Raw genomic sequence first — 49,468 nt, 5'->3', positions numbered from 1 at the left:
ATTCCGGGCGGCCGAGGTCGACGACCCGGAATTGTCGGACCCCCTCGGTACGCTGGAAATCGGGGGGACCCCCGCGCGCGCGCGCGAGGGATGGGCCCCCGATTCGAGCTTAGAACCCAGGTACGACAACGGCTCTGGCTCCGCGGTGGTGGTGAGCGGGCCGCCGGGGGTCGGGAAGACGGCGTTGGCCACGTCGGTGGGGCACACGTTGCGCGGGCGGTTCCCCGACGGGCAGCTGTACGTGAACCTGCGCGGCTACTCCCCCGCCCCGGCGTTGGCGACGACCGCCGTGCTGGCGCGCTTCCTGCGGGCCACGGGTGTGCGCGTGGACCACATGCCGCTCGACGAGGCGGCGCTCGTGGCGGCCTACCGGGCGGCGCTGCGGGGCAGGCGGGTGCTGGTGATCCTGGACAACGCGGCCTCGGCGGACCAGGTGGCGCCGCTGCTGCCGGACGAGCCCGGTTGTTCGGTGCTGATCACCAGTCGCGGTGACCTGCGGGTCGCGGGCGCGGCCGTGGTGCGGTTGGCGGTCCTCGACGAGTGCGACGCGCGGGAGCTGCTGGCGCGGGCGTTGAGCGCCGATCCCGCCGACGGTCTCGTGGCCGAGTTGGCGCGGCTGTGCGGGTACCTGCCGCTGGCGCTGCGGATCTCGCTGGGCAACCTGGTCGGCACCGGTGACGTGGAGGGCTACGTCACCGAGCTGCGCGAGGGCGACCGGCTGTCGGCGCTGGCGGTCGACAACGACGACTCGGCGGCGGTGCGGCGGGCGTTCGACCTCTCCTACGCGACGCTGCGGCCCGAGGCGGCGGAGCTGTTCCGGCTGCTGGGGCTGGTGCCCGGCCCGGACGTGAGCGCGCACGGCGCGGCGGCGCTGCTCGGGCGGGACGCGGCGGCGCTGCTGGAGGAGCTGGCGACGGCGAACCTCGTGCAGCGGTCGGACGACGGCCGGTTCGGGCTGCACGACCTGCTGCGCGACTACGCGGCGGAACGGGCCCGCGAGCACGAGGCCGGGGACGTCGCCCTGCGGCGGCTGCTGGACTGGTACCTGCGGACGGCCAACGAGGTCGCGGTGCTGCTGTACCCGGAGCTGGGCGCGCCGACGCCGCCCGCGCCGCACCTGCTCCACGACGAGGTCGCGGCGCTGGCCTGGCTCGACGCCGAGCGGCCCAGCCTGTTCGCGGCGACCGAGCACTGCGCGCGGGTCGGGCCGCGGCCGCTGGCGTGGCAGCTGGTCAACGGGATGGGCGGCTACCTCGGCACGCACGGGCACCACGTGGAGTTCCTGGGGGCGATCGACGCGGCGGTGACGGCGGCGCGCGCCGAGGGCGACCGGGCCGTGGAGACGCGGATGCTGGTGTGGCTGGCGTGCGAGCACCGCAACCTGGGGAACCTGCGGGTCGCGCTGGGCCACGTGGACCTCGCGGACGCCCACCCCGGCGAGTCGGCGTGGCTGCTGGCGGGGGTGCGCGGGGTGCTGGCGATGGAGCTGGGCGACTTCCCGATGGCGGTGGCGGCGTTCGAGCGGCTGCTGGAGCTGGGCGACGGGCCGGGGTCGCTGCCGCACATGCGGATCTCCGCGCTCACCGGGCTCGGGGCGATCGGCCTGATGAAGGGCGAGGTCGACCGGGCCGTCGGGCACCTCACCGAGGGCGTCGAGCTGGCCCGGTCGGCGGTGGGGACGAACATCGAGGCGTCGTGCACGTCCCTGCTGGCCCGGTGCCACCTCGCGCGCGGCGACCACGCCACGGCGATCGGGCTGCTGCGGACGGCGACGGAGCAGTGGGACCGGACGGGGTCGCGGCACCACCTGACCGAGGCGCTCGCGCACCTCGCCACGGCGCTGAGCCGATCGGGTGATCATGACCAGGCCGCGGCGGTAGTCGAGCGGGCACTGGCGATGGTGCGGGACCTCGGCGGGTCGAGCCGCATCGAGGCCGAGGTGCACTGCGCGTGGGGCCTGGTGCTGCGGCACTCGGGCGACCTGCCCAGGTCGGTGGCGGTGTACCGGCGGGCCCACGACCTGGCGACGGCGAGCGAGTACGGCTACGGGGCCGTTCGAGCGCTCCTCGGTTCGGCGGAGGCCCACCGGTGCGCGGGTGAATACGCACAGGCACTAGACCACTCCCGCACGGCACTGGACATGGCGGTCGATGCCGGCTTCGGATTATTCGAGGTCCGCGCCCGTGAAATGGTTACCGGTTTACTGGTGACCCAGCTCACGGGAACGTAGGAATGGTTGCGGAAAGGCCTTGCCCGCACCATTCATTCTGCCCGGTGACCAGCGCGAACAGCAGCCAATTGAGACCTGGTTGACCATTTCGCCGACCTGGAGCAATATCCTGGGTACATGACTGTCGCATTGGGGGTGACGATGAACGCCGACCTGGAAGCGCTGGCCGCCCATCTCGCCCGGATTGCCGCGAAACCACCCACGACAACGGGTGAACTGGTGGCCGCTCTGGAGGGTTTGGCGAAGTTGTCGAACCAGTGGTCCGAAGTGCTCGAATCGCTCACCGACCCGACGCGCCGCCTCGTCGGCCCGGCCGCGGCGTCGTCCGTGATCGTCGCCGCCCGCCGCGCGGAGGAGTCCTTCGTCGAGCTGGAGATCACCCTCGGCGACGCGCTGGCCGCCCACCCCAGGGTCGCCGACCACCGCGCCCGCCGCATCGCGGGCTGACGACCGGGTCGAACCGGTCCGCTCCGCCGCGCGTGCACACGTATGCCGGCCGCGCCCTTGCTACCGGCCCCTCGACGGGCGACGATGACCGACTGGTGGTCTAATCCCCGTCGCCGTGGAGATCGGCCGTTCACAGCATTGGACTCGACTCGACATGACCGCAGGCCTGCCCTGTCCCCTCTGCGAGGGGCCCGAGCGTCGAGGCGCTCTCGAACGGACGTTGCGCGTGCTCGCGGTCGACGACGAGCCGCCCGCGCTCGAGGACCTGGTGTACCTGCTGCGCTCCGACCCGCGCATCGCGCACGTCGAGGGCGTCACGGACGCGACCACGGCGTTGCGCGGGCTGCACCGCGCGATGGACGCCGGGCAGCCGGTGGACGCCGTGTTCCTGGACATCCGGATGCCCGGCCTGGACGGGCTGGACCTGGCGCGGGTGCTGTCGCGGTTCGCGCAGCCGCCGCCCATCGTGTTCGTGACCGCGCACCAGGAGCCCGCGGTCGAGGCGTTCGAGCTGAAGGCGCTGGACTACCTGCTCAAGCCGGTGCGGGCGGAGCGGCTGGCGGAGTCGGTGCACCGGATCGTGCACGAGGTGCTGGACGTGAAGGCCGTGGCCGAGCCCGCGCCGCAGCCGGTCGCGCCGCCGCAGCCCGAGGTGGGCGAGGAGGTCATCCCGGTCGAGCTGGGCGGGATCACCCGGTTCATCCGGCTGGCCGACATCCGCTACGTCGAGGCGCACGGCGACTACGCGCGCCTGCACACCGCGACCGGCAGCGGGCTGGTGCGGGCGGCGTTGAACGGCCTGGAGGAGCGCTGGCGGTCGGCCGGGTTCGTGCGGATCCACCGCAGCCACCTGGTGTCGTTGAGCCACGTCGACGAGCTGAGGCTGGAGGAGGGGCACCTGAGCGTCAACATCGGCGGGGCGGTGCTCCCGGTGAGCCGCCGCCACGCCCGGCACCTGCGGCAGCTGCTGGTGCGGCGGGCGCGGCCGGTGCCGCACGGCTCGGCGTCCGACGAGAGCCCGCGGAACCGGCAGTCCACATGAGGCCGGAGCAGCCACCCACGCAGCGCGTGGTGGTGACGAGCCCGCGGACCGGCGCTCCCCGCCCGCGGCGGCCGTTCCCGGCGTCGCGGGAGATCACCGAGCAGAGCCAACTGGGCGCGCTGTACATGCGGTCGCTGATCCGCACGCAGCGCACGCTGGGGCTGCTCGTGGTGGGTCTGGTGGCGGGCGGGCTGGCGACGTTGCCGCTGGTGTTCAAGTTCGCGCCGTCGGTGTCGCGGGCGCAGGTGTTCGGCATCGGGCTGCCGTGGGTGCTGCTCGGGGTCGTGGTGTTCCCGGTGTTCGTGCTGGCGGGCTGGTTCTACGTGCGGCAGGCCGAGCGGAGCGAGCGGCAGTTCGCCGAGCTGGTCGAGCGGTCCTGAGGTGGACAACACCTACGGCGTGGTCGCCGTGCTGGTGGTCGCGCTGGGCACGATGCTGATCGGCGCGTACGGGCTGCGGATCTCACGCACGACGTCGGACTTCTACGTCGCCTCGCGCACGGTGTCGCCGTGGTGGAACGCGTCCGCGATCGGCGGCGAGTACCTGTCGGCGGCGTCGTTCGTGGGGATCGCGGGCCTGATCTTCGCCCACGGCCCGGACATGCTGTGGTTCCCCGTCGGCTACACCGCGGGCTACCTCGTGCTGCTGACGCTGGTCGCGGCCCCGCTGCGGCGGTCGGGCGCGTACACGCTGCCGGACTTCGCCGAGGCGCGGTTCTCCTCGCCGGTGGTGCGGCGGGTCGCGAGCGGGCTGGCGATCGCCATCGCGTGGCTGTACCTGCTGCCGCAGTTCAAGGGCGCCGGTCTGACGCTGCACACGGTCACGGGCGCGCCGGACTGGCTGGGCGGGCTGATCGTCGCGGTCGTGGTGACGGTGAACGTGGTGTCCGGCGGGATGCGCAGCGTCACGTTCGTGCAGGCGTTCCAGTACTGGCTGAAGCTCACGGCCATCGCGGTGCCGGTGGTGTTCCTGCTGCTGGCGTGGCAGGCGCACGGCGGCCAGCGGGTCAACGGCCCGGAGTACCCGGTGTTCCGCCAGGACACGAGCGTCTCGTTCGACACGGCGACGGTGGTCGACGCCGACCACGAGGTCGCCTACTCCGGCCGCGGCCTGGTCGACGGGCAGCGGGTCGAGGGCGACCGGCTCGTGCTGACGCAGGGCGAGCACACGATCGCGGCGGGCAGCACGTTCGTGTTCCCGGCGGGCGCGACCGTGCCGCACCTGGAGTCGTTGCCGCACACCACGAACGCGAACTGGGCGCTGCCGATGTCCGAGGGCGGCGAGTTCCCGCTGTACGCGGTGTACTCGCTGATCCTGGCGACGTTCCTGGGCACCATGGGGCTGCCGCACGTGATCGTCCGCTTCTACACCAACCCGAACGGCCGCGCGGCGCGGCGCACGACGCTGATCGTGCTGGGGCTGCTGGGGATCTTCTACCTGATGCCGCCGATCTACGGCGTGCTCGGCAGGCTCTACACGCCCGAGCTGCTGCTCACCGGCGACACCGACGCCGTGGTGCTGGTGCTGCCCAGCCGGATGATCGAGGGCCTCGGCGGGCAACTGCTGGGCGCGCTGGTCGCGGGTGGCGCTTTCGCCGCGTTCCTGTCCACGTCGTCCGGGCTGATGGTGTCGCTCGCGGGCGTGCTGAGCCAGGACGTGCTGAAGATGCGCGGGGTGCGGGGGTTCCGGATCTCCGCCGCGCTGGCCGCGATCGTCCCGCTGGCGATGACGCTGCTGGTGGGCGGGATCCCGGTCGCGGACATGGTGGGGCTGGCGTTCGCCGTCGCGGCGTCGTCGCTGTGCCCGTTGCTGCTGCTGGGGATCTGGAGCACGCGCATCACGACGGTCGGCGCGGTGGCGGGGATGCTCGCGGGCGGGCTGCCCGCGCTGGCGGCGGGGATCATCACGATCAGCGCCCGCACCAGCGACCAGTGGTACTACGTGTTCCTGTCGCGGCCCGCCGCGTGGACCGTGCCGCTCGGGTTCGTCGTGATGTACGCGGTGTCGCTGCTGACGCCCGGCAAGGTGCCCGAGAACGTCAACCGGGTCATGGTCCGCCTGCACGCGCCCGAGAACCTCGGGCTGGACACGAGCGAGGAACCGTCCATGAGCGACATCCGCCGGAGAACCGAGCCGTGACGGGTCTGCTGGCCGTCGGCGCGATCCTCCTCGTCGGCGCGGCCATCGTGTTCGTGCTGTGGCGGGGATCGGGTCCGCGGCAGGACTTCCTCACCGAGGCTCAGCGCATCACGTTCGAGACCCTGCACACGGCGTGGTCCGCCGCTCCCCCGCTGCGCGCGGGCCTGGTGCCGGAGGCGGCGAAGAAGTCGGCCCGCCACCTGCGCACGCTGCTCGACACCCCGGCGCTGGCGTTGACCGACGAGGTCGAGGTCGTCGCGTGGGAGGGCATGGGCGGCCACCACTCCGGCGACACCATGCGGCTGGCGCAGGAGGTGTTCAGCACCGGCCGGACGCGCGCGTTCGACATCGGCTGCACGCTGCCGGACTGCCCGGTGCAGATCGCCGTGGTCGCCCCGCTGACCGTCGAGGGCCACGTCGTCGGCGTGCTCGCCGCGTACAGCCGTGAGGCGTCGGCGGGCCTGGTGCGGGCGACGAACGAGGTCGCGCGGTGGGCGTCGGGCCAGCTGGAACTGGCCGAGCTGGACCGCTCGCGCACCCGTCTGGTGGAGGCGGAGGTGCGGGCGCTGCGAGCGCAGATCTCGCCGCACTTCATCTACAACTCGCTCAGCGCCATCGCGTCCTACGTGCGCACGAACCCCGAGCGCGCGCGGACGCTGCTGCTGGACTTCGCCGACTTCACCCGGTACTCGTTCCGGCGGCACGGCGACTTCACCACGCTGGCGGAGGAGCTGAAGTCCATCGACCAGTACCTCGCGCTGGAACGGGCCCGGTTCGGCGAACGCCTGACCGTGACGCTCCAGATCGCACCCGAGGTGCTGTCGGTGACCGTGCCGTTCCTGTGCCTGCAACCGCTCGTGGAGAACGCCGTGCGGCACGGCATGGAGGGCAAGGTCGAGCCGGGCCACATCCAGATCCTCGCCGCCGACGCGGGCGCGGAGGCGCACATCACCATCGAGGACGACGGCATCGGCATGGACCCCGAGGCGCTGCGGCGGACGTTGGCCGGGCAGGTCGACGAGACGGCGGGGATAGGGCTGGGCAACATCGACGAGCGCCTGCGCCGTTTCTACGGCGACGACTACGGCCTGGTCGTGGAGACGGCGCAGGGGTTGGGCACGAAGATCAGCGTCCGGTTCCCGAAGTACCAGCACGGCCTGCACGCGTAGCCGGGCCGGTGATCTCGGCCGCGAGCACCTCCAGCGACCGCAGGAACGCCTCCCGGTCGGCGGGCGGCAGGTGGGCGAGCACGCGCTCCTCGTTGCGCTGCACCTCGGCCTGCACCGCCCGCCGCCGCCGACGCCCCTCGTCGGTGATGGCGACGAACCGCGCCCGCCGGTCGGCCGGGTCACGGGTGCGCTCCAGCAGCCCGTCACCCTCCAACTCGTCCAGCACCCCGATGATCCGGCTCTTGTCCGCGCCGATGACCTCGGCGAGCGCGGCCTGAGTACGGACCGGCTGGTTGTCCAGCGCGCTGAGCACGACGTAGCCCCACATGCTCAGCTCGTGCGCGCGCAGCACCGGCAGCTCGGCGGCGACCAGCGCCTGCTGCAACGGCGCGATCATCGCCGCGAGATCCGGTCGCCGACCATCCATGATCGGCATGGTACCGACCTTGACCCGATCGTAGGCAACTGCTTATCGTAAGCAGGTGCCTACTAATGAGCTCCTGGCCCACCACCGCACCGTCGTCCAGGCCAGCACCGCGCTCGTCGCCCGCGTCCACCCCGATCTCTTCTCCCACCCCACCCCGTGCGCGGACTGGACGCTGGCCGATCTGCTCGCCCACATGACCGCTCAACACCACGGCTTCGCCGCGGCGGCTCGAGGCCGAGGAGACGACCTCGAAGCGTGGCGGGTCCGCCCCTTCGGCGCGGTGGCCGAGTACACCGACGCGGCCGAGGACGTCCTGACCGCTTTCGCCGACCCGGTCCCGGAATTCCACCTGCCGGAGTTCCAGCCGGTGTCCCGCTTCCCCGCGGCGATGGCGATCGGCTTCCACCTGATCGACTACGTGGTGCACGGCTGGGACGTGGCCCGCACGCTCGACCTCGACTACCGCCTCGAGCCGGAGGTCGCCGGGACCGCGCTGCGGATCGCCCTCACGGTGCCCGACGGCGACAACCGCATGACCCTGAACGCGGCCTTCGGCCCGGCGTTGACCACCGGCGATGACGCGGACCCGCTGAACCGGATTCTCACCCACCTCGGCCGCTCACCCGAGTGGCAACGGCACTGACACCGCGCCGGGCGGCCACGGTTTGACCTGGTCAGAGGCTTGGCGATCCGTTTTTGTCGGTGCTCGCCGGTAGTGTTGAAATTCGGGGGACCCCCTGGCCGGGGGACCTCTGCGAACGGTGCCGAAACGCGGGAATCGCGAACCGTGGGAATCGCCTGGCGTGAACAGCAGGCTGGTCACCGAAGGCAGGACAAGCGCGGAAAGCCAACCAGGCGCGGTCTGCGAACTGCTACCGAGGGCGAGCCGTCACCGGAGGCGAACCGGCCACGGAAGAGAGTGGCGGCGGAAAGCGGCTGAAGCCGGAGCAGGCAGTCGGCCAGGCAGGTAGTCGGCCAGGCAGTCCGAGCTGGACAGGTAGTCGGCCATGCGATCCGAGCCAGGCTGGCAGCCGAGCCGGACAGTCAGCCAGACAGGCAGTCGGCCAGGCAATCCGAGCCAGTCAGGTAATCGAGCCGGACAGTCGGCCAGTCAGGCAGCCGAGCCAGTCAAGCCAGGCAGCCGAGCCAGGCAGGCAGGCAGTCGGGCTAGACAGTGGAGCCGAGCCAGGCAGCTGGGCCGAGTGAACAGGCCAAGCAACAGGCCGGGTCCGTTTGCTGCCGTTCAGGCTGCGGCTGTGGTGGTCTCCAGCGCGAGGACTTCAGCGCCCGCGGGGCTGAGGTGGGCGGGGACCCAGTGGCCCAGTGGGGCCGCGATGGCGGGCTCGACGAGGCCCGCGTGGACGAGCAGGCGGGCGGCCGGCTGGTCGCAGCAGGCGAGCTTGTCGACGCGGAAGTCGGGTTCGCTGCTGCACGTGAGCTCGACGCGGCCTGCGGCGGTGGCGCGGAGCAGTGCGAGTGCGCGGTGTGACAGCGGGGTGTCGGTGGTGGACATGGGTTCCTCCTGAGGTCTTACCAAGATGAACGTGGTGGGGATCAGTCCGGTTCACCTGCTCGGCGAGCCGGACCGGCCACCACGTTCATCCGACGGCAGAGCTCAGGACTTCGTTCCGCGGCGTTCGGCCGCCTCCAGGACGGCGTGGATCCACTCGTTCTCCTCGCCCGCGGTCTGGCGGTCCATCGCGGCGCGGCGCAGGCGCAGCCAGAGGCCCGCGTCGGTCCACTCCTGGAACCGCCGGTGCACGGTCGGGACCGTGACGCCGAAGGAGGACGGCAGGTGGCGCCACGCGCAACCGCTGGTCAGGACGAACACGATCGCGGTGAAGATCGCGCGGTCCGAGACGCGGCTGCGGCCGCCGCCTTGGCGCCGGATCTTGACCGGCGGGATGAGCGGTTCGACCAGCGACCACAGGGACGCGGGGACGAGCCGCGCGGCGAGCAGTTCGGTCACGTCGCCGCGCGGGGCGGCGGCCGGGGCCGGGGTTTCGGGGTTCTGGCGCAGCCACGGCTCGGGCCTGCTGGTCTGCGCGCGCTGACGGGTGCGGAGCAGGGTGGACAACGCGGCTTCCTCGGCCGGGGTGCGGCGACGAGGTGGCGGGTAGCCGTATTGCTGCTGCTGCGCGGTGCGGGTGATCTCGGCCCCGACCGTCCGGCTGAACGGCGTGGCGGCGCCGCGGACACCGGGTGGCACCTGACGGGCCAACCGGGGGTCGGGGGTTCGTGCGAAGTGGGACTCCGACATCTGGTCCTCCGCCGGGATGGTTGCGATGTGATCACCGTAGGAAGCCGGCCGACTACCCGATAGGTGGTTTAGGGGCCCGTAGGGCTGAACGGACCCGCCTAGCGTTACACGGTGTAGGGGTATGAGCCCAACGGGCCATCATCTGCGACGAACGGATGAACGGTCGTTCTCGTGCGCTGAATTACCGCCGTAGGGGGCTTCGGGGTATCGGAGAAGCGCCTCGGGAACGGTTAAGGTCGAACTCGTGACCCGTACGCCGAAACTGCTCGCCACCAGCGATCTGCACGTGACGTACCAGGAGAACCGGGACTTCGTGGCCGCCATCGAGGCCCCGTCCCCGGACGACTGGCTGATCGTCGCGGGGGACGTCGGCGAGAAGTTCCACGACATCGAGTGGGCCCTGGACCTGCTGCGGAAGCGCTTCGCCAAGGTCATCTGGTCGCCGGGCAACCACGAGTTGTGGACGACGAAGGACGACGCGGTGCAGACCCGCGGCGAGGTCCGCTACAAGCAGATCGTCGAGATGTGCCGGAGCATCGACGTCGTGACGCCCGAGGACCCGTACCCGGTCTTCGAGGGCTCCGCCGCTCCGCTGGTCGTCGCTCCCCTGTTCACGCTCTACGACTACACGTTCCGCCCCGAAGGCACGCACGACCAGGTCTCGGCGCTGGCGAAGGCCCACGAGGCCGGCGTGGTGTGCACGGACGAGTACTTCCTGTTCCCCGACCCGTTCCCCAGCCGCGAGGCGTGGTGCGAGTCCCGGATCGTGGAGACCGAGCGCAGGCTGTCGGAGGTCGACCCGGCGCTGAAGACCGTGCTGATCAACCACTACCCGCTCGTCCGCGAGCCCACACGGGTGCTGCGGTACCCGGAGTTCGCGCTGTGGTGCGGCACCGAGCGCACCGCCGACTGGCACCTGCGCTTCAACTGCGCCGAGATGGTCTACGGCCACCTGCACATCCCCCGCACGACCCGCCACGACGGCATCCGCTTCGACGAGGTGTCCCTCGGCTACCCGCGCGAGTGGAAGCCCAGGGGCCTGACCGGCGCGCGCCTGGTCGACGTGCTGCGCGAGGGGGACCCGCGATGATCACCGACCTCCTGCCGAGCCCCGTCGCGGCCGTGGACCGCTTCGACGACCCCGAGGGCGTCGAACTGTTCCCGGAGGAGTTGGAACTGCTCGCCAAGTCGGTCGAGAAGCGCCGCAAGGAGTTCACCACCGGCCGCTTCTGCGCTCGGACGGCACTCGGCCAACTCGGTTTCCCCGCCGTCCCAATCCTGCCCGGACCAAAACGCGAACCGGTCTGGCCGGACGGCGTGGTCGGCAGCATCACCCACTGCACCGGCTACCGCGCCGCCGCCGTGGCGCGGCGGTCGGACTTCCGCTCGATCGGCATCGACGCCGAGCCCAACGCCCCGACGCCGAAGGGCGTCCTGGAGGCGATCGCCGTCCCGACCGAACTGGCCAGGATGGACGGTCTGCGCGCGGCGGGCGACAAGGTCAGCTGGGACCGCTTGCTGTTCAGCGCCAAGGAGTCCGTCTACAAGGCGTGGTTCCCGATCACCCGCCTGTGGCTGGGTTTCGAGGACGCCGACGTCACCATCGACCCCGACGCGGGCACGTTCACCGCACGGATCCTCATCGAAGCACCGATAGTGGACGGAGAACCCCTGACCGGGTTCACCGGGCGCTGGCTGGCCAGGGACGGGTTTGTGATCACCTCGATCGCGGTACCCGCCTGACCGTCTCCTGGTGCACAGTGTCCGGGTGCCACGACCGTGAGGAGTCGCCATGGGTGACGACGTAGCCCGCCACGAGTTCACCCGCGAGGACCGCACCAGGTACCGCACGAAGGTCAGGCGCTGCCTGGACGTGTTCGCCCGGATGCTCCGCGAGTCCCGGTTCGAGTTCGAGAAGCCGATGACCGGCCTGGAGATCGAGCTCAACCTCGTCGACGAGCAGGGCGACCCCGCCATGCGCAACGCCGAGGCCCTGGAGGCCATCGCCGACCCCGACTTCGTCACCGAACTCGGCCAGTGGAACCTCGAGATCAACGTCGCCCCGCGGCAGTTGGCGGGCGGCGGCATCACCGCGTTCGAGGACACGGTCCGCGACAGCCTCAACGAGGCCGAGCACAAGGCCCGCGAGGTCGGCGCCCACATGACCATGATCGGCATCCTGCCCACGCTCCGGGCGGAGCACATGGCCATCGACGCCCTCTCGGTCAACCCGAGGTACGCGCTCCTCAACGAACAGGTCCTCGCCGCACGCGGTGAGGACCTGCAAATCTCGATCGACGGCATCGAACGCCTCAACATGACGGCGGACTCCATCGTCCCGGAAGCCGCCTGCACCAGCACCCAACTCCACCTCCAGGTGAGCCCGGACCAGTTCGCCGACTACTGGAACGCCGCGCAGACGATCGCGGGCGTCCAGGTGGCGGTGGGCGCGAACTCCCCGTTCCTCCTGGGCAAGGAGCTGTGGCGGGAAACCAGGATCGCCCTGTTCCAGCAGTCCACGGACACCCGAGGCGACGAGCTCAAGGAACAAGGAGTCCGCCCGAGGGTCTGGTTCGGCGAACGCTGGATCACCTCGATCTTCGACCTGTTCGAGGAGAACGTCCGCTACTTCCCGGCCCTGCTCCCGATCGTCGACCCCGAAGACCCGCTCCAGGTCATCGACAGGGGCGACACCCCGACCCTCTCGGAACTGCGCCTCCACAACGGAACCGTGTACCGCTGGAACCGCCCGGTGTACGACGTCGTGAAGGACAAGCCCCACCTGCGCGTGGAGAACCGCACCCTCCCGGCGGGCCCCACAGTCGTGGACACGCTGGCGAACGCGGCCTTCTACTACGGCCTGGTCAGGGTGCTGGCGGAGAGCGAACGTCCACTGTGGTCCCAGATGTCCTTCAGCGCGGCGGAGGAGAACTTCCTCGCGGGTGCGAAGAACGGCATCGACGCCCAGGTGTACTGGCCGGGCCTGGGAACGGTCCCGGTGGCGGAACTGGTCCTGCGCCGCCTGCTCCCCATGGCCTACGACGGCCTGGACCGCTGGGGCGTGGACCCGAAGGAACGCGACAGGCTGCTGGGCGTGGTCGAACAGCGCTGCCTCACCGGTGTCAACGGAGCCACCTGGCAGTCACGGGCCTTCCACCGCCACTACGACAACACCAGCCTGGACCGGGTGGAAGCACTGCGACTCATGCTCCGCACCTACCGGGACCTCATGCACACCAACGAACCCGTCCACTCCTGGCCGATCACCTGACCACGAAGGCCTACAGCTTGACAGCCCTTGGGCCCGCCCGGAAGTCCGGACGGGCCCAAGGCTCTAGCTCAACCAAAAACCTCTAGCTGGTCGGGAAGTCGTCAGGCGTGCGCATCCGGTCGCGCACCCAAACCCCGGCGGGCTTCAGCACCCCGGTCCCCGAGAACGAGTTCCCGGCGCACGTCCCGGTCTTGAACACCGCCCCGGACCTGAAGTCGTCCGAGAAGTTCCAGTTCGTCCACCCGATCTTCTTCTGCGCCAAGAAGTCCAGGTACTTCGCCGACTGCGTGAAGTTGTTCCCGCCGTCGCCCGACGCCGTCTGCGTCCCGAACTCCGTGATGAAGATCGGGATCCGGTCCGCCGCGCGCGACAGCGAGTTGAAGTACTCGTCCCCGTGCGACGCCGCGTAGAAGTGGAACGTGTACATGAAGTTCGTCGAGTTGATCGGGTTGTTGATGATGTCCGCTTCGGTGCGCCCGTCGGAGATCCCGAACGATCCCCACCCGTGCGTCCCCACGAACACCACGCCGTCGGGGTCCTGAGCCCGGATCACCGGGATCATCGTCTCCGCGTACGACTTGATCTTCGCCCACGTGACCCCGTTGGGCTCGTTGGCGATGTCGTAGATGATGTTCGTCTTGTTCTTGTGCCGCGAGGCGATCTCCGTGAAGAACGTCTTCGCCAACGCCGTGTTCGCGTTCGGGTCGCCCGGCGTCAGCTGGTGCCAGTCGACCAGCGCGTACATCCCGCGCTTGGTGGCCTCCTCGATGTACCCGTGCACCAGGTCGGTGTACTTGCGGGGGTCGGACGCGTAGCCGCCCTCCTGCACGTACATCGCGATCCGCAGGATGTCGGCGCCCCAGTCGGTGGCCAACGCGTCCAGCGAGGCGGGCTTGATGCAGTTCGCGTACCACTGGATGCCGTGCGTGCTCATCCCGCGCAGCTGGATGGGCTTGTTGTACTGGTTGCACAGCTTCACGCCGCACACGTGCAGCTGTCCGTTGATCTCCGCCGGACGGGTGCCGGTCGGCGGCTCCGGGTCGGTGCCGCCGGTGGAGACGTCCAGCCGGTCGAAGTTCGGTCCGCCGTTCGCGGACGTCGAGGTCGCCTTGATCTTGTTCACGCCCGCGGCCAGCTGCACCGAGGCGGTCTTCGTGGACCAGGTCGTCCACACCCCGGTGCTCGCGAACGCCAGTTCGTCCACGGCCAGGGAACCGTTGACGGTGACGTCCACCGGCCGGGTGGCGGTGGTTCCGTTGGCGTACCGGAAGCTCAGCGTCGCCGCGCCCGCGGACGGGGCGGTGACGGTGAACTCGACGGCGCTGCCAACCACGTTGTCGACGTTGACGAATCCGCTGCCGGTGAAGCCGGCGTGGTTGGACTCGACGACGCCCTGGGTGATGGTCGCGCTCTCCGCCTGGTACTCGGTGACCGCCGAAGCGCCCACACCGCCTGCCACCGCAGGGGTTGCGGGCGCCGCGAAGGCGGGCGCTATCGGGGTGATCAGTGCCGCGGACAGTGCCGCTACACCGAGCCATCGGGGACGGATAGCCACAGGGAGCCTCCCACTCGGGTACGGATGATCAGGTGGCGGCAGCCTGATTGGTTAAGAAACTTTCCTATCAGTGTGCTCAGCATCTCACCATCACCCGAGGGCCCCCGTCAACGCCCAATTCGGACTTAGCGGTCGAACGCGCCCGCCAGGTCCGCGGCCGCGGTCCCCTTGTTCCACGCCGAGACCAGCTCCGACAGCAGCACGTGCCACGGCACCGCGGCCATCACGCGGCGGTGCATCAGCAGCACGAGCTTCCCGGACCGGTCCGGCCCCGCGTCGAGCCACAACACCCGGAACAGAGCCAGGTCCGACTCCGCGGCGACGGCCGCGACCTCGGCGGCGGTGCGGTCGACCAGGGCTTGACCGGCCAGCCCGCGGGTGGAGATCCGCCGAACGCCGAAGGTCGCGCCGTGCTCGCGCAACTCGTCGTGCCGGTCGAAGACGTCCCGAACCGCGGCCGTCAACCGCCGTTCGCCCAGACCCGCACGGACCTGCACTGTCATGGACTCGAACACGGTTCACCCTTGCGCGGAGAAGTTTGAGTAAGGCTAGCCTAACTCATGTCTTGGGCGCGTCCACGAAGTGGACCTCGAACCCCAGCGCTCCGCACAGCCCGACGAGCATCTTCTGCGTGTTCTCGGTGGCCTTGGCCTCCAGGTTCGACTCCTTGGCCGCGTCGGAGATCTTCTGCTCCGCCGCGACGTAGAACTGCTGCTGGTCGGCGGTCTGCACGACGCTGTTCAGCCGGTCGAACAGCCCGCGCTCCTGCGCGAACACGTAGCTGCGCTCGTGGTTGATGTTCGGCTTGTCCAGCCGCGGCTTCGGCAGCGCGATGTCGACGGTCTTCTTCTCCTGCGACACCACCATCGCGTTCTCCGCGAGCCCGCCGAAGTCGACGTAGGCGTTGACGGACCCGGCGGAGACGAACAGGGTCCGCGACCCGGCCAGGACGTCCGGGACGAACCGCACGTCCTTCTCGATGTCGATCACGACCTGGTAGTCGCCGGAGGCGGCGTGGTACTGGCTCAGGTCGCGGATCGACCGCAGCAGCGCGGGCTGGCTGCGGTCGACCGTGTCGGTGCCGAACGGGTTGAGCTTGGGCAGCACGCCCACGATCTGGAGCGCGGCGGCGGCCACGACGACCAGGCACACCGCCACGACCCCGCGGAAGAGCCACCGCGAACCGGACCGCCAGGGAAGTCTCATACCCGGACGGGTACCCGGTCCGCACCCCCGTCAGACGGGGCCGAACGGACGCATCAGTAGTTGTCGCCGCCGAAGAAGATCTCCTCGATCTGGTCGGCGGTGCCCGCGAGCAGCGACAGCGGCTCGACGAACTCGTGGATGTCCAGCGTCTCCAACGGCAGCGAGTGCCGCAGCACCACGTGCTCCCCCATGATCGCCGCGCCGGACGCGATCGAGGACCGGCCGACCTCCTCCAGCAGCGCGCGCAGGTCGCACTTGGCGGCCAGGCCCACGGGGGAGGCGATCTGCACCCACTCGTGCTTCGCGTCCAGCACCTCGCGCACCAGGATGACGACCTGGGTGCGCTCGTCCTCCTCGTCCAGGTGCTCGAAGCCGTACAGGATCCGCATCTCGTCGGAGTCCTCCGAGATCACGTCGTACTGGTCGCGGACGTACGCCGCGAGGTCTCCCCACGTTGCCATGCCCCGAGTTTAGGGCGGTTCGCCGCTCCCAGGGCCCACAACCCGGCGACCAGGACGGCGATCACCTCCGTGAACACCAGGATCCGCTCGACGTACCCGATCGGGAACACCCGCCACCACGCGGTGCCACCGGAGGCGTGCACGAGAACGGCGTACAGCAGGGGCGAGAACGCCAGCACGGACAGGACGCCGAACCCCAGCGTCCACCGGGCGTGGCCGCCCCACGTCGGGTCCCGCAGCCACGGGCGGGCCAGCGCGATCATCGCGATCGGCAGGCTCACGAACGCGAGCAGGCTCGCCGCCCGGTGGATGCCGCCGCTCGCCGACGTCGACGGCAGCGACCAGTCCTGCTTCGGGAACGCCACCACGAGCGCCAAACCCAACGACCACAACGAAAGCGCGACGGCGCCGGTGGAGAACCAGCGGGTGACACCGCGGCGCACGAGCACGGCGGCGATCACCAGCGACCCGGCGGCGAGCAGCGACACGGCCACCTCGAAGACCCACGCGTTCGCGCCGAGGCCGTACTGGCTGATCGTGCGGCGCAGCTCGGCGGGGGCCTCCAGCGCGTTGCGCAGGTCCAGCGCGCCGATCATCGCGACGGTCGTCAGGACGGCGGTCAGGCCCGCCACGGCGACCACGCGGGGAAGGGCGCTCGGTCTCGTCAGCTCTGCGGTCGTCACGACCGGCAAAACGCCCGGACCGGACACGGGGTTCCGTGATTCAGCAAACCATCAGGAACGCCTGGCCAGCCGGAAGACCACGACGGCGGCCACGGCGAGCGCTCCGGTGAGCCACGGGACGGCCGGGCCGACGGCCAGGGACCCCACCGCGAGCGCCCCGGCGGCGGTGGCCGCGACACGCGGGGCCGAGGGTTCCCCGTCACCCATTCGTCGCACTCCCCCCGCCGGTCACCCTGCACTTTCACCTTATCGCATGACCTGGGCAACAAAGACCATCTTGGGCTGCGCGGCGAACCCCACCCCCACATGTAGTATCCAACGCGCTGATGGTTCACCTCCGGTCCACCCGGTGGTGAGGCAAGAGGGAATCCGGTGCGAATCCGGAGCTGCCCCGCAGCGGTGAGCGGGAACGACCGCCGTCATGAAGCACTGGACGCGAGTCCGGGAAGCGACGGCCAGTAGGTCCGCCGGCGAGAGCCGGAGTGCCCGCGAGTCCGAAGACCTGCCACCAGCGTGCACGCGACCGCGTGCACTACCCCGGTGCCCCGAGGGAGGGCGCGCGCGGACGGCTCACGGCGCCTCCTGCCGTGCTGCCTGCGCGTAGCTCCCCCGCGGTTCTCCGGGTGTCCACCGAGCTCGCGAGGAGAGAGCCGTGATGTCGCACTCCAGCCCGGACGGCTGACTCTCCGCGCACCCCCGAGTTTCCGACCGTCGAGCGCTGCTCGCCGGGCGATGCCACCTGCCCGAACACCACCCGCGGAGAGTCATGTCCCCCACCGAAACACCCGTTCAAGTCCCGGTGATCAGCCGCGACGGCACGGTGTCGCCGTTCGACGCGACCAAGATCGCCACCGCCGTGGCCAAGGCCTTCCACGCCGTCGAGGGCGCCGAGGCCGCCGGGTCGCAGCGGGTGCGCGAGCTGGTCGCGGACCTGACCCGGCAGGTCGAGGAGAAGCTGCGCAGGCAGGCCGGGCCGGATCGCGGGGTGCACATCGAGCAGATCCAGGACCAGGTCGAGCTGGTGCTGATGCGCGACGGCCACCACAAGGTCGCCCGCGCGTACGTGCTGTACCGCGAGGAGCACGCCAAGGCCCGGACCGCCGAGCAGCCCGCCGCCGAGGTCCGGCCCGCGCTGACCGTGAGGTTCCCGGACGGCCGGGTCGAGCCGCTGGACTTCGACCGGCTCGCGCTGGTGATCTCCGAGGCGTGCGCCGGGCTGCCCGCGACGTCCGCGGAGACCGTGCTGGCCGAGACGCGGCGCAACCTGTACGACGGCATCAGCCGCGCCGAGCTGGCCGTGGCGCCGGTGATGTCCGCGCGCACGATGGTCGAGATCGACCCGGACTACTCGCTGGTCAGCGCCCGGCTGCTGCTGGACAAGCTGCGCCGCGAGGCGCTGTCGTTCCTGGCCGGCAAGGACGACGAGGCCAACCACGCGGAGATGTCCGTGCGGTACCCGGAGTACTTCGCGTCCTTCGTGCGGCGGGGCGTCGAGCTGGGGCAGCTCGACCCGCTGCTGGAGGAGTTCGACCTGGCCCGGCTCGGCGCGGCGCTGCTGCCCGACCGCGACCTGGCGTTCCAGTTCCTCGGCATGCAGGTCCTGTACGACCGGTACTTCCTGCACAGCGACGAGAACCGCTACGAGCTGCCGCAGGCGTTCTTCATGCGCGTGGCCATGGGCTTGGCGCTGCGCGAGGACGACCGCGAGGCGCGGGCGATCGAGTTCTACGAGCTGCTGTCGTCGTTCGACTTCATGTGCTCCACGCCCACGCTGTTCAACGCCGGGACCACGCGCCCGCAGCTCTCGTCGTGCTTCCTCACGACGGTGGACGACGACCTCCAGGGCATCTTCCACGGGATCAGCAACAACGCGCTGCTGTCGAAGTTCGCGGGCGGCCTGGGCAACGACTGGACGCCGGTCCGCGGCATCGGCGCGCACATCAAGGGCACCAACGGCAAGTCGCAGGGCGTCGTGCCGTTCCTGAAGATCGCCAACGACACGGCCGTCGCGGTGAACCAGGGCGGCAAGCGCAAGGGCGCGGTGTGCGCGTACCTGGAGACGTGGCACATCGACGTCGAGGAGTTCCTCGACCTGCGCAAGAACACCGGCGACGAGCGCCGCCGCACGCACGACATGAACACGGCGAACTGGGTGCCGGACGAGTTCATGCGCCGGGTCCGCTCGGGCGGCGACTGGACGCTGTTCTCCCCCGACGAGGTGCCGGACCTGCACGACCTGTTCGGCGACGCGTTCGCCGCGCGCTACCGCGAGTACGAGGCGGCGGCGGACCGCGGCGAGGTCAAGGTGTTCCGGCGGCTCAAGGCCGCGGACATGTGGCGGCGGATGCTGACCATGCTGTTCGAGACCGGGCACCCGTGGATCACCTTCAAGGACCCGTGCAACCTGCGCTCGCCGCAGCAGCACTCCGGCGTCGTGCACTCGTCCAACCTGTGCACCGAGATCACGCTGAACACGAACCTCGACGAGGTCGCGGTGTGCAACCTCGGGTCGGTCAACCTGGCCCAGCACACCGGTCCCGACGGGATCGACAGCGCGCGGCTGGAGAAGACCGTGCGGACCGCCGTGCGGATGCTCGACAACGTGATCGACGTGAACTACTACACGATCCCGGAAGCCCGTCGGGCGAACATGCGGCACCGGCCGGTCGGCCTGGGGCTCATGGGGTTCCAGGACGCGCTGTTCGCGCAGCGGATCGCGATGGGGTCGACCGCGGCCGTCGAGTTCGCGGACCGCAGCATGGAGGAGATCAGCTACTACGCGATCTCCGCGTCGGCCGACCTCGCCGCGGAGCGCGGGGCGTACGAGTCCTACGAGGGTTCGCTGTGGTCGCGGGGGATCCTGCCGTTCGACTCGATCGCGCTGCTGGCCTCGACCCGCGGCGCGGACCTGGAGCTGGACCGCTCGTCCACGCTGGACTGGGACTCGGTGCGGGCGCGGGTGCTCGCCGTGGGGATGCGCAACTCCAACGTGATGGCCATCGCGCCGACGGCGACGATCGCGAACATCTGCGGCGTGAACCAGTCGATCGAGCCGCTGTACCGGAACCTGTACGTGAAGTCGAACATGTCCGGCGACTTCACCGTGGTGAACCCGGACCTGATCCGGGACCTGAAGGCGCGCGGGCTGTGGGACGAGGTCATGGTGAGCGACCTCAAGTACTACGACGGGAGCCTGTCGCCGATCGAGCGGATCCCGGCCGACCTGAAGGCGCTGTACGCCACGGCGTTCGAGCTGGACTCGAAGTGGCTGATCGAGGCCGGGGCCCGGCGGCAGAAGTGGATCGACCAGGCGCAGTCGCTGAACCTGTACATCGACCAGCCCAGCGGGCGGAAGCTCGACGAGCTGTACCAGCTCGCGTGGGTGCGCGGGCTGAAGACCACGTACTACCTGCGGTCGCAGAGCGCCACGCACGTGGAGAAGTCGACGCTGAAGGGGACGGACGGGAAGTTGAACGCGGTGTCGCCCGTGTCGGTCCCCGCCGCTCCTGTCGCCCCTGTCGTCACGGCTCCGGTGATCATCGCCGACGCCGGCGCGGCTGTCTGTTCGATCATCGACCCCGATTGCGAGGCCTGCCAGTGAGCTCGGACCTGTTCGACAGCGCCAGTCCCATCGAGGTGGGCGCGGCCCGTGTCAGCGTCGACGACAAGGCGATGATCAACTGCCGCGCCGACGTGAACCAACTGCTGCCGTTGAAGTACCACTGGGCGTGGGAGAAGTACCTGGCCGGGTGCAACAACGCGTGGATGCCGACCGAGGTGTCCATGCAGGCGGACATCTCGCTGTGGAAGTCGGCCGACGGGCTGACGGAGGACGAGCGCCGGGCGATCAAGCGGAACCTCGGGTTCTTCGCGACGTCGGAGTCGTTGGTGGCCAACAACATCGTGCTGGCCGTCTACCGACACCTGACGAACCCCGAGTGCAGGCAGTACCTACTGCGACAGGCCTTTGAAGAGGCCGTTCACACGCACACGTTCCAGTACATCTGCGAGTCGTTGGGGTTGGACGACGGCGAGCTGTTCAACATGTACCGGGAGATCCCGTCGATCACCGACAAGGCCGCGTGGGCGTTGAAGTACACGCAGCACTTGGAGGACCCGTCGTTCTCGACCGGGACGCCGGAGAAGGACCAGGCGTTCCTGCGGGACCTGGTGGCGTTCTACGTGGTGTTCGAGGGCATGTGGTTCTACACCGGGTTCGCGCAGATCCTGTCGCTGGGGCGGCGCAACAAGATGGTGGGGATCGCGGAGCAGTACCAGTACATCCTGCGGGACGAGTCGATCCACCTGAACTTCGGGATCGACGCGATCAACCAGATCAAGATCGAGAACCCCCACCTGTGGACCGACAAGTTCCAGGAGGAGATCCGGACGATGCTGGTCGAGGGGTGTGAGCTGGAGATCGCCTACGGGCGGGACACGATGCCCCGCGGGCTGCTCGGGCTGAACGCCGAGCTGTGCGAGGAGTACATGCACTTCATCACCAACCGGCGGTGTGCGCAGTTGGGGTTGGAGCCGGTGTTCCCGCCCACGGAGAACCCGTTCCCGTGGATGTCGGAGATGATGGACCTGAAGAAGGAGAAGAACTTCTTCGAGACTCGGGTGATCGAGTACCAGAACGGCGGCTCGTTGGAGTGGTGAGCTGAGGGGGCGCGCTGCCGGGCTTCCGGCGGCGCGCCCCTCGCGTCACCCGGTGCCCAGCTTGGCCAGGTACTCGGCCCGGCTCGCCTCGATGCCCTTGGTCAGCTCCAGCACCTCCGGGCTGCTGCCCGCTCCCAGTTCCGACTTCGCGACCGTCGTGGACTCCTCGAAGTGGGCTTTGAGGAGGGTGCGCAGTTCGTCGTCGAAGGCCGGGCCCGTGACTTTGGTGAGTTTGTCCAGTTCGTCCGCCGTGACCATGCCCGGCATGTCGTGGCCGTCGTGCATGGCCAGGTAGGTCTGGCCTGCCGTGGTGAGGGCCTTGCGCAGGCCTTCGAGTTCTTTCTGGTGGCCGGTTTCCACCTCGGCCGCCAAGGCTGCCAACGCCGGGTTCACGCCCTGGCGGGTTTTTGCCAGTTGGAGGACCGGCAGGACCGTCTCGTCCTGGGGAATTGCCAGTTGGACGTAGGCCGCGTCGGTGTCGCTGAAGCCGCCCGGTCGAGCCGGAGCCGAGGAGGACGGTGGCGCGGCGGCCGGGTGGACGTGGGCGCTGTGCGGGTCTTGCTGCTGTTGGGCTGTCGAGCAGCCCGCCAGCAGCAGTGCGGCCAGCAGCAGGGTGGTGCGGCGCATGTGATCACTCCCAGGATGAGGTCACAGGTGGCTAGGCGGAGTGGCGGACTACCAGCGTTGGTTCGAAGACGACGGCGCTGACCGGGCGGTCCGGGCGTTCGATGCGGCCGAGGAGGAGTCTGGCCATTTCCGCCGCCATCTCCTCCACCGGCTGTCTGACCGTGGTGAGGGGTGGGTCGCAGGCCAGGGCCGGGCTGCTGTCGTCGAAACCGACCACCGCGATGTCGTCCGGGACGTGGAGGCCGTGTCTGCGGAGCACCGGCATGGCGCCGTGGGCCATGAGGTCGGAGGCGATGAAGATGCCGTCGACGTCCGGGCACCTCGCCAGGAGTTCCTCCATGGCCGTCGCACCGCCCTCGTGGGTGAAGTCGGCTTCCACGGCGATCACCTCCGGGTAGCCGCGGTCCGCCATGGTGTTGCGGAAGCCCGCCAAGCGGTCGTGCGCCGCGGTGGTGGAGACCGGACCGGTGATGGTCGCCACCCGGTAGCAGCCGCGGTCGGCCAGGTGGTGGGCCGCGAGGGAGGCTCCTGCCAGCTGGTTGACGTCCACGTAGGTGATGGGCATCGGGCGGACCGGTCTGGCCGCCAGGACGACCGGGAGGTGCGAGTCGATGAGCATCTTAGGCAGCGGGTCCGCGCCGTGGGTGTGGATGAGGATCACGCCGTCCAGGCGGCCCTGGCGCAGGTCGGCGACGACCTGCTGGTGGGTGCCCGCTCCGGCGCTGGTCAGGACCAGTTGCACGCCCAGGGGCTGGGTGACGTCCATGACGCCCGCCACCACGCGGCCGAAGTACGGGTCGCCGAGCATGCGGCCCTCGTCCGGCAGCACCAGGCCGATCGCGCCCGCGCGCCTGGTCACGAGCGACCTGGCGGCCCGGTTGGGGGTGTAGCCGGTGGCGACGATGGCGCGGGTGACCATTTCGCGGAGTTCCTCGTCCACCGTGGAGACCCCGTTCACCACCCGCGAGACCGTCGCCCTGGACACGCCCGCGACCCGCGCCACCTCTTCCAAGGTGACCGGCGACGGCGTGGAGCGGGAGTCTGGCACGTCTGCCTTTATACCGTTCTTCAAGGTGCACCCGGTGTTCTCGGCGGAAGCAGTCCTGAATGGACGCCGCGCTGCTCCGGGAGACCTCCCCCGGAGCAGCGCGGTCGTCACGACAGGTCTCGCCTACTGGTAGACGCGGACGTAGTCGACCAGCATGCGCTGCGGGAACTGGGTGCTGGCGTCCGGCGGACCGGGCCAGTCACCGCCCACGGCGTTGTTCAGGATGATGAAGAACGGGTGGTCGAACACCCAGGGACCGCGAGTCGCCTCGACGGTGGCCTTGTCGATCGCGATGACCTGCTGGTCGTCGATCGACATCTTGATGCCCTTGCTGTCCCAGTCCAGGGTGAACTTGTGGAAGGCGTTCATGTAGTCCGCCCCGCCCGGCAGGGCCAGTGGAGCGCCGATGCCGCCGCCGCCGAAGTACGACGGTCCGTGGATCGTCTGGTAGGCGGTGTTGGGTTCGCGGCCGAGGTGCTCCATGATGTCGATCTCGCCGGAGTTCGGCCACGGGGTGTTGGTGTCGATGATGTTCGCGCCCAGCATCCAGAACGCGGGCCACAGGCCCTTGGTGCCGGACACCTTGATGTTGGCCTCGATCCTGCCGTACGTCCAGGTGGCCTTGCCGTGGGTGATGAGCCGCGACGAGGTGTACTGGCAGGTGCCGCTGCCGCTGACCGGGTCGACCGGGCAGGCCGAGCCGGGCGTGACCTCACGACGGGCTTCCAGCACGAGGTTGCCGTTGCCGTCGGTGAAGGTGTTGTTGTTGTTCGTGTAGTACTGGAGTTCGGCGTTCTGGCCGGTGCCGATCTCCGGCCGCCACTTGTTGGCGTCCGGCTTGGTGCCGTTGGGCGTGTTGAACTCGTCCGACCACACCAGCTGCTTCGGGTTGCGCGGGTCCTGCGGGATCACCGGCTGCGGGTTCGGCGCGCCGCCGGTGCCCCACACCTGGAACTCCCAGAGCGAGTAGCCGTAGGGCGAGCCGCGGCCCGTGCCGTACATCCGGACGAACCGGCCGCTGCCGTTGACGGTGAGCGTCTGCTTGAAGCCGGCGCCCGTCGTCGTGGAGTAGATCGGCGTCCAGTTGCCCGTGCCGTTCGGCGAGACCTGGATCTCGAAGGACTTGCCGTACGCCGGGTCCCACTGCAGGACGACCTTGTGGATCTGGGCCGTGGCCCCGAGGTCGACCTGGATCCAGCCGGGGTCGACCCAGCCGACGTCGGTCGCCGTCGCCCAGCGGGTGGCCGGGTCGAAGTCGAACGCCTTGTCGGTCGTGCAGCCGTTGCAGTTGGGGTCGTTCTGCTGCGTGGAGGCCGTTCCCGGCTTCTTGTACGACAGCAGGACGTCGGTCCCGTTGTTCGGCGGCGTGGTCGTCGTGGTGGTGGTCGGCGGGGTGCCGGTGTCCGTGCTGGTGCGGACCGCGAGCTCCCACAGCGAGACGCCCCACTGCGTGGCGCGGGCCGTGGAGTAGACGCGGAGGTACCTGCCGGAACCGGTGAACGTCGGGTTCTGCACACCACCGGTGCTGGTCGTGGTCGAGTAGACGGACGTCCACCCGGTGCTGCCGTCGGCGGAGACCTCGATCCGGTACGCCGAGGCGTACGCGGTCTCCCAGTTGAGGGTCGCGCCGCAGAAGTTCTGCGTCGACCCGAAGTCGACCCGAAGCCACTGCGGGTCGGCCGCGTCGCTCGACCAGCGCGTGCCGGGGTCCCCGTCGACCGCCGAGGTGGCGACGAAGGGGCTCCCGGTCTGCACCGAGGACGCGGTGACGGGCTTGCCCTGGGCGGCGTTGGCCGTGCCGCACACCGGTGCGGCGGCGTGCGCCGTCAGGAGCGGAACGGCGACCGCGCAGGCGGTCACGACGGCCGTGAGCGCGGCTACGAGCCTGCCCCGGTGTCGAAGGCCGCGAGAAGCGGGTGGTTGCATGACATCTCCAGTGATGATCGTCGCAACAGGACGGACGGCTCGATCAGGGACGACCGTCGACCCCGCACTTGATGATGGGGTTGATGCAGTCGCGGACGCGGCGCAGCATCTCGGCCTCCGGCCACGCGTTGAAGAAGTCGCCGTGCATCGTGAACCCGGCCCCCGAGGAGAGGCGGAACCCGGCCGGGTTGCCGCTGATCGGGTACCGGACGACCTGGCGCAGCTTCGGCACGGGGACCGGGTGCGTCGACGGGCAGTCGCCGTTCACCGGGTAGGCCATGTGGCTCTTGTGGTCCGCCGAGTCGAGGTCGCGGCCGTTCCAGCACTGCGGGAAGTCCAAGTAGGACTCCAGCTCGGTGCCCGCGGGGCATTCCACGAAGTTCTTCGACGGGTTCACCTGGCCCGCGTGCAAGCAGGACCAGCGGGAGATCGTGGTCTCGTCCGGCGCGGTCGCCTTGGAGTTGCCCGCGACGATCCGCAGGCCCAGCGGCAACGGCTGGATCCGGGCGATCACGTCGTCGCGCACGCCCTCGCCGAGGTAGTAGAACGTCGGCGGGTCGGGCACGACCACCTGGTTGTTGTTGTAGAAGTCCGGGATCCAGTACGACGACAGGTCCAGGGCCGGGGAGCAGTTGCTGTTCGCGGCGAGCAGGCTGTTGATGTCGCTGTTCGCGTTGGTCGACGTGTTGCCGAAGAACGCGTGCATGTGCGACGCGCCGGGCAGGCGCGGGGCGACGATCGGGTCGTCCGGCAGCCGGTGGCTGAACGGGCAGGACGCGAGGAACTCCGCGACCCGCACGATCGGGCCGTTCGGCGGCGGGGTGGTCGTGGGACCGCCCGCGCGGGTGCCGAAGACCTGGAACTCCCACAGCGAGATGCCCCACTGGGTGGCCCTGGTGATGCCTTCGATCCGCACGTACCGGCCGGAGCCGGACACCGCGAGGGTCTCGTTGCCGCCGGTCCCGCCGGTCACCGTCTTGATGGTGGTCCAGCCGTCCGCGCCGTTGGCGGAAGTCTGGATGCGGTACGAGCTGGCGTAGGCGTTCTCCCAGTTCAGGGTGATCTGGGAGATCGTGGACGTGGACCCGAGGTCAACCCGAAGCCACTGGCCGTCCTGCGCGGCACTGGACCAGCGGGTACCGCCGTTGCCGTCGACCGCGGCGGGCGCGAGCGTCCCGCCGTTCTCGGACGACGACGCCGCGGCGGTGGCGCCTTGGGACAGGAGATCGGGAGCGGCGGCGGCGGTGGACGTGCCGACGTAGAGAGCGGACGCGGTCAGCCCCGCGATGGCAAGGCCCGCGAAGAGACCTCGCCACCGGGTGGGAGCACGGCGAATCGTGGTTACCACGACTCTCCTTTCGCAGGGGAGCAGGCCGTGCTGACCCCGGCGCGGGAAGACCTGCGCCGGGACGGCCCGAGGAGGTTACGAGGAGGTTTCAGGAGAGCGCTCTCTCAGCGGACGCTAGAACTGGGCCGCAGGACTGTCAAGGAATACCGGGAGTTCCGGTCCAAGTCGGGCGAATCGCCAGGACCGCGAGGAGAGCACGGTCAGAGAGCGCTCTCTGGAGGCGGGCTTGAGGGAGGGAGGAGAGGGCTGGTGGGAGACCAGGGTGGAGAAGGGGGAGGTCGGGAGCGTGGGGCCCTCGGGACCAGCGGCGGGAAGGGAGGGGCGGGGGTGAAAGGCCGAGGTTGGGGCCGGACCGGGGCTGGAGCCGGGCCGGAGCAGGGTTAGAGCCGGGCCGGGCGATGGCGGGGTTAGACGGACCGGGACAGGGGCGAGGCTGGAACCGGACCGACCGACCGGGCGAGACAGGCCGGGGCGAGGCGAGGGGCGAACCGGAGCGGGCGGGGCAAGAGGGGCCAAGCCAGCGCGGGGTAGGCCGGGGCAGGCCGGAGCCGCACCGAACAGGCCGAGGCGAGAGAGGCCGGGGCGAGGCTGGAGCCAAACCCGAGCGCGGGCGGGCAAGACGGGCCAAGCCAGCGCGGGGGCCTGAACCGGAGCGGGCGGGCAAGACCGGGCAGAGCCGAGTCGAACCGGGGCGGGCACAGGACGCCGAAGTGGGCGGGTAGTGCGGGACTGGGCCGGTGCCAGGCTGGAGTCGAACCGCACCGCCCGCCCTGGGCGTCCAGCCTGGGTCGAGGGCCGGGCGTCTGGGGCAGGACAAGCAGGGCGAGACGGGGTGAGGTGAGGCGGCCCGCAGCTGAGGCTGGAATTGGATGAGGGCCGAGCCCAAGCCGGGGCGGAATCAGGCCAGGAACCAGAGCCGAAAGCGGAACCCTGAGTGGAGAGTGCTGGGGTCGAGGCACTTCGGGGCCTGGGCTGGGACCTCGGCCAGTAGTGGGGCTGAGTGGGCCGAGAGTCGGTGGGCAGGGGCGGAGGCGGATTGGGACGGATGGGCCGGAGGCCGTGGGCCGAGGCTTGAACTACGAGCGCGAGCGAGGGGCGCGAGCATCAAGGCTGGGCCGCTCGTGGGGCTTGAGCGACATCGGTCGGGCTACGCGGAACCTGTCCCCGGTCGCGGCTCGATGGGTCTGGCGCGAGCGGTGTCACTCGAGGTGCTGGAGGGCGCTTCGCTGAGCGCTTCCTGCGCGGTCCGTCGTGGGCCGACCGGGGGAAGTCGTGGGCTGCGTCCCGGCTGCTGAACTGGTTGTTTCGCGGCATACTGCCGGCATGAGGTTCCGGGCGACTGTTTTGCAGAGCGGGAAGACGGCTACCGGGGTCCGGGTGCCGGACGAGGTTGTCGACGGGTTGGGGTCTGGGCGGCGGCCCGCTGTTCTGGCGCGGATCGGTGACTACGAGTACCGCACCAGCGTCGGGTCCATGGGTGGGGTGTTCATGCTCCCCATCAGTGCCGAGGTGCGGGCAGGCGCGGGGGTGGCCGCCGGGGACGACATCGAGGTCGAGTTGGCCCTGGACACCGCGGTGCGGGAGGTCGTGGTCCCGGAGGACTTGGCCGCCGCCTTGGACGACGCCGCGCGGGCTAGGTTCGACGCCCTGTCCTACAGTGCGAAACGTCGTCTGGTCATGCCGATCGACGACGCCAAGACCCCCGAGACCCGTCAACGGCGCGTCGCCAAGGTGGTCGAGGGCCTCCAGGGCTGACCTCGGTCAGACCCGCGCCGCCGGCGGCAGGTCGTGTGCCTCGGCCACCGGCCACTCCAGCGGGTCCGGGCCCAGGCGGGTCAGCTCCTCCACCTGCAAGCGGCACCACGGCGAGATGTCGCGGCTGCCGTCCAGCACGGACTCGGCGAACTCGGTCCAGTCGACCCACTCCACGCTGTCGACCTCGTCCGGGTTCGGTGACGGGGACCCCACCACGATCCCGCGGAACACGGGGCACATCTCGTTCTCCACCACGCCGTTCGGCATCTCCGCGCGGTACCGGAACTTGGGCAGGATCAGGTCCACCTTCCGCACCCCCGGCAGCCCCAGCTCGTCGGTCAGCCGCCGCAGCACGCTGTCCGCCATCTGCTCACCCGGCGCGGGGTGGCCGCACGCGGTGTTCGTCCAGATCCCCGGCCAGGTCTTCTTGTGCAGCGCCCGGCGGCTGAGCAGCGTGCGCCCCTCCGCGTCGAAGAGGTAGCTGGAGAACGCCAGGTGCAACGGGGTGTCGTGGTGGTGGACCTCGGCCTTGTCGGCCAGTCCGATGTGGTTTCCTGCCTCGTCCAGCAAGAGGACCTGTTCCTTCGTCACGCGGGACACCTTGCCACATCGGGGGTCTGCGGTAAGTCCCTCGAACGGCTGTCACGACGGCGGTCGTGACAGCCGTTCCGCTAGGCCTACAGGGTGACGGACCAGCTGTCCAAGACCCCTGTGTCACCGGGTCCGTTGTCGCCGACGCGCAGCGTCCACGTGCCGGTCGCCTGCTCCGCGACGCCCGCCGCGGTGAAGGACTTCACGCCGGGGAACGGCGTGCAGGGGTAGTTCCCGTAGCGCTGCAACGGGTACGTCCGGCCCGACGGGCCGACGAGCGTGATGTTCAGGTCCTGCGCGCAGGTGTGGGTGGCGGTGACCTCCACGACCGGGGCTTTCGCGGCCTGGCCGGTCGCCGTCGACCGGACCGGGCTGGTCGCCACGGCGTAGTCGCGGATCGGGAAGTCGGTGTCGTTGCGGAAGGTCCGGCCGCCGCCGGGGGTGCCGGGCGGGGTGTGGACCGTGAGGCTCGCGCTCGCCGCGGAGGTGTTGCCCGCGGCGTCCTTCGCCTTGATCGTGAACACCGAGTCGGTGTCCGGTGTCAATCCGCTGATCGTGGCCGATGTCGTCGCCACGGTCGTGGCGAGGGCACCGTTTCGGTAGACCTCGTACCCCGTCACGGCCGTGTTGTCCGTGGCGGCGTTCCACGCGAGCGTCGCGCTCGTCGCCGTGGTGGCGGTGGAGCGCAGTCCGGCCGGGACGGACGGGGCCTCGGTGTCGGGGGTGCCGCCGGTCCCGGTGAGCAGGGTGAGGTTCCACTTGCGCAGGGCCTCGTTCACCGGCTGGAAGATGGACTGGTCGTCTGCTCCGCCGGGGCTGCACGAGGACTGGCCGCCGGAGTGCAGGCCGACGGCCTTGTCGCCCGCGAGCCACGCCCCGCCGGAGTCGCCGCCCATCGAGCACGCGGTGGTGGTCGCGAGGCCTTCGACGACCGTGGAGCCGTAGTCGATGGTCTGCTCCACGGCGGTCACCGTGCCGCACTTCCACTTCGACGTGTTGCCGGAGTGGCAGACGGACTGGCCGACCAGCGGTTCGACCGAGCCGGTCACGGTCACCGGCGCGCCGCCCCACGTGTTGACGGCGGCCGAGAGCGTCCAGCCCGCCTCGGTGACCGCGACGACGCCCATGTCGCCCTCGCGGGCGTTGACCGTGCGCGTGCCGCCGACGTTGCTGGTGCCCAGCTTGTTCTGCTGCCCGGACGCCCCGAACGCGGCCTGGTTGGCGTCGTTGGTGCAGTGGCCCGCGGTCACGAAGTGCTTGCCACCGCCGGAATCCGTGGCCGGGAAGCCCACGGAGCAGTTGCTCTCGCTGCCGGGCCACCAGGGGTTGCCGGGCTGGACCGTGCCGGACTGCTGGATCACGCTCCCGGACTCCACGATCCGGACCGGAGCGCCGAACGCCCGGACCCGGTCGAGGAACGCGGTGGTGGCGGCCGTCTTCGTGCGCCGGTCCAGGCGGACGACGACGCCGTCCGCCTGGGGATCGGGACCCCAGCTCGTCACGCCGGGAACGCCGTCGCCCGCGAGGGCGGTGATGGACCGGGTGAGGTCGGCGAGCGCGGCCTGACCTCGGGTGACGAGCTTCGGGGAGGCTCCCGACGAGCGGGCGGTCGACGCCGCCGCGTCGTCGGTGACCGCGACGACGAGGTCGCCGGTCCCGGCGTCGAACCACCGGGAGCCCAGCTCGGCGGGCAGGGCCGCCGCCACCCGCTGGGCCGCGGCCTCGTCGGTCAGCCGGGTCTCGGCCTGGGCCCTGGTCAGGCCGAGGTCGCGTTGCAGGGCGTCGAGCACGGCGGGCGGCGGCTCGTCGGGAGCCGCCGCCGCACCGGGTGCGAAGGACAGGAACAGCGCGCAGGCACTGGTCGCCAGCAGGGCTTTTCGCAACATGGACCACTCCAGTTCGTGCAGGGAGGACCGACGCTAGGGCGGTTCGAGAGGCCCCGAAATCGGGGAAACCCCTCGTCGGGGTCGCCATCGCCGCCGCCCGACCGCAGGATGGGTGGGTGCTGATCAGCCGGGGTGTGGCGATCGCCGACTTCGACGGGGTGCGCAGGCTGGTCGTGCACGGACCGGCGGGGATCGGCAAGTCGACCGTGGTCCGGGCGATGGCCGACCGGGCGGCGCGGACGGTGTGGCTGGCCCCGGACGCGGCCGACGCCGCGCTGCCGTTCGCCGGGATCGCGGAACTCCGCGGCGCGGCGACGCGGGACGTCGGCCCGATCACCGCCGACGTCGACCGGCTCGTGGCGCGGGGCCGGGCCGCGGAGGTGGTGCGGGCCCTGCCGCCGGGTGCCCTGCTGGTGGTGGAGAACGCGCAGTGGTTGGACGTGGAGAGCGCGGAGCTGCTGGCGTTCGCGCTGCGGCAGGCTCCCCCGGCGCTGCGGGTGATCGCCGTCGAGCGGGCGCACCAGGTGCCGGGCCGGGCGGCGGCGGTCTGCGGGGAACGGGCCGCGCGCTGGGCGCTGCCGCCGCTGGCCGCGGACGGGATCGCGGAACTGCTGGCGCAGCAGGGGTTGCGGTACCGGTGGGCCGGGCGGGTGCACGCGATGAGCGGCGGCAACCCGGCGCTGGCGCTGGAACTCGGGGCGGCCATCGCGGCGCTGGACCACGACCTGCGGCCGTTCGAGGCGCTGCCGGTGCCCGCGCGGGTGCGGGTCGTCGTGCGCGAGCGGCTGGCCGAGGTGAGCGCGAACGCGGCCCGGACGCTGCGGGTCGCGGCGTTCGCGGACCGGCCGACCGTGGCGCTGCTGCACCGGGCGTGCGGCCCGGACGTGGACGCGCACCTGGCGGAGGCCGTGGCGGCGCACCTCGTGGAGGTCGACGACGCGGAGCACGTGCGATTCACCGCCGGGGTGCTCACCTCGGGCGTCCCGCACGCGGAAAAGCTGGAGCTGCACGGGGTCCTGGCGTCCGTGGTGGACGATCCCGTGGCCCGCGCCCGGCACGCGGCGCTGGCCGTGGACGAGCCGGACGCCGGTGTCGCCGACCGGGCCGAGGACGCCGCCGAGACGGCCCGCGGGCACGGGAACCGGGCGCTGGCCGCGGAGTTGAGCCTCCTGTCCGCCCGCCGGACCCCGCCGGAGGACGACGCCGCGGCGGTGCGGCGGCTGGTGCTCGCGGCCGTGGACGCGGGGTTCGCCGGACACGTCGAACGGGCTCGCGAGGCGGCGAACCTCGTGCTGGAGCGGAGTTCCCGACCGGCCGACCGGGTCCACGCGCGACTGTCCCTTGTAGACGTCGCCGGTCAGTCGCTCGCCGCCGCGGACGAGGAGTTCGCCCACGCCCTGGCCGAGGCCCGCGGGGATCCCGCCTTGGTGGCGGCGGTGCGGTTGCGCGAGTCGTGGAAGGCGAACCTGTGCGACGGCGACCCGCTGGCCGCGCGGGCGGTGGCGGCGGACGCGGCGGAACTCGCGGCGCGCGGCGGTGACCTGACCGTGCGGGCGATGGCGTTGACGATGCGGGCCCGGATGGAGCGGGTGCTGGGGATGCCCGGCGCGGACGCCGTGCTGGCGCGGGCGTTGGCGCTGCCGGTGACCGGGATCCCGTTGGGGGTGCACAACTCCCCCGCCTACCTGGCGGTGCGGCACGCGCTGTTCGACGACCGGCTGGTCGACGCGCGGGCGCAACTGCTGGCGCTGCTGCCGGTCGCGGAGCGGTCCGGCGCGGCCGAGGACGTCACGGACGTGCTGCGCAGCCTCGCGGAGGTCGAGGCCCGGTCCGGGCGGTGCGCGGCCGCGCTGCACCACGCCCGGCGGGCCGTGCGGACGACGGCCGAGGCCGGGTTGTCGCCCGGCCCCGCCTGGTGCACGGCGTCGGTCGCGGAGGCGACGGGCGGGTCGTTCCAGCGGGCGCTGGACTACGCGCGCCGGGCCGCGCGGGCGTCGGAGGAGGAGCAGGACCGGGTGTTCGGGTCACGGGCCCGGCACGCGGAGGGCGTGGTGCTGCTGGCCCTGGACCGCCCGGAGGAGGCGGTCGACGCGCTGTCGGCCGTGCGGCGGCTGGAGGAGTCGCAGCTGGTGGGCGACCCGTCGATCCTGCGGTGGCACGGGGACCTGGCCGAGGCGCTGGTCGGGGTGGGGCTCCCGGCCGAAGCCGAGGAGCTGATCGCGAGGACCCGCGCGAGCACCGACCACGCCGGGGTGCTCGTGCTGCTGGACCGGGCCGAGGGCCTGTTGCGGTCCGATCCCGCGCTGCTGGCGGACGCGGCCCGGCGGACGGAGCTGCCGGTGGAGCGCGGGCGGACGTTGCTGGCGCTGGCGGGCGTGCACCGGAGGAGACGACGGAGGGGCGCGGCGCGGGACGTGCTGCGGGAGGCGGTGGAGCTGTTCGCCGGCCTGGAGGCGCACCCGTGGACGGCGGTGGCGCAGGACGCGCTGGACCGGCTCGCGCCCCGGCCCGGTGACGGACTCACCGAGGCCGAGGCGCGGCTGGCGGAGCTGGTCGGGCAGGGAGCGAGCAACCAGCAGGCCGCGTCGGCGCTGTCGGTCAGCGTGAAGACCGTGGAGGCCACGCTGACGCGGGTCTACCGCAAGCTGGGCGTCCGCTCGCGCTCGCAGCTCGCCGCGGGATGGGGTCAGCAGCCGCCGCAGTTGTAGTACGTGACGTCCCAGTGGTTCGACTCGTTGTAGTAGACGTTGCCCGAGCCCGCCTTCCACTTGCCGCCGCCGATGGAGGTGAACGTGCCGGTGATGTAGTTGGTGAGGCACGTGGTCATGCGGAAGTCGACCTTGTAGCCGTTCCAGTGGCTGTAGGTGCCGCTGGCGTGGCCGGTCTCGGTGCCGCCGGTGATCGTCAGCGCGCACCCGCTGGCCCGCTTGAGGACGCCCGCTCCCTGGATCGTCGCCAGGTTGACCTGGTCGAACGACGTGCAGGTGGAGTTGTTGCGGTTGCTGCACCCGCCGCTGGAGGTCCAGGAGATCCCGGCGGCGGTGAGGCGGCTCGTGGCGTCGGAGTGGGTCAGCTTGGTGACCAGGGCGTCGACGTCGGCGTGGGCGACGGAGGTGCCGACCAGCAGCGCGACGAGCGCCAGGGTGAGTGTCGAGAGCATGCGTGCAAGGCGCATGTGCTTCTCCCAGGAGTTGGTCATTCCCCGACTTTTGCCGGGCTCCGAGGGAGTCTGTCCGGTTTGCGGCGGGCCGGGCGGAATTCGCTTCGGTGCTACGAAGCGAATCCGCGCCGACTTGCCCAGAGGGAAAGAACCTTGCTTTTCTAGTCGGAGTGGCGTAGCACGCTCTCGACCTCGGTGACGAACGCGGCCACGCCGTCCTCGTCCGACGGGGCCCCGTGGGCCTGGAGGATCTCCAGCAGCGCGGCGCCGCTCGTGGACCGGCGGGCCAGCCTGCGGAGGCCGAACGCGGACTCGTACCAGGCGACGGCCACGGCCAGCGCGGCGACGACGGCGGCCAGGAAGCCCCACATCGGGCGGCGGGTGGCGTCCGCGGCGGCGATGGCCCCGAGCGCCGCGGCACCGGCCAGCAGCACCACGGACAGCGCGCCCGTCCAGCGGCGGGCGGACGTGTACTTGACGCGGCCCCGTTCGAAGCCGTCGAGGCGTTCGCCGACGCGGTGCTTGAGGTAGACGCGGACGAACTGGGTGCGCCGCTCCTCGGGGGACGCCTTCGGCGCGGGCTTGGCCTGCGGCTTCGGCCGGGGCTTCGGCGACGGCTTTGCCGCCGCCTCCGCGGGGGCCGCCGAAGCGCTCACCTGGGCCGCCACGGCGGACCGGGCGGAGGTGCCGCCGAGCGCGGCCCCCACCGACCTGGCGGGAGCGCTCGTCTTGCCGGTCAGGCCGGGCAGTCCCTCCTGGGTGGCGGCGGGCTTCTCCGCGGCGCCGGACTTGCCCGCCCGCACACCGGGCGCGGGCTTGGCCGTCCCGGCGGGGTCGGCCTTGGTCTCCGGCTTGGCCTGGGCGGCGGAGTCGGGCTTGGTCTCGCTCATGAGGTGGTCACCGGTTCGTGGCGGTGCCGCGCGACGGCGTCGACGAGGGCCTGCACGCGGGCCTCCCGTTCGGCGTCGGACACGGGCAGCGGGGCGGCGAGGTGGTCGAAGTACAGCGCGCGCAGGGCTTCCGCGCGGTGCGCGGCGGACAGGTCGTCCTCGGAGGCCTCGTACCGGCGGGTCAGCGCGACCAGCGCGGCGGCGAGCGCGGCGGACACGGCCACGAGCGCGCCGGGCCACGCCTGGTCGGCCAGCCACGCCTGGAGCGCGCCGAACGAGATGGCGGCGAAACCGGAGGCGATCGCCAGCACGATCAGCAGCCGGGCGTGGTTGCGCTCGCGGTGCGCGGTCTCGTCGACCTCGTGGAACGCGGGCGCGATCACCCGGTTGGCCTCGTGGATCGCGTCCGCCAGCAGCGGGTACTCGACGACGAAGCCGGGGTCGATGATCGGGACGACGTCGCGGGGGCGGTAGCGCAGCCGGGGCAGGATGGTGAGCGGGGCGACGGGCGTCGCGCCGAGCGTCTGCTCCAGCGCCGCCACCACGCGCTCCGGGCCCTCGTCCAGGTGCACGGCCGACACCTTGCCGCTGCGGACCAGCACGGCCAGGTCGTCGTCCTCGGACAGGGTGCCGCGCGCGATCTCGTCGGCCAGGCCGCCGGTGCCGGCGACCGCGACCAGCGGCCGGTTGCCCGCGAGGTGCACCACGACCTGCGCGCGGGCCCGCTCGTCGCCGCCGATGAGCAGCGCGACGGACCGGCCGCGCTTGCCGGTGATGGCGTCCACCGTCCGGAACAGGGCGGGCGTCTCCTCGCCCCAGTTCTTGCCGGGCACGAGCACGGCCACGTCGTGGTTCGGGTTGAGGGGCAGCTCGCCGTCGGTGGGCTTCTCCTCCCCCGTCACGACCCGGCCGCTGGGCGCGACGGCGACGAACGGCGGCAGCTTGCCGTCGACGCCCTCCAGCGCGACCCCGAGCAGGTGCACGACACCGACGTCGGCTCCGGCGGTGATGAACACCGCGTCCCGATCCGCCACGACCCGGCGGAGCAGGAGCAGCACTTCGGCGCCCAACTCCGTGGTCAGGGGCTCGCCGGAGGAGAAGAGCGCGATCACCGGTCTCCCCCGCGGGACGCCGAGCGACCTCGCTCGGACGTCTGCGTCGGGGTGCGCCAGTCGCTTCACGCGCGGACCATCCGCTGTTGGCATGCGGGGCACCCTAGCCGTGGCTCACGGCAATTTCACCCTTCCGTCGGCGGATTTCTCCTGGAATGGGTCTTGCCACATCGCCGGTAGAGTGCTTCAGGAACCCCTGAGCAGGCAACAGACGGACGGTAGTTGGGCATGACGGTGACCGAGCACGACGTGGCGATCGACCCCGAGCAGGACGTGCCGGGGATCGACCCGGCGCTGATGGAGACCTGCCTGGCGGTGTTGGCGCAGGTCGAGCAGCTGCCGACCGAGCACCCGGACGCGGTCGCGGTCCGGCGGGCCACGGCCGGGATCTTCAAGACCGTCCGCAAGATGCGCCGCACCGCCCGCCGCGCCGCCGAGTCGGCCGCGGACCGGGCCGTGATCGAGGCCACTGCCACCGGGTCGCCGCAGCGGATCGACGACGAGACGCAGGGCATCCTGCTCGTCGACAGCACGCCGGGGGCCAAAGCGGGCACGCTGATCAAGGCGAAGGCCTGCTACACCTGCAAGAACCGGTACACCGAGGTGGACGCGTTCTACCACCAGCTGTGCCCGCCGTGCGCGGCCCGCAACCGGGGTCGGCGCGACGCGTCGGTGGACCTGTCCGGGCGCCGGGCGCTGCTGACCGGCGGCCGGGCGAAGATCGGCATGTACATCGCGCTGCGGCTGCTGCGCGACGGCGCGCACACCACGATCACCACCCGGTTCCCGAACGACGCGATCCGCCGGTTCAAGGCGATGCCGGACAGCGCGGACTGGCTGCACCGGTTGAAGGTCGTGGGCATCGACCTGCGCGACCCGTCGCAGGTGATCGCGCTGGCCGACTCCGTGGCGGCGGCGGGCCCGCTGGACGTGCTGATCAACAACGCCGCGCAGACCGTGCGCCGGTCGCCGCAGTCCTACGCGCCGCTGGCCGCGCTGGAGTCCGCTCCCCTGCCGGACGGGCCGCTGCCCGAACTGGAGACCTTCGGGCACACCAACGACCAGCACCCGGCCGCGCTGGAGGGGCAGATGCCCGCCATCCCGACGCCGCACGCGCTGACGGCGTTGGCGCTGACCGCCGGATCGGCCTCGCCCGCGCGGATCGCGACGGGCACGGCCATCGACGCCGGCGGCCTGCTGCCGGACCTGCACGACGAGAACAGCTGGACCCAGCGGGTCAACGAGGTCGACGCGCTGGAACTGCTGGAAGTGCAGCTGTGCAACATGACCGCGCCGTTCATCCTGGTGTCGAGGCTGCGCGCCGCGATGGCCGCGTCGCCCGCGCGGCGCAAGTACGTGGTCAACGTGTCCGCGATGGAGGGCCAGTTCAGCCGCGCCTACAAGGGCCCCGGCCACCCGCACACGAACATGGCCAAGGCCGCGCTGAACATGCTGACCCGCACCAGCGCCGAGGAGATGCTGACCGACGGCATCCTGATGACCGCCGTCGACACCGGCTGGATCACCGACGAGCGCCCGCACCCCACCAAGATGCGCTTGGCGGACGAGGGTTTCCACGCCCCGCTCGACCTGGTCGACGGCGCCGCCCGCGTCTACGACCCGATCGTCCGGGGCGAGGAGGGCGTCGACCTGTACGGCTGCTTCCTCAAGGACTTCGAACCCTCCCCCTGGTAGCGAATCGGCCACCCTCCGCGATCCCCCCTCGGTAGAGTGGGCGGTCGGCCGTCGATGGGGGTGCACGTGGTGAAGCGGGTGCTCGCCGCGTTCGGCGTCGCCTCCGTCCTGGTGCTGGGCGGTGGCGTCCCGGCGTCCGCCGACAGCGAGGACGACGCCCAAACCGTGTTCTGCCTCGGCAAGGGCAGGGCGGACCTGCGCGGCGCGGCGGACTCCCTCGGCGTCCCGGCCCCGACGGAGATCGCCAAGTGGCCCACGACCGCGCCCGCCGACTTCGCCAGGGTGTGCGCGGCGCTCTACGGGGCGGAGAAGGCCCCGTCGCCGGGCTGGTTCAGCCAGGCGCTGCCGTTCGTCACCGGCCTGTTCGGCGCGCTGCTGGCCTACGTGGCCACGGCGTGGCGCGACCGGATCACGCGTGGCCGCAAGCAGGGCGAGGACCTGCGGGCGGCGCTGACCGAGTTCACCACGGCCGGGTCCGCCTACCTCTCCCCCGCGAACTTCGGTGGCCGGTCGGACACGGCGGTGGTGGCGGCCCGCGCGAAGCTGGTGTCGCAGCTGGCGCTGGTCCGGTCGGAGCACCGCGGCTGGCGGCGGGTGGCGACCCTGCTGGACGAGCTGCGCGACGGCTCGCTGGGTGAGCCGCTCACGGCGCGGACCGGGCAGGGCGACGCCGCCAGGTCCAGGGACGCCCAGCTGCGCGAGAAGCTCGACGAGCTGCGCGACGAGGTGCTGCTGGTCGCGACCGCGCTGGCCCGGCCCGCCCGGCAGCACCCGGAGATGAGCCCCCGCAGCAGATGACCAAGCCCCCGCTCAACCCGTTCCCGCTGCCCGGCTGGTCGCGCACGCCGATGCGGCCGCTGTGCCCGTGGAAGAACTCCCGGCACCGCGACTTCTACGTGCGGGTCGACGACGGCGACTTCCAGTACGACGACTTCGCCCAGCAGATGGGCGACCTGTCCGCCCTGCTGGCCGAGGGCAGGCTGGTCCTGGTCACCGGCGAGTCCGGGTGCGGCAAGACCGCGCTGGTGCACCGGTGCGCGGACTGGGTGGTGCGGGAGGTCGACCGGCGGCGCGACGCGGGCGAGCTGGGGCCTGCCGCACGCGGCCTCGTGCTGGACCTGACCGGGTGCCTGCCGGACGGTCCCGCGCGGTCGATCGAGGACCGGGCCGCGCACGTGTGCGACGAGCTGTTCGGCAGGCTCGTCGACAACGAGGCCCTGCGGCCGCAGGCCATCGCGCAGCTCGCCCCGGACCGCGACACGCCCAGGCGCATCTACCCCCGGCTGGCCGCGGCCCTCGCCGAGGACCTGGTGCTCGTGGTGCTGCTGCCGACGCCGGGCGAACTGGCCGCCGAGGTGGTGCAGTACGCACGGGCCTTCGCGGGTCCGAAGGTGCTCTTCATGGCCGAGTCCGACCTGCTGGACCCCGAGGAGGTGGCCGACGTCGTGCGCCAACTGGAGGCTTGGGTGCCTCCGATCACGCTGCACGTGGGCGCGTTGGAGGACGGCGACGTGCGGCGGTTCGTCGAGGACCGGCTCCAGCGCCACTCGACCGTGGGCACGTACCCCCGGATGAGTGATGAGGCCGTCGACTTCCTGGGCGGGTGGGCGAAGTCGGTCGCGCAACTCCAGCGGACGTTGCACGGAACTTACGAGCACCGGCTCGGCCGGGGACTAAGCTTCGGCGAAGAGGATGTCGTGACCGTGGACGACATCCTCGCGTTCTTCAACAACGGGTCCCGGAACGGACTGGGGAAGCAGCGATGAGCGGAAACGGCGAACCGCCCGCACGGAGGAACCCCTTCTCGCCGATGGCGGTCGCGCGGATCACGGACTTCGACTCGCACGACTCCCCCGAGATCTCGATCGAGACCGACGCCATCCGCCAGGCCACCGCGCACGTCTCGTCCTACCTGCGCTCGTCCGGCGAGACCGGCCACGCGGGCACGGTGATCGCGATCGTCGGCGACTACGGCACCGGCAAGACGCACCTCGCCGTGCAGCTGGTCCGGCACGCCCGCGCCGAGCTGACCGACCCGGCGAACGCCATGTACCTGGACGCGACCGCCGAGAGCTTCATCGAGCTGTACCGGCGGTTCATGCACAAGCTCGGCCTGTCCGGCGTGCTGTCGCAGGTGAGCGACTACTACGCGGACGTCGTCGCGGACTCCTTGCAGAGCACCGGGTTGACCGCCGACACGGTGGAGTGGCTCGGCAGCCGGGACCTGCAACCGGAGCAGGTCGTCGAGCGCATGGGCCTGATGGAGAGCGCGCTGCTGCGCAAGGTGCAGTCGACGCTGCGGGACGTGACCGCGAACAAGGACTTCGGCACGGCGCTGGCCCTGTTGCTGCGCAAGGGTTTCGAGCACTCGGTGTGGGCGTGGCTGACCGGCGGCCACCCGGACCAGGTGCTGGTGGAGCGCGGCATCGTCAAGCCCATCGACAGCGAGGTCGCCGCGCTGGAGGCGATGGGCGTGTTCGCCCTGCTGTTCGGCGGCAGGCGGCGGCGGTTCGTGCTGGTCGTGGACGAGCTGGACAAGATCTTCTCGCTGGACAACCAGCCGAGGCCCGGCACGCTGGCGGCGTTCCAGACGCTGCTGGAGGTGTTCGCCAAGGCGGGCGCGTGCCTGGTGCTGTCGGGGCTGCCGGACTTCCGGACCGTGCTCGGCCCGAGCGTGCGGCAGCGCATCGCGCACACCGTCACGATGGCGGGGCTGAGCCGGGACGAGGTCGCCGAGTTCGTCCGGCTGGCGCAGGGCGGCGGGCTCGACCCGTTCACCATGGACTCGATCGGCTACCTCACGACGGTCGCGCGGGGCAACGCGCGGACCGTGATCCGGTTGTGCCACCGGGTGTTCCGGATCGCGGACGACGAGGGACCGGACGCGCCCGTGACGCACGAGATGGTGGAGCGGGCGGCGCGGGAGCTGTTCGGCACGCTCAGCGCCGACGACATCCACGGCGTGGTGCGGCGGCTGCTGGACGCGGCGGGCTTCGACTACCACCACGACTTCCTGCTCGGCGTGGGCGAGGACTCCAAGGCGGACTTCTGGATCACCTTCCCCGGCCGCGAGGGCGGGTGCGCGGTGCTCGTGACGCAGTCCCTGCTGGACGGCGTGAACGTCGACGACGTGCGGCGGCGGGTGGCCGCGGTCAAGGACGGGCAGGGCGACGCCGAGGTGCTGGTGGTCGTGAACGGCGTGCTGGTCGAGGGCGCGGCGATCCAGGTGCGCGAGCTGGTCGGCCGCGACCCGCTGGTGCACGTCGAGCGCACGTTCCCCGAGGACTTCCGGGCGCTGGTCGGCGCGATCAGCCAGCTGCTCGCCGGTCCGGCGGACGGCGACGTGGTGGCGGCGCTGCGGCAGCGGGTCGACCTGGTCGCGCGGCAGCAGTCCAGCATCTACGGGTTCATCGAGCAGCTGACCGAGCACGTCGACGGCGCGCGCGGCTCCACGGACCGGCAGCTGGCCGCCATCCAGCGGCAGCTCGCGACGCTGTCCGGCGGGGAGCGCGCCACGGCGTCGTCGCCGCTGCCGCCGGACGTGGAGAAGCTGTTCCGGGACGCGGTCGAGGTGCTGGAGGAGCTGACCCAGCTCGACGTGATGCTCGGCGAGGCGCTGGAGCCCGCGCCGGAGGAGACCCAGGAGGCCGTGCAGCGCAGGCTGCGGTCGGTCGACTTCCGCGAGGCCGCCGGGCGGGCGGTGCTGATGCAGAAGACGGTGCTCGGGTTCCGCGCGTCGGTGGCGCAGTGGTTCGGCGTCGAGGCCGCGGGCGGCGCGGCACCGACGGCGGAGGCCGAGGACCGGCTGGACCAGCTGTGCCGCGCCTACGACGGGATCTCCGAGTACCTGCCGGTGTTCGGGCTGGACCCGCTGTTCGAGCTGCCGCCGTGGACCGCGCGCAACACGGGCATGGTGGCGGCGGTGAATCAGGCCGGGCGGCGGAACCGGGTCACGACGGCGTTGGAGAACCTGAGCCCGCGGGTCAAGCGCGCGGTGTGGCGGTCGTCCCGCTCGGGTGGCCGCTGACCGTCGTCGGGGACCGGTGGGGCGAACCGGTCGTAGAGGCCGTTGCACAGGGCGTGCAGCAGGTTGACCACGATGATCGCGGGCGCGACGACGGCGATCGTGCCGGGGAAGTTCGGTTCCAGCAGCAGCGCCAGGATGATCGCGGTCAGCCCGTTCTGCTGGCCGAGCGCGAGCCGCATCCGGTCGCCGCGCCACACCTTCGGGATCGTCAGCACCAGCGCCACCACGACCTGCGCGGCGTACGCGGCCACCCCGAGCACCACGCCCGTGCCGATGTTCACTCCGCCGACCAGCACCACCCCGACGGCGAACGTCGCCGTGTACAGGGCGACCTGCGTCAGGCCGTCGAGCGACCGGCCGAGGTCCGGCCGGAAGAACAGCCCGATGACGGCGAGCGCGAGCAGCAGCGCGTACTGGACGGCGAGGAACCCGGCCGCCAGCAGGAGGAGCAGCAGCCCGGTCCGCACGGCCCACCGGACCGGCCACGGCCGGGGCGCGTCGGAGGACGTGTGCCGCCGCGCCCGCCACACGCGGTGGGCCAGGTAGGCGACGGCGACCAGCACCGCGTTCCAGAACAGGCTGGCGCCGAACGACGTCAGGCCGCTGCCGACGGTGTCGTGGGCGCCCAGCGCGAACGCGGTGAAGTACGCGGTGAGCAGCACGGTGATCGGGTCGTCGAACGACGCCCACGCGGCCAGCAGCGCCTTGGCGGAGTCCGACATCCGGCTCTTGAGCCGCACCGCGGCCACCGACAGCGGGTCGATCTGGGCCAGCGCGACGGCGAGCACGACGTGGTCGGGCTCGCGGTACACCAGGTACAGCACGCCGAAGATGACCGCCGCCTTCGCGAGCACGCCCAGCGTCACGGCCAGCACGACCGTGCGCAGGTGGGTGCGGAACTCGGCGATCTCGATGCCGCGGGTGCTCGCGTAGAGGCCGAACCCGAGCAGCGCCGTGACGAAGAACCGGTACGCGCCGGAGGAGTCCACGTCGTCGAGCCGGAACAGCTCGGCCGCCGCCCACCCCGCACCGGCCGCCGCGAGCAGCGCCACCGACCGGAGGCTCACCGCAGTTCCAGTGCGAGCGCCGCCATCCGGTCGTCGGCCGCGCTCACCCGGTTCTGGTCGATGGTGACGCCGACCAGGTAGTCGCCGGGACCGAGGCGGTAGAAGTAGATCGCGCCCATCTCGACGTCCAGCACGAGCCGCACCAGCACGCCGCCGAGCGCGGTGCTGGTCGTCCGGTTCAGCCGGTGCGCCAACGCCCCCAGCTCGCGGCTGAAGCCCTGGTAGAAGCGGCGGCGGGTCTCCACGGCGATCTGGGTGAAGAACGGCGACAGCGACGGGTGGTCGAGGTGGTCGACCATGACCGGCAGCTCGCCCTGCGAGCAGTAGGCGACCAGGTGCAGGTCCTCGGGGCGGGCAGCCCTGGTGCAGGCGGAGACCAGCCGGTCGGTGTCCTCTCCCGGTCCGGCCAGCACGGTCGTGACCGGCTCGGGCGCGGACCCGATCGACCGGATCGGCTCGACCAGGTCGGCCGCCTCCCAGCCGCCGGGGTTCAGCGACGGCAGCCGGACCTGCGCGCGCAGCGTGCTCGCCAGCTCCGCGACGGCCCGGTCGGCGGCGCGCACGTCCGGCGCGGACGCCAGTGGCACCTCGGGGTGCTCGGTCGCGGACCGGTCCACGACCAGGCCGACGACGTTCTCGCTCGGCACCACGGTGTCGCAGAACACCGCGCCGTCCTCGGTCTGCACGACCGTGCGGATCAGCCTGCCCGTGCGGGCCTCCTGCAACGAGCGGTCCAGGTTCGCGACGGTGAACCCCAGCTGCCTGCCCAGCCGCTTCAGCTCGTCGCGGCGGGTGGTGCCGGGCAGCGCGTCCGGCGCGGGCGGCGGGTCGCCGAGCGCGTCCATGCCGAAGTCGAACACGGCGCTGCTGTAGTGCGCGAGGTAGCGCAGCGCGGTGCTCTTGGCCATCGCGTCGTGGCAGGCCTGGCGGGTCTCGCCGAACTCGGGGCCGAGGTGGTCGGCCACCTCCACGTACAGCTCGTCAGGACGTCTGGGGAACGTCGACATCGATCTCCCTCCACACCTGGTCGGGATCGCCGGTCTGGTCCGCGAGCCGGACGTCGTGCGCCGCGATGACGGTGAACGGGTGGTCGACGCCGAGGAACTCGACGCAGTCGGTGTGGGCGGCGGTGATCAGCTCGACCGCGCGCGGCACGTCGCCGGAGGCGAAGACCACGCGGGCGAGGTCGACGTCCGCGGCCAGCGTCCACGGGTGCGTCTCGCCGAGCCGGGCGCGGAGGGAGGCCTGGCCCGCCAGGACTTCCCGGATCGCCGCGTCCGGGTCGCCCGCCGCGCGGTGCGACAGGCCCAGGCCGAGCCTGCACAGCGCGACGTACGGGTGCTCCTCGGAGAGCCCGACCTCGGTCAGGAACCCGCGCAGCGCCCCGGCCGCCAGTTCCACGGCCAGCGCCGGGTCGCCGCCGACGGTGCGGTGGTCGGCGGCGAAGCTGAGCGAGCACGCCAGCGTGTCCGGGTGGTGCGGCCCGAAGATCTCCCGGAAGTCCCGCAACGTCTTGCCGTTGCGGGCTTTCGCGTCCCGCGCGCTGCCCGCGCGGCGCAGCGCGATGGCGTGGTTCCAGCGCGCGGTGAGCTGCATGGGGTTCAGCTCGGAGCGCAGCGTCTGGAGCTTCTGCATCGCGGTCATCAGCGACGCCAGCGCGTTCGGGTAGTCGCCCAGTTCCCGTTGGTAGACGCCGATGCGGGACAGCGAGAACCAGGTGTCCGGATCGCGGTCGCCGAACAGCCGCTGCCTGCGCCGGTAGTTGTCCTCCTCCAGGTCCAGCGCTCCCGCCGGGTCGCCGGACAGGAACATCGAGATGGCCAGGTTGTTGGCCGCGCTGCGGGTGTGCGGGTGGTCCTCGCCCAGCGCGCGGCGGAACCCCTCCCACGTGGCCTGGTCCTCGACCAGCGCCTCGTCGAACAGGCCGAGCCCGCGCAGGTCTCCGCCCCGGCCGCGGGCGGTGATCAACGTCTGCGGGTGGCTGAGCTGCAACGCCCGCCGCTGCTGGGCGAGCGCCGTGTCGTCCAACCTCAACGCCTGCAACGGGTTGCCGAGCACGCGGTGGATGTTCGCCAGCTGCGCGGCGAGCCGGGCGCGCAGCGGGTCGCCGCTGCCGTAGCGGCTGGTCCACGTCTCCAGGAGCTTCTCGCCGGGGTCGAGCGCGGACCTCCGCACGCCCGTCCCGCCGTCGGTGTAGAGGAACCGGACCTGGTTGACCAGCCAGCGGCGGACCAGGTCGTCCTCGCTGTCCAGCGCGCCGGACGGGTACACGTGCGTCTGGAGCTCGGTGAAGCGGCTCGCCCGGTCCGGCGCGGTCAGCTCCACTTCGGACGGTGCGTAGGCGGCCAGGCAGGACAGGACCTCCGCGCGGCGGGACGCGAGTTCCAGCTCCCCCATGGCTTCCCGCAGCGCGTTCTGCACGACCCGGTGCAGCCGCAGGGAGTACTGGTCGCCCCAGTCCACGCGGAACAGGCCGAACCGGGCCCCGGTCCACAGCACGCGGTCGACCTCGCCCGCGTCCAGCGCCAGCGGTTCGGCGTCCGAGCCGCCAGCGACGACCAGCCGCGCCAGCAGGGCGGGCGAGCGGACCAGACCGAGGTCGACGCCCTGCGGGGACAGGAACGAGCACAGCTGGGCCAGCAGCACGGCCAGCCGACCGGTCGAGGTGTCGCGCAGGGTGCCGGTCACCACCGCGAGCACGCGCGCGGTCGTGTCGCCCCGCCCGTCGAGGTGCGCGAGGAACGTGCGGACGGCCCACGCCGCCGAGTCCGCGACGGTGCTGCCCGCCTCGCGCTCGGTGTGCGCCGTCTCCTCCAGCCACGCGCCCGCGAGGTCCAGCGCGAGCGGCAGGTGGCCCGCCGCCAGCGCGACCTGCTCGGAGTCCTCCGGCGACAGGCCGGGCACCCGGTCGGCGAGCAGCCGGGCGCTGTCGGAGGCGCTCATCGGGACCAGCTCGATGGCGCTCGCCGGGGCGTTGCCCGAGGTCACCAGCACGTGGCCGGTGGAACCCGCGGGCAGCAGCTCCTCCAGCACGGCGAGGTCGTCGGCGTTGTCGTACACCAGCAGGAACCGCTGGTAGGCCGGGTCGCCCGCGAGCCGCTCCAGCGCGGACGTCGTGCCGAAGTCGGTGGAACCGGGCTGGCGCAGCCGGGCCGCGAGGTTCGCCAGGCTCACCAGCACGGACTGGCGGTCCTGCGCGGGCAGCCACCACACGAGGTCGTAGTCGCTGGCGAACCGGTAGGCGTACTCCAGCGCCAGCTCGCTCTTGCCGATGCCGGGCACTCCGCCCAGCGCCACCACGACCCGGCCCTCGCCCGCGTCGGCGAACCGGTCGCGCAACTCCTCCAGGTCGTCGTCCCGCCCCACGAACAGCGGGTGGCGCGGCGGCAGGCCGAACACCGCGGGCGCCGCGCCGGGCACCCGCATCCCCACGTCCCGGACGGTGCCGGGCCGGTCGATCAGGCCGAAGTGGGTGAGCAGCCGGGCCCGGACCGCCTCGTGCTGCTGCTCGGTCACGGCGACGGTGTTCGCCACGTCCTCCGGCGCGATCCCGGTGTCGGTGAGCAGCAGGCGCAGCACGGTCGGCCGTCGGCCGCGGAGGAACTCGTCGACGCCGGTCTGGGCGGCCGAGCCGTCCAGGTGCGGCGAGGCGATGACCACCAGCCCCGGCGGACGGGCGGCCTCCAGCCACGACCCGGCCTCGGCGAGCGTCCTGGTCTGGGCGCCCGCCCGGTCGAGCTGGCCGCACACCCAGTCGGCCCACGCCCGGTCCGGCGGCGCGTACGCGACCAGCACCCGGTCCGGCTCGACCGTGGAGTCCAGGCCGAAGACGCGCCGGTAGCGGGCACGCAGCGTCGGGGACACCTGGGCCACCCCGGTGACCTCCCCGCCCGTCACGGCGGACGCCAGGCGGCCGTACTGGTGCTCCAGCGTGCCGCCGGGCCGGGGTTCCTCGACCAGGATGGCCAGCAGCGGGTCGAACGCGTCGTAGGGCCGGTACGGGATCTCGATCGACCCGTCGTCCGGCAGCCGCCGGGACTGGCCCGCGAGCAGCTCCGCGAACGCCGAGTGGATGGCCGAGCGGATGCGCTGGGCCCGCGACAGCTCGTCCGCGTCGTCGAACAGCGTCGCCACCGGCACCAGGTCGATCCGCACGGGCGCGCGGCGGCGCAGCCGGGCGGCCAGGTCGGCGGCGTCGGCGATGGCCCTCGGACGGGGCCGGAAGCACACGACGGCGACCTCGCACAGGGTCGCGATCAGGGTCAGCGACGCCTCGCCCGCGCCGGTCGGGGCGTCGATCAGGACGTGGTCGTAGTCCGCCTCGGTCAGCCGGGTGCGCAGGTCCGTCATGGCGCCCGTGTCGCCGTGCTGGAAGTCCGGGTGGAACCGGCCCGTCGAGTCCGGCTCCATCGGGGCGATCACGTCGATGTGGCCCGCGGCGTCGGGCAGCGCGAACCGCTCGACGCTCGGCTCGTAGCCGTCGCGCGCCGGGGTCGACGTGTACGCGGCCAGCAGCCCGCGGCCCAGCGCGGTCGGGAACTCCCGGCGTTCGACCAGGAACGGCTCCAGGTACTCGCGGACGCGGGGCACCTCGGAGCCCCAGTCGACCACCAGCACGCGCTTGCCCGCGCTCGACAGCACCCAGGCCAGGTTCGCCACCGCGCTGGTCCGGCCGGTGCCCCCGGTCGCGGACAGGAAAGCGACGACACCGGCTTGCCCCGGAACGCTCAGCGGACCGCTCATCACCACTCCAGGCCGGGGACGGGACACGACGAACAAACCAGTTCGAATGGACTCGGATGCGCCCGTCGCACGAATGGACTTCGTTCGAAGCGCACTTTCACTCGAATGGCCGCATTTCTCCTACAAAGAACTCTGGAACGCGGCGTACTGGTCCGGCGTCTCGAGGTTCTCGGCCAGTATCCGGCGCAGCGACGCCCGGAGGACGCTGTCCGGCAAGGCTTCCAGCCGGGCCAGGTCGATTCCCGTGACGTCGAGGAGTTCGGACTCCAGCACCCCGTCCGCGTCCACGCGTCCACCCCCTCACCCGCGCCCGCAAAGCTGCGGATCCGTGCTCCCGGTCGTTCGGGATTCCCCATCGCCATCCTAGTGCGCGACAACTGGTAACGCGTCGAATAGTCCGATCGGACCACCGTTGTGGCCCAAGGGCGTGTTTCATGGCGGAAGGGGCCGGAAATCGGGGGGTGCGCGTGCGACCGTTCCGCCAGTTCGTCGTCAAGGTGCACAGCCGCTGCAACCTGGCCTGCGACTACTGCTACGTCTACGAGATGGCCGACCAGCGCTGGCGGACCCGGCCGCGGGTGATGTCCCCCGAGGTCGTGGAGCGCACCGCCGAGCGGATCGCCGAGCACGCGCACGCCCACGGCCTGGCCGAGGTGGAGGTCGTCCTGCACGGCGGCGAACCGCTGCTGGCGGGCCCGTCGGTGATCGAGCACGTGGTCGCGGCCGTGCGGTCGCGGGTGCCCGCCGCGGTCTCCGTCCAGACCAACGGGACGCTGCTGGACCGGCCGTTCCTGGAGGTGCTGCGGGCGCTGGACGTGCGGGTGGGCGTGAGCCTGGACGGCGACGCCGAGGCCACCGCCCGGCACCGCGGCCCGAGCCACGCCGCCGTGGTCGCGGGGCTGGACCTGCTGCGGGAGCCGGGGTTCCGGCCGCTGTTCGCCGGCCTGCTGAGCGTCGTGGACCCGCGCAACGACCCGGTCCGCACCTACGAGGCACTGCTGGAGTTCTCCCCGCCGACGGTGGACTTCCTGCTGCCGCACGGGAACTGGAGCGCGCCGCCGCCGGGCTCCGGGTACGCGGCGTGGCTGATCGCGGTGTTCGACCGCTGGTACGACGCCCCGGTGCGGGAGACCGGCGTGCGGCTGTTCGAGGAGATCGCGCACGTCCTGCTCGGCGGCCGGTCGCGGGTCGAGGGCGTGGGGCTGAGCCCGGCGTTGCAGGTCGTCGTCGAGACGGACGGGACGATCGAGCAGTCCGACATCCTGGCCTCGGCGTTCGAGGGCGCGGCGGCGACCGGCCTGCACGTCGCGCGCGACCCGTTCGACGCGGCGCTGCGGCTGCCGGACGTGCGGGCGCGGCAGGCGGGGCTCGCGGGCCTGCCCGCCGCGTGCCGGGCGTGCGACCTGCGCGCGGTGTGCGGCGGTGGCCTGCGGGCGCACCGGTACCGCGACGGGGCCGGGTTCGACCGGCCGTCGGTGTACTGCGCCGAGCTGTACCGGCTGATCAGGCACGTGCGGCGACGGCTGGCGCGGGACGTGGAGCGGGTGTCGTGACGCGGCACGCCGTCCCGGCGCGGGACTTCGCCGCGTTGGCCCGCGGCGGTGGCGGGGTGGACGCGGTGCGGGCGCTGGTGGCCGCGCGGCGCAGCCGGACCCTGCTGCTGCTCCGGTTCGTCGTCGGGGCCTCGCCGTCGGCGCGCGAGGCGTTCGACGTGCTGGCGGCCGCCCGGCGGGTCGCGCCGGACGCCGTGGACGAGGTGCTGGACCACCCGGCGGTCGGCGCGTGGGCGACCCGCACGGCGGTGGCGCTGAGCCGGGGCGACGACGCCGCGCCCGACCGGTTGGTGCGGGTGGCCGCCGCGGCGGCGGTGCGGGCCGGGCTGGACGCGGTGCTGGAGTTCCCCGCGCTCGACGGGCTCGCCCTGCCGACGCTGGGGGTCGTGGACGGGCCGGTCGCGGGCCGGGTCGCCGTGCGGGACCTGGTGTGGGAGCCGACGCCGGAGATCGCGGTCGGCGACGGCGTGGTGTTCCGGCTGGAGCGGTGG

General features: G+C 71.7%; 40 protein-coding genes, 2 pseudogenes and 1 riboswitch. Of the genes and pseudogenes, 20 read left to right on the top strand and 22 right to left on the bottom strand.

Going from position 1 to position 49,468, the window contains the following annotated elements; genetic code table 11:
- Nucleotides 1-145: 145 nt before the first annotated feature.
- The 6 genes from ACFWW9_RS27860 to ACFWW9_RS27835 all read left to right on the top strand — a co-directional run bounded on the left by ACFWW9_RS27860 (nt 146) and on the right by ACFWW9_RS27835 (nt 7,027).
- Nucleotides 146-2,230, top strand: coding sequence for an ATP-binding protein (locus tag ACFWW9_RS27860; protein WP_390383929.1), 2,085 nt, complete (start codon nt 146-148; stop codon nt 2,228-2,230).
- 117 nt (nt 2,231-2,347) lie between these two features.
- Nucleotides 2,348-2,677: a hypothetical protein gene (locus tag ACFWW9_RS27855; protein WP_390383927.1), complete on the top strand. Its 330-nt coding sequence runs from the start codon at nt 2,348-2,350 to the stop codon at nt 2,675-2,677.
- A 154-nt stretch (nt 2,678-2,831) separates the two neighbouring features.
- The gene (locus ACFWW9_RS27850; RefSeq protein ID WP_390383925.1) at nt 2,832-3,719 is read left to right on the top strand and encodes a LytR/AlgR family response regulator transcription factor; all 888 of its coding nucleotides are present in this window, start codon (nt 2,832-2,834) and stop codon (nt 3,717-3,719) included.
- Entirely contained in the window at nt 3,716-4,099 is a 384-nt protein-coding gene (locus tag ACFWW9_RS27845; protein WP_390383923.1) for a hypothetical protein, read from the top strand. Before ACFWW9_RS27850 ends, ACFWW9_RS27845 begins: the two co-directional genes overlap by 4 nt.
- Before the next feature lies 1 nt (nt 4,100).
- Nucleotides 4,101-5,858, top strand: coding sequence for a cation acetate symporter (locus tag ACFWW9_RS27840; RefSeq protein ID WP_390383921.1), 1,758 nt, complete (start codon nt 4,101-4,103; stop codon nt 5,856-5,858).
- Nucleotides 5,855-7,027, top strand: a complete 1,173-nt coding sequence (locus tag ACFWW9_RS27835) for a histidine kinase (RefSeq protein ID WP_390383919.1) — start codon at nt 5,855-5,857, stop codon at nt 7,025-7,027. The genes ACFWW9_RS27840 and ACFWW9_RS27835 overlap by 4 nt, the downstream gene beginning before the upstream one ends.
- Here the strand turns inward: ACFWW9_RS27835 and ACFWW9_RS27830 are convergent.
- Nucleotides 6,984-7,454 (bottom strand): MarR family winged helix-turn-helix transcriptional regulator, encoded by a 471-nt coding sequence (locus tag ACFWW9_RS27830; RefSeq protein WP_390383917.1) that lies wholly within the window; start codon nt 7,452-7,454, stop codon nt 6,984-6,986. The two genes, ACFWW9_RS27835 and ACFWW9_RS27830, sit on opposite strands and share 44 nt — an antisense overlap.
- 55 nt (nt 7,455-7,509) lie before the next feature.
- On the opposite strand from ACFWW9_RS27830, the gene ACFWW9_RS27825 reads away from it, so the two are divergent.
- On the top strand, nt 7,510-8,097 hold the full coding sequence (locus ACFWW9_RS27825) for a TIGR03086 family metal-binding protein (protein WP_390383915.1): 588 nt from the start codon (nt 7,510-7,512) through the stop codon (nt 8,095-8,097).
- Between the two features lie 600 nt (nt 8,098-8,697).
- On the opposite strand, the gene ACFWW9_RS27820 is transcribed toward ACFWW9_RS27825, so the two are convergent.
- Together ACFWW9_RS27820 and ACFWW9_RS27815 are read right to left on the bottom strand one after the other, a co-directional pair.
- Nucleotides 8,698-8,967: a hypothetical protein gene (locus ACFWW9_RS27820; protein ID WP_390383913.1), complete on the bottom strand. Its 270-nt coding sequence runs from the start codon at nt 8,965-8,967 to the stop codon at nt 8,698-8,700.
- Nucleotides 8,968-9,075: 108 nt separating this feature from the next.
- Nucleotides 9,076-9,423, bottom strand: a pseudogene (locus tag ACFWW9_RS27815) (transposase); the annotation flags it as partial.
- Between the two features lie 535 nt (nt 9,424-9,958).
- On the opposite strand from ACFWW9_RS27815, the gene ACFWW9_RS27810 reads away from it, so the two are divergent.
- The 3 genes from ACFWW9_RS27810 to ACFWW9_RS27800 are packed head-to-tail and all read left to right on the top strand — an operon-like array spanning nt 9,959 to nt 12,985.
- Nucleotides 9,959-10,804 carry a metallophosphoesterase family protein gene (locus ACFWW9_RS27810; RefSeq protein WP_390383911.1) on the top strand — a complete coding sequence of 282 codons (846 nt, stop codon included), beginning with the start codon at nt 9,959-9,961 and terminating at the stop codon, nt 10,802-10,804.
- Nucleotides 10,801-11,457, top strand: coding sequence for a 4'-phosphopantetheinyl transferase (locus ACFWW9_RS27805; protein WP_390383909.1), 657 nt, complete (start codon nt 10,801-10,803; stop codon nt 11,455-11,457). The genes ACFWW9_RS27810 and ACFWW9_RS27805 overlap by 4 nt, the downstream gene beginning before the upstream one ends.
- 49 nt (nt 11,458-11,506) lie before the next feature.
- Nucleotides 11,507-12,985, top strand: a complete 1,479-nt coding sequence (locus ACFWW9_RS27800) for a glutamate--cysteine ligase (RefSeq protein WP_390383907.1) — start codon at nt 11,507-11,509, stop codon at nt 12,983-12,985.
- Nucleotides 12,986-13,067: 82 nt separating this feature from the next.
- On the opposite strand, the gene ACFWW9_RS27795 is transcribed toward ACFWW9_RS27800, so the two are convergent.
- The 6 genes from ACFWW9_RS27795 to ACFWW9_RS27770 form a co-directional block, all read right to left on the bottom strand.
- On the bottom strand, nt 13,068-14,432 hold the full coding sequence (locus ACFWW9_RS27795) for a cellulase family glycosylhydrolase (protein WP_390383905.1): 1,365 nt from the start codon (nt 14,430-14,432) through the stop codon (nt 13,068-13,070).
- A gap of 233 nt (nt 14,433-14,665) precedes the next feature.
- Nucleotides 14,666-15,043, bottom strand: coding sequence for a hypothetical protein (locus ACFWW9_RS27790; RefSeq protein ID WP_390383903.1), 378 nt, complete (start codon nt 15,041-15,043; stop codon nt 14,666-14,668).
- Nucleotides 15,044-15,098: 55 nt separating this feature from the next.
- Nucleotides 15,099-15,746 (bottom strand): DUF4230 domain-containing protein, encoded by a 648-nt coding sequence (locus ACFWW9_RS27785; protein ID WP_390383901.1) that lies wholly within the window; start codon nt 15,744-15,746, stop codon nt 15,099-15,101.
- 53 nt (nt 15,747-15,799) lie between these two features.
- Nucleotides 15,800-16,207 (bottom strand): hypothetical protein, encoded by a 408-nt coding sequence (locus ACFWW9_RS27780; RefSeq protein ID WP_390383899.1) that lies wholly within the window; start codon nt 16,205-16,207, stop codon nt 15,800-15,802.
- Entirely contained in the window at nt 16,156-16,890 is a 735-nt protein-coding gene (locus tag ACFWW9_RS27775) for a DUF998 domain-containing protein (RefSeq protein WP_390383897.1), read from the bottom strand. Before ACFWW9_RS27775 ends, ACFWW9_RS27780 begins: the two co-directional genes overlap by 52 nt.
- A gap of 51 nt (nt 16,891-16,941) precedes the next feature.
- On the bottom strand, nt 16,942-17,097 hold the full coding sequence (locus ACFWW9_RS27770; RefSeq protein ID WP_390383895.1) for a hypothetical protein: 156 nt from the start codon (nt 17,095-17,097) through the stop codon (nt 16,942-16,944).
- A 103-nt stretch (nt 17,098-17,200) separates the two neighbouring features.
- Nucleotides 17,201-17,415, top strand: a riboswitch (cobalamin riboswitch).
- A 241-nt stretch (nt 17,416-17,656) separates the two neighbouring features.
- Between ACFWW9_RS27770 and ACFWW9_RS27765 the strand changes: the two genes are divergently transcribed.
- Nucleotides 17,657-20,491, top strand: a complete 2,835-nt coding sequence (locus ACFWW9_RS27765) for a ribonucleoside-diphosphate reductase subunit alpha (RefSeq protein WP_390383893.1) — start codon at nt 17,657-17,659, stop codon at nt 20,489-20,491.
- A complete protein-coding gene (locus tag ACFWW9_RS27760; RefSeq protein WP_390383891.1) occupies nt 20,488-21,549 on the top strand; it encodes a ribonucleotide-diphosphate reductase subunit beta in 1,062 nt (353 codons plus the stop codon). The genes ACFWW9_RS27765 and ACFWW9_RS27760 overlap by 4 nt, the downstream gene beginning before the upstream one ends.
- 45 nt (nt 21,550-21,594) lie before the next feature.
- Here the strand turns inward: ACFWW9_RS27760 and ACFWW9_RS27755 are convergent, their stop codons facing one another.
- From ACFWW9_RS27755 to ACFWW9_RS27740, 4 genes are all read right to left on the bottom strand, one after another.
- The gene (locus ACFWW9_RS27755) at nt 21,595-22,176 is read right to left on the bottom strand and encodes a DUF305 domain-containing protein (RefSeq protein WP_390383889.1); all 582 of its coding nucleotides are present in this window, start codon (nt 22,174-22,176) and stop codon (nt 21,595-21,597) included.
- Between the two features lie 31 nt (nt 22,177-22,207).
- On the bottom strand, nt 22,208-23,224 hold the full coding sequence (locus ACFWW9_RS27750) for a LacI family DNA-binding transcriptional regulator (protein ID WP_390383887.1): 1,017 nt from the start codon (nt 23,222-23,224) through the stop codon (nt 22,208-22,210).
- A 123-nt stretch (nt 23,225-23,347) separates the two neighbouring features.
- A complete protein-coding gene (locus ACFWW9_RS27745; protein WP_390383885.1) occupies nt 23,348-25,150 on the bottom strand; it encodes a discoidin domain-containing protein in 1,803 nt (600 codons plus the stop codon).
- A gap of 43 nt (nt 25,151-25,193) precedes the next feature.
- Nucleotides 25,194-26,498 (bottom strand): DUF1996 domain-containing protein, encoded by a 1,305-nt coding sequence (locus ACFWW9_RS27740; RefSeq protein ID WP_390383883.1) that lies wholly within the window; start codon nt 26,496-26,498, stop codon nt 25,194-25,196.
- A 1,323-nt stretch (nt 26,499-27,821) separates the two neighbouring features.
- On the opposite strand from ACFWW9_RS27740, the gene ACFWW9_RS27735 reads away from it, so the two are divergent.
- On the top strand, nt 27,822-28,253 hold the full coding sequence (locus ACFWW9_RS27735) for a YdeI/OmpD-associated family protein (protein ID WP_390383881.1): 432 nt from the start codon (nt 27,822-27,824) through the stop codon (nt 28,251-28,253).
- Nucleotides 28,254-28,259: 6 nt separating this feature from the next.
- On the opposite strand, the gene idi is transcribed toward ACFWW9_RS27735, so the two are convergent.
- Together idi and ACFWW9_RS27725 are read right to left on the bottom strand one after the other, a co-directional pair.
- A complete protein-coding gene (gene idi / locus ACFWW9_RS27730; protein ID WP_390383879.1) occupies nt 28,260-28,844 on the bottom strand; it encodes an isopentenyl-diphosphate Delta-isomerase in 585 nt (194 codons plus the stop codon).
- An 86-nt stretch (nt 28,845-28,930) separates the two neighbouring features.
- A complete protein-coding gene (locus tag ACFWW9_RS27725; RefSeq protein ID WP_390383877.1) occupies nt 28,931-30,730 on the bottom strand; it encodes a proprotein convertase P-domain-containing protein in 1,800 nt (599 codons plus the stop codon).
- A 116-nt stretch (nt 30,731-30,846) separates the two neighbouring features.
- On the opposite strand from ACFWW9_RS27725, the gene ACFWW9_RS27720 reads away from it, so the two are divergent.
- Nucleotides 30,847-33,438: an AAA family ATPase gene (locus ACFWW9_RS27720; RefSeq protein ID WP_390383875.1), complete on the top strand. Its 2,592-nt coding sequence runs from the start codon at nt 30,847-30,849 to the stop codon at nt 33,436-33,438.
- Here the strand turns inward: ACFWW9_RS27720 and ACFWW9_RS27715 are convergent.
- The 3 genes from ACFWW9_RS27715 to ACFWW9_RS27705 form a co-directional block, all read right to left on the bottom strand.
- Nucleotides 33,417-33,905: a hypothetical protein gene (locus tag ACFWW9_RS27715; protein WP_390383873.1), complete on the bottom strand. Its 489-nt coding sequence runs from the start codon at nt 33,903-33,905 to the stop codon at nt 33,417-33,419. The two genes, ACFWW9_RS27720 and ACFWW9_RS27715, sit on opposite strands and share 22 nt — an antisense overlap.
- A 146-nt stretch (nt 33,906-34,051) precedes the next feature.
- Nucleotides 34,052-34,780, bottom strand: a complete 729-nt coding sequence (locus tag ACFWW9_RS27710; RefSeq protein ID WP_390383872.1) for an SLATT domain-containing protein — start codon at nt 34,778-34,780, stop codon at nt 34,052-34,054.
- Nucleotides 34,777-35,892 (bottom strand): hypothetical protein, encoded by a 1,116-nt coding sequence (locus tag ACFWW9_RS27705; RefSeq protein WP_390383870.1) that lies wholly within the window; start codon nt 35,890-35,892, stop codon nt 34,777-34,779. The genes ACFWW9_RS27710 and ACFWW9_RS27705 overlap by 4 nt, the downstream gene beginning before the upstream one ends.
- A 228-nt stretch (nt 35,893-36,120) precedes the next feature.
- On the opposite strand from ACFWW9_RS27705, the gene ACFWW9_RS27700 reads away from it, so the two are divergent.
- The 4 genes from ACFWW9_RS27700 to ACFWW9_RS27685 are packed head-to-tail and all read left to right on the top strand — an operon-like array spanning nt 36,121 to nt 41,614.
- The gene (locus tag ACFWW9_RS27700; protein ID WP_390383868.1) at nt 36,121-37,587 is read left to right on the top strand and encodes an SDR family NAD(P)-dependent oxidoreductase; all 1,467 of its coding nucleotides are present in this window, start codon (nt 36,121-36,123) and stop codon (nt 37,585-37,587) included.
- 54 nt (nt 37,588-37,641) lie between these two features.
- Nucleotides 37,642-38,385: a hypothetical protein gene (locus ACFWW9_RS27695; protein ID WP_390383866.1), complete on the top strand. Its 744-nt coding sequence runs from the start codon at nt 37,642-37,644 to the stop codon at nt 38,383-38,385.
- Nucleotides 38,382-39,353: an AAA family ATPase gene (locus tag ACFWW9_RS27690; protein WP_390383864.1), complete on the top strand. Its 972-nt coding sequence runs from the start codon at nt 38,382-38,384 to the stop codon at nt 39,351-39,353. Before ACFWW9_RS27695 ends, ACFWW9_RS27690 begins: the two co-directional genes overlap by 4 nt.
- The gene (locus tag ACFWW9_RS27685; protein ID WP_390383862.1) at nt 39,350-41,614 is read left to right on the top strand and encodes a hypothetical protein; all 2,265 of its coding nucleotides are present in this window, start codon (nt 39,350-39,352) and stop codon (nt 41,612-41,614) included. Before ACFWW9_RS27690 ends, ACFWW9_RS27685 begins: the two co-directional genes overlap by 4 nt.
- Here the strand turns inward: ACFWW9_RS27685 and ACFWW9_RS27680 are convergent.
- From ACFWW9_RS27680 to fxsA, 4 genes are all read right to left on the bottom strand, one after another.
- Complete coding sequence (locus tag ACFWW9_RS27680) at nt 41,515-42,681, bottom strand: hypothetical protein (RefSeq protein WP_390383860.1); 1,167 nt, start codon at nt 42,679-42,681, stop codon at nt 41,515-41,517. The genes ACFWW9_RS27685 and ACFWW9_RS27680 overlap by 100 nt on opposite strands.
- Nucleotides 42,678-43,688: a hypothetical protein gene (locus ACFWW9_RS27675; protein ID WP_390383858.1), complete on the bottom strand. Its 1,011-nt coding sequence runs from the start codon at nt 43,686-43,688 to the stop codon at nt 42,678-42,680. Before ACFWW9_RS27675 ends, ACFWW9_RS27680 begins: the two co-directional genes overlap by 4 nt.
- Nucleotides 43,663-47,424, bottom strand: coding sequence for an FxSxx-COOH system tetratricopeptide repeat protein (gene fxsT / locus ACFWW9_RS27670; RefSeq protein ID WP_390383856.1), 3,762 nt, complete (start codon nt 47,422-47,424; stop codon nt 43,663-43,665). Before fxsT ends, ACFWW9_RS27675 begins: the two co-directional genes overlap by 26 nt.
- A 120-nt stretch (nt 47,425-47,544) precedes the next feature.
- On the bottom strand, nt 47,545-47,712 hold the full coding sequence (gene fxsA, locus ACFWW9_RS27665) for an FxSxx-COOH cyclophane-containing RiPP peptide (RefSeq protein WP_390383854.1): 168 nt from the start codon (nt 47,710-47,712) through the stop codon (nt 47,545-47,547).
- Between the two features lie 179 nt (nt 47,713-47,891).
- On the opposite strand from fxsA, the gene ACFWW9_RS27660 reads away from it, so the two are divergent.
- Nucleotides 47,892-48,977 carry an FxsB family cyclophane-forming radical SAM/SPASM peptide maturase gene (locus ACFWW9_RS27660; protein WP_390383852.1) on the top strand — a complete coding sequence of 362 codons (1,086 nt, stop codon included), beginning with the start codon at nt 47,892-47,894 and terminating at the stop codon, nt 48,975-48,977.
- Nucleotides 48,974-49,468, top strand: a pseudogene (locus tag ACFWW9_RS27655) (hypothetical protein); the annotation flags it as partial. The gene ACFWW9_RS27660 and the pseudogene ACFWW9_RS27655, both read left to right, overlap by 4 nt.

Origin of the sequence: Umezawaea sp. NPDC059074 (assembly GCF_042738955.1) — a bacterium.
GTDB lineage: Bacteria > Actinomycetota > Actinomycetes > Mycobacteriales > Pseudonocardiaceae > Umezawaea.
The sequence above is the reverse complement of the archived record's forward strand: the minus strand, read 5'-3'. Positions and strand labels throughout refer to the sequence as shown.

Bases quoted from the DNA above. Each gene is read 5' to 3' on its own strand.
- ACFWW9_RS27855 (WP_390383927.1), top strand. From the start codon at position 2,348: ATGACTGTCGCATTGGGGGTGACGATGAACGCCGACCTGGAAGCGCTG.
- ACFWW9_RS27850 (WP_390383925.1), top strand. From the start codon at position 2,832: ATGACCGCAGGCCTGCCCTGTCCCCTCTGCGAGGGGCCCGAGCGTCGA.
- ACFWW9_RS27845 (WP_390383923.1), top strand. From the start codon at position 3,716: ATGAGGCCGGAGCAGCCACCCACGCAGCGCGTGGTGGTGACGAGCCCG.
- ACFWW9_RS27830 (WP_390383917.1), bottom strand. From the start codon at position 7,454: ATGGATGGTCGGCGACCGGATCTCGCGGCGATGATCGCGCCGTTGCAG.
- ACFWW9_RS27820 (WP_390383913.1), bottom strand. From the start codon at position 8,967: ATGTCCACCACCGACACCCCGCTGTCACACCGCGCACTCGCACTGCTC.
- ACFWW9_RS27805 (WP_390383909.1), top strand. From the start codon at position 10,801: ATGATCACCGACCTCCTGCCGAGCCCCGTCGCGGCCGTGGACCGCTTC.
- ACFWW9_RS27800 (WP_390383907.1), top strand. From the start codon at position 11,507: ATGGGTGACGACGTAGCCCGCCACGAGTTCACCCGCGAGGACCGCACC.
- ACFWW9_RS27790 (WP_390383903.1), bottom strand. From the start codon at position 15,043: ATGACAGTGCAGGTCCGTGCGGGTCTGGGCGAACGGCGGTTGACGGCC.
- ACFWW9_RS27785 (WP_390383901.1), bottom strand. From the start codon at position 15,746: ATGAGACTTCCCTGGCGGTCCGGTTCGCGGTGGCTCTTCCGCGGGGTC.
- ACFWW9_RS27780 (WP_390383899.1), bottom strand. From the start codon at position 16,207: ATGGCAACGTGGGGAGACCTCGCGGCGTACGTCCGCGACCAGTACGAC.
- ACFWW9_RS27770 (WP_390383895.1), bottom strand. From the start codon at position 17,097: ATGGGTGACGGGGAACCCTCGGCCCCGCGTGTCGCGGCCACCGCCGCC.
- ACFWW9_RS27765 (WP_390383893.1), top strand. From the start codon at position 17,657: ATGTCCCCCACCGAAACACCCGTTCAAGTCCCGGTGATCAGCCGCGAC.
- ACFWW9_RS27755 (WP_390383889.1), bottom strand. From the start codon at position 22,176: ATGCGCCGCACCACCCTGCTGCTGGCCGCACTGCTGCTGGCGGGCTGC.
- ACFWW9_RS27745 (WP_390383885.1), bottom strand. From the start codon at position 25,150: ATGCAACCACCCGCTTCTCGCGGCCTTCGACACCGGGGCAGGCTCGTA.
- ACFWW9_RS27735 (WP_390383881.1), top strand. From the start codon at position 27,822: ATGAGGTTCCGGGCGACTGTTTTGCAGAGCGGGAAGACGGCTACCGGG.
- ACFWW9_RS27725 (WP_390383877.1), bottom strand. From the start codon at position 30,730: ATGTTGCGAAAAGCCCTGCTGGCGACCAGTGCCTGCGCGCTGTTCCTG.
- ACFWW9_RS27715 (WP_390383873.1), bottom strand. From the start codon at position 33,905: ATGCGCCTTGCACGCATGCTCTCGACACTCACCCTGGCGCTCGTCGCG.
- ACFWW9_RS27710 (WP_390383872.1), bottom strand. From the start codon at position 34,780: ATGAGCGAGACCAAGCCCGACTCCGCCGCCCAGGCCAAGCCGGAGACC.
- ACFWW9_RS27700 (WP_390383868.1), top strand. From the start codon at position 36,121: ATGACGGTGACCGAGCACGACGTGGCGATCGACCCCGAGCAGGACGTG.
- ACFWW9_RS27695 (WP_390383866.1), top strand. From the start codon at position 37,642: ATGGGGGTGCACGTGGTGAAGCGGGTGCTCGCCGCGTTCGGCGTCGCC.
- ACFWW9_RS27690 (WP_390383864.1), top strand. From the start codon at position 38,382: ATGACCAAGCCCCCGCTCAACCCGTTCCCGCTGCCCGGCTGGTCGCGC.
- ACFWW9_RS27685 (WP_390383862.1), top strand. From the start codon at position 39,350: ATGAGCGGAAACGGCGAACCGCCCGCACGGAGGAACCCCTTCTCGCCG.
- ACFWW9_RS27675 (WP_390383858.1), bottom strand. From the start codon at position 43,688: ATGTCGACGTTCCCCAGACGTCCTGACGAGCTGTACGTGGAGGTGGCC.
- fxsT (WP_390383856.1), bottom strand. From the start codon at position 47,424: ATGAGCGGTCCGCTGAGCGTTCCGGGGCAAGCCGGTGTCGTCGCTTTC.